Genomic DNA, 56,815 nt, shown 5'->3' with positions numbered 1-56,815 from the left:
CCGCGATGACGCCCAGGGCGTTCAGCGGCTGGTGGTGGCCGTCACGGATGCCTGAGACGTAGACGGTGATGCCGCGCCGTCGCAGCCGCCCGATGGCGTCGGCCAGGACCAGGGCGCCGCTGGCGTCCACGGTGGTGACCCTGGACATGCGCAGAATGACCACCGAGACGTCGGCGACCTCCGACAGCTGCAGCAGGAAACGGTGGGCCGCGGCGAAGAACAGCGGTCCGTCCAGGCGGTAGGCGACGATGTGCTCGGCCAGCAGGGCGTGTTCCTCGTCGGTGTGGTCACCGGGCAGGTCGGGCCGCAGCGGCATGGCCTCAAGGCGGACGTCGCGGGCGACGGCCCGCAGCGCCAGTGCCCCGGCCACGACCAGGCCGAGGATGACCGCCTGGACCAGGTCGAGCGCCAGGGTGGCGACGGCGGTCAGCGCCAGCACCACGGCGTCGCCGCGGGTCGAGCGCAGCATGGCGACGACCGAGCCGACCTCGACCATCCGGATCGCGGTGGCCAGCAGCACCCCGGCCAGCGCGGCCAGCGGGATCCTGGCGACCAGCCCGGCCGCGGTGAACACGATCAGGCCCAGGATCACGGCGTGCGCCAGCGCGGCCAGCCGCGACCGGGCGCCTGAGCGGACGTTGACGGCGGTACGGGCGATCGCGCCGGTCGCCGGGACGCCGCCGAACATCGGCGCGAACACGTTGGCCAGTCCCTGCCCGAACAGCTCCCGGTCGGGGTCGTGCCGGTGGTTGACGCTCATTCCGTCGGCGACCGCGGCCGACAGCAGCGACTCAAGCCCGGCCAGCGCGGCCACCGCGACGGCCGGGGCCAGGAGCGACCCCAGGGCCGCGGGGTCGAGGAAGGACAGTGAGGGGGCGGGAAGCCCGGCGGGCAGTTCGCCGATCCGGCTCGCCTCGACCCCGGTCAGCTCGACCACGACGGTCGCGCCCGCCACGGCCAGCAGGGAGAAGGGGATGGTCGGCCGCCACCTGGCGCCCACGAGCATCGTCGCGACCACCCCGGCCGCGATCGCCGGGGCCCATCCGCCGGGGTCGGCGGCGAAGTCGAGTACGGCCCGCCAGGCCACGACCGTGACCTTCTCCCCCTCGGGGATCGGGACGCCAAGTGCCGCCGGGATCTGCTGGAGCCCGATCACGCAGGCGATGCCGAGGGTGAACCCCTCGACCACCGGGGCGGGTACCAGCGCCATGTACCGTCCGGCGCGGGCCAGCGCCAGCGCGACCAGCATCAGCCCGGCCATCACGCCGACGGTCAGCACTCCCGAGGCCCCGTGCTCGTGCACGATCGGCACCAGCACCACCGTCATCGCCCCGGTCGGGCCGGACACCTGCAGGCCGGATCCGCCGAAGAACGCGGCGACCGTGCCCGCGATCACCGCGGTGGCCAGCCCGGCCGCCGCGCCGAGTCCCGAGGAGATGCCGAAGCCGAGGGCCAGCGGCAGCGCCACGATCGCCACCGTCAGCCCGGCCAGCAGGTCCCTGCCAGGGCGGCGGGCCATCGCGGCCATGTCCGCCCTGCCGGGCAGCAGCGCGCGCAGGCGGCCACCCGGCGAAACCACCGTGTTCACGAGGTGCCGCTCCCCGCCCTGTCCCGCAGCAGTTCGTCGAGCAGTTCGTTCTGCCCGGTCAGCTTCTCCGTCAGGAGTTCGCGCGCCGCCCGCAGCAGGCCCGCGACGCGCCCACCGGCCAGCGCGTAGACCACGGTGCTGCCCTCGCGCTGCGCGGTGACCAGCCCGGAACGGCGCAGCACCGCCAGGTGCTGGGACAGGCCGGTCGGCTCGACCTCGATCTCGGCCAGCAGTTGCCGTACCGGCTTGGGGCCGTCCTGCAGCAGTTCCAGCACCCGGATGCGCACCGGGTGTCCCAGCAGCCGGAACAGCTCCGCCTTGGCCTCGTACAGCGGTACCGACATCACGAGTCCGCCTCCTCCTCGACCTGGGGACCGAGGTCGAGGCTCACTCCGTGTTCGCGGGCGAGACGCCGGACGTCCGCCCACTCGTTCTTGGCCGCCAGGCCGGCGTGCACGTCGTCGTCCTCACGGGCCTGCTGCAGGGCCTGCCAGGCCTGACGCGCCCGTTCTCTGATCGCCGCGGCGAAAGCCGTACTCACGTCATCCCCTCGGTCGCGGCGCGGCCCGGGGGACACACCTACGTAATTGCGAATTTTCGCAATTACGATACCTCGTGACCGGGCCGCCCCGGCCCGCGAGGGGTCACTCCTCGCCGGAGAAGCGCTCCCAGGCCGACTGACGCGTCATGCCCAGGGCGGCGCCGATCCTGGCCCAGGTGACCCCGCGCCCGCGCAGCCGCTCGATCCAGGCCCGCAGGTCGCCCTCGACCCTGGCGCTCGCCGCCGCGACGCGGGGCAGGTGGGCGAGGATCTCCTCCTCGGTCATGCCCTCGGGCCAGGGGATGCCGGGAACCTCCTCCTCCGGCTTCTCCTGCCCGCCGGCCCCACCGGGCTTTTCCGGCTCGCCCCGCTCGGCCGCGGGCGTGCGGGTCTCGGCGAGGATCGCGACGCAGAGGTCGACGCACTCGTTGCAGATGTAGACGCCGGGACCGGCGATCACCTTCTCCACCTCGGTCTTCGGCTTGGCGCAGAAGGAGCAGTGGATCTCCTGCTCGGCGAAAGACGTCACGGGCATACGGCCCTCCACGCGTATGGCTGTCAGGCCCACCCTGACAAGCGTCGCCGTGAGCCTACATCGTCAGGCAGCGCCTGACAAACATCAGCCGAGTGTCCCCTGGGAGGCCGGGCGGTCCTGGAGCTGACGGACGAGCCGCTCCCTGACCCGGCGGGTGTGGCGGCGGCTGACCGGCAGCGTCTCCGCGCCCACCCGCAGCGTCACCCGGCCGCCGTCGAAGTGCAGTTCGCTCACGTGCCGCGCGGAGACCAGCGTGCTGCGATGCACGCGTATGAAACCGGAGGACGCCCAGCGGCGTTCGAGCGCGGCCAGCGACATGCGCACCAGGTAGTCGCCGTCGACGGTGTGCAGCCGCACGTAGTCGCCCTTCGCCTTGGCGAACCTGACCGCCTGCTGGGGGACGAACCTGGTCTTGCCGCCGAGTTCGACCGGGATGACGTCGTCGATCTCCGGCCTGTCCGACGCCTGCGCGGCGCATTCGAGACGCCGTACGGCCTCCGCCAGCCGGTCGGGCCTGACGGGCTTGAGGAGGTAGTCGACCGCCTCGAGCTCGAAGGCCTGGACGGCGCAGTCCTCGTGCGCCGTGACGAACACCAGCCGGGGCGGGTTGGGAAAACCGCCGATGAGGCGGGCCATGTCGAGGCCGTCGAGGCCGGGCATCCTGATGTCGAGGAAGACTCCGTCGAGCCGTTCGCCCGCCCCGATCATCTGGACCATGTCCTGCAGCGCGTTCACCCCTCCCGAGGCGGTGAAGACGTGCTCGATGCGGGGGTCCTGACGCAGGAGGTAGGCCAGTTCCTCCAGCGCGGGGACCTCGTCGTCGACAGCCAGGACTCTCAACATGGCCCCACGCTGCCCGTTACGGCCGCCTTCTCGCAAGGGAAGAGGAAACTTAGCGTAACGAGATGACTACAATTAGCTATGCCCGGCAGGAGAGCTTGGGAAGGCGCAGCCGCACCTTGGTGCCCGCGCCGGGCGCGGTCTCCACCACGAGCCCGTAGTCCTCGCCGTAGATGTGGCGCAGCCGTACGTCCACGTTGGCCAGGCCTATTCCGCCCTCACCCCGCTCGTTCCGCGAGTCGTCGCCGAGCAGCAGCCTGGCCCGCTCCGGGTCCATGCCGAGCCCGTCGTCCTCAACGCTGACGTGCGCCTCGGAACCCGCGTCCGAGACCAGCACCCGCACCTCGCCGCACCCTCCGGTCGCGCCCATGCCGTGTTTGATGGCGTTCTCGACGAGCGGCTGCAGGCACAGGAACGGCACCGGGACCGAGAGCACCTCCGGGGCGACCCTGACGGTGAAACGGAGCCGCTCGCCGAACCTGGCGCGCTCCAGCAGCAGGTAGCGGTCGACGCAGTGCAGCTCGTCGGCGAGGGTGGTGAAGTCACGCTCGCGGCGCAGGGCGTATCTCGTGAAGTCGGCGAAGTCCATCAGCAGCTCGCGGGCCCGCTCCGGGTCCGTACGGACGAACGAGGCGATGGTGGTCAGCGAGTTGTAGATGAAGTGCGGGGAGATCTGCGCGCGCAGGGCCCTGGTCTCCGCCTCCATCGCACGCCGCCGTGAGGAGTCCAGCTCGGCCAGGTCGAGCTGGCACGACACCCAGCGGGCGACCTCGGTGACGGTCCTGACCAGTGCGGGGCCGACGGCCGAGTCGTAGGCGGCCAGCGCGCCGACGACCCGCCTGTCCACGGTGAGCGGGACGACGACCGCCCCCCTGATCGCGCATCCGGGGACGTCGCAGGACAGGGCGTGCCCGGTCACCACGCGCGGCCTGCCCGAGGCCAGGACCGCGCGGGCGTGGCCCGGGGCGTGCTCACGCTGGCAGTCCACCTCGCCGTCCCAGGCGAGCACGCCGTCCACGTCCGTAACCGCGATGGCGCCCGCGCCCAGCAGGGCGCGCAGGTGCCGGATCGTCTTGCGGGCCGAGTCGCGCGTCAGGCCCGCGCGCAGGGAGGGGGCCGCCAGTGCGGCGACGTGCAGGGTCGCGAAGGTGGCCTCGTCCGGTGAGCCGCCCGCGCGCCGGGGGAAGACGGGGGTACGGCCCGGCACAACGAATCCCAGGAGAGTCCTGACGGCGCAGAGCAGCGCCCAGACACTGGTCGACATGCGGGAAACCGTAGTCAAACCCGCCTGTCAATCAGGCAAGAACGCCGATCACGGCGGCCCTTCACCCGGTTCCTCCTGATAGGAGTAGCGCTGCTCCCGCCACGGATCGGCGACGTTGTGGTAACCGCGCTCCTCCCAGAAGCCGCGCCTGTCCTCCACGAGGTACTCGATGGCGCGCACCCACTTGACGCTCTTCCAGGCGTAGAGGTGGGGAACCAGGGCACGGACGGGGAAGCCGCGTTCCGGGGTGATCGGCTTGTCGCCGAGTTCGAGGGCGAACAACGTGTGATCGCGGGCGAAGTCGATCATCCGCACGTTGGCGCTGTAGCCGTACTCGGCCCAGATCATGACGTGCCTGACCTCGGGGGCCGGGGGGACCGCCTCCATCAGCGTGGCGGCCGACACACCGCGCCACTCGTTTCCCATCACCGAGAACTTGGTGACGCAGTGGAAGTCCGCGACGACGGTGGTGCGGGGCAGTTCGGAGAACTCGGGCCAGGTGAAGCTGCGCGGCTCCCCGGAGGCCGTGGCACCCATCACCTGCAGCCGCCAGGAGGCCGGCCGGAAGGTGGGCACCCTCCCGTAGTGGATCACCGGATAGCCCCGGGGAACGTACTGGCCGGGAGGCAGGCGCGCGTCCTCCCCCGGAGGTTCGGACTGCTCCACCATCACTCCTCCCGCCGTCGCGCCCCGATCACTCGGGGCAATCCTGCCATCGCGCGTCCACCGCCCTCGCGGCGGCCACCCGCTAACGCGTCGCCGGTGTCACCCGGCGTTCACGGGCCCGCCACGGTTCCCCGGCCCCTCGCCGTCGCCTCCCGGCGGTGCGCTACTATTGCCCGCGATGCGTACTGCGTTCTGGTTTTGGTATGGCGACGGACCCGTGGGTCGGACCGTTCGCCTCCAGGTGCTGCGCTAGACAGCCAGGCGAACGTGAAGGCCCCGGGTCCGGACAACGGACTCGGGGCCTTTCGTTTTCCCGGAACTTCCACCGGATCAGCGAAGGAGAGACATGGTCATCGTCATGGGGCCCGACGCCACACAGGGCGACATCGAGGCGATCGTGGAGATCATCGGCACCGCGGGCGGCGACGCCTTCGTCAGCCGTGGCGTCAGCCGTACGATCATCGGCCTCGTGGGCGACGTGGAGCAGTTCGGCGCGCTCAACCTGAAGGGCATGCGCGGAGTCGCCGAGGTGATGAGGGTGACGGCCCCCTACAAGCTCGTCAGCCGGGACAACCACCCCGAGCGCTCCACGGTCAGGGTCGGCGGCGTGCCGATCGGGCCGGGCCTGGTCACCCTGATCGCCGGCCCGTGCGCGGTCGAGACGCCACAGCAGACGCTCGACGCGGCGCTGATGGCCAAGGCCGCGGGGGCGACCCTGCTGCGCGGTGGCGCCTACAAGCCCCGCACCTCCCCCTACGCCTTCCAGGGGCTGGGCGAGGCGGGCCTGCGCATCCTCGCCGACGTGCGCGAGCAGACCGGGCTGCCCATCGTGACCGAGGTCGTGGACGCCCACGACGTCGAACTTGTCGCCTCCTACGCGGACATGTTGCAGATCGGCACCCGCAACGCGCAGAACTTCGCGCTGCTGCAGGCGGTCGGCGGGATCGGCAAGCCGGTCATGCTCAAGCGCGGCATGAACGCCACCATCGAGGAGTGGCTGATGGCGGCCGAGTACATCGCCCAGCGCGGCAACCTCGACATCGTGCTGTGTGAGCGCGGCATCCGCACCTTCGAGACGGCCACCCGCAACACCCTTGACGTCTCCGCGGTTCCGGTGGCCCAGCGGCTTTCCCACCTGCCGGTCATCATCGACCCGTCCCACTCGGGCGGGCGGCGTGACCTCGTGCTCCCGCTGACCCGGGCGGCCATCGCCGTCGGAGCGGACGGAGTGATCATCGATGTGCACCCGCAGCCCGAGCTGGCCCTGTGCGACGGCCCGCAGGCACTGGTCCAGAGTGATCTTGAGGAGCTCTCCGAGGTGATGCGCGCCCTGCCCCCGCTGCTCGGCAAGACGGCGACCGGCGACGCCCTCGCCACCGCCTGACGATCACCGGCGAGTACGGCCCGGCCCGTGGGCCGTACTCGCCAGTAGCATCGTACTCACCGGTAATTAAGTAGGAACACCCAGGCGCCGCGGCCCGTGGCCGGAGATCGTTGGGGCATGACCAAGACGATCCAGCCACGGCACACCGGCGCCTTCTACATCCAGTCGGTCCTGTCCTTCTGCGTCTCCGTCTCGGCGGTCGCCATCGGAGTCGCCTACCTCCCGGTCGAGGCCTGGGTTCGCGCCTTCCTCGGCATCGGCGTCCTGTATGTCGTCACCTCGGCCTTCACCCTGGCCAAGTGCGTGCGCGACCGTCAGGAGCTGACCGACGTCACCAGCCGCGTCGACCGGGCGCGGCTGGAGAAGCTCCTGACGGAGCACGACCCCTTCAAGCCCGTCTGAGCCTCACACCTGCAGCTTGTACTCCTGCAGGGAACCGGCCAGCTGCACGGCGAGCTCCTCGGCGTCCAGGCGCCGCTCGATCTGCTTCAGATCGGCGATCTTGGCGGCGGTCTCCGCCCTGCGGGGCGCCAGGAGCGTGCAGCAGTCCTCGTCGGGAAGCTCGGAGATCTCCAGGGTGCCGATGCGGCGGGCCTCCGCCATGATCTCCGTCTTGTCGAGGCCGATGAGCGGGCGCAGGATCGGCATGTCGACCGCGTCGTCCTGGGCGGTGATGTTCTGCAGCGTCTGGGAGGAGACCTGCCCCAGCGAGTCGCCGGTGACCAGCGCCCCGGCCCTGAGACGGCGGGCGACCTCCTCCGCGGTCTTGAGCATCAGGCGCCGCTGGGAGATGACCGCCAGCCGCTCCTGGCCCGAGGCCTTGATGGACTGCTGGGCCTTGCCGAAGGGGACGACCCACAGACGGGACCTGCCCTGGAACTTGTCCAGCGCCCTGGCCAGGGCGTACGCCTTGTAGATCGACTCCGAGGTGGTGAACGGGATGCCGGAGAAGTGCAGGAAGTCCACCCGCAGGCCCCGGCGCATCATCCGGTAGGCCGCGACCGGGGAGTCGATGCCGCCGGACATCAGCACCAGGCCCCTGCCGCTGGTTCCGACCGGAAGGCCGCCCTGGCCCGGCTGCCCGCCGGTGAAGACGAAGACCTCGTCACGGTCGACCTCGATGGAGACCACGAGCTGCGGGTTCTTCAGGTCGACCGGCAGGCCGTAGATGTCGTTGAGCTCGCCGCCCACGGTCCGGTCGAGCTGCATCGAGGTCAGCGGGAAGCGCTTGTCGCGGCGGCGTGAGCGGACCGCGAAGGAGACGCCCCGCCGGACGTCCTCCCGGTCGGCGAGCAGCTCGATCGCGGCCTTGGTGACCGCGGAGGGGTCCTTGGCGACCCGCCACGCGCGGTGGATCCAGACCAGGCCGGGCACGTTCCCGACGCGCTCGGCGACCACGTCGGCCCGTTCGACCCCCGAGCCCTCCGGCAGGAAGAGCGCGATGACCCCGTGACGCTGCCGCAGGTCGACCTTGAAGTCCAGGTCCTTGACGGAGGCCTTGATGTTGGACTGCAGGGTGCGTTCGAAGATCTCGCGGTTGTTTCCCTTGAGGACGACCTCGCCCAGTTTGAGCAGAACGCAGGGCTCTCCCAAGGCCGACATCGTCATGGCGTAACCTCCGGTGGAACTTCGAGGGGAAAGGGGCATACGGCACCGCCGTCACACGGCGGGGGCCCTCAGGACCGCGCCACAACGCCAAGTGTCGCGCGTTACCCGATAAAGACAACTCACTTTAGTCGCCCCCGGGACCGTCGAGCCCCCTCTCGATGGCGTAACGGATCAGCTGGGCCCGGTTGTGCAGCTGAAGCTTGTTCAGGGTGTTCTGGACGTGGTTCTGCACGGTCCTGTGTGACAGGACCAGACGCTCGGCGATCTGCCGGTAGGACAACCCCTTGGCGACCAGGCGGAGCACCTGCGTCTCCCGCTCGGTCAGCCGGGGACCGTCCGCGGGGACCGGCTGGGCGGCCAGCCTGCGGTACTCCCCCAGCACGAGCCCGGCCAGGCCCGGGGTGAAGACCGCGTCGCCCTGCGCGGTACGGCTGACCGCGTCGAGGAACTCCTGCCTGCTCGCCGACTTGAGCAGGTATCCGGAGGCGCCCGCCTTGACCGCCTCCAGCACGTCCTCCTGCTCACCGCTGGCAGACAGCACCAGGATGCGGGGCTGGGGGTCGTGCGCCGCCAGCCTCCTGGCCACCTCCACCCCGGACAGGTCCGGCAGCCGCAGGTCGAGGACGACCAGTTCGGGCCTGACCGCGGCCGCGGCCCTGAGCGCCTGAGCGCCCTCGCCGACCGTCGCCACGACCTCGTATCCCGCCTCGGTGAGGTCCCTGGCCACGCCGTCCCGCCACATCGGGTGGTCGTCAACCACCATCACGCGCATCCGCCAAGCCTAGACCGGACGGGGACGGACATCTCGATCTCCGTCCCCTCGCCGGGGGACGACATGATCGTGACCGTGCCGCCCAGGTCGGCGACGCGGCCCCTGATGGACTGGGCGACGCCGAGCCGCCCGGCCGCGGCGGCCTCCTCAAGGCGTCCGGCGGGGATGCCCGGCCCCTCGTCCCTGACCGTGACGGTGATCAGGCCTTCGTCGCTCTCGGCGAAGACCCAGGCGGGGGCCTGCGGTCCGCAGTGTCCCGCCACGTTGTCCAGGGCGGCGCCGACCGCCGCGGCCAGCTCCCTCGCGACGGCCTCGGGCAGGGGCATGGGGGTCGCGGGGACCGAGACGGTCACCGAGGCCGAGCCGTACGCCTGGAGCAGGACGCGCAGGTCGGCGACGCCGTCGCGGGGCGGCTCAGGGCGGAGCCTGACCAGCTCGCGCAGCGCGGCCTCCTGCTCGCCCGCGAGCCTGCCCAGCTCGGCGGCCTCCCCGCCGATCTCCTGGCCCCTGCGCTGGACCAGCGCCAGCACCTGCAGCACCGAGTCGTGGATGTCCCTGGCGATCCTGTCCCGCTCGCGCCCCGCGGCCTCGATCTCGATGGCCCGTTGCAGGCGCGCCTCGGCCCTCCTGGCGAGCTGGGCGACGTGCCCGACCAGGACCCCGGCGAGGAAGAGCAGCACGCTGCCGTTGATCGGCAGGTTCTCGAAGCCGACACCGGATCCGCGCAGGTCGTGCAGCCACAGGTCGGCCAGTGAGACGACCAGGGCCGCGACCGCCCCGGCGCGGCGCCCGCCGTACACGCCCCAGGCCAGTACGGCGCCGCCCATCCAGGTGCCGGTCACCGGCAGGCTGCCCGTCCGGTAGGCGCCCTGGACCAGCGGGGTGGCCAGCAGGCAGCCGAGCGTCACGACCATGTCGGCGGCCAGCAGCGTACGGCCGCGCAGCTCGGGCGAGGAGTAGGCGAAGGTCGCCACCGCGCTCCACAGCGCCATGACGCAGATCACCAGCCAGCCGGTCACCGGGTGGGCGTATCCGCCCGCGCGCAGCAGCAACAGGACCGCGTAGACCAGGGAGGCGACGCGGAAGACCGCGATGACCCGCCAGAACGGACCCTCGATCCCCGTCACTCCTGGACCTTATCGCCACCCGCAACCCTCCCTTCTCCTCCGCGAAACCCCCTCTTTTACGCACAACGACCAACAACTGTCATAATCCAACAAATCACCCACTGACTCAGAAATTGGAACATGTCCCACGTAGACCACTTCTCATATGGCCTGGTCACCCCCATCGCGGCCTATATCGTCTCGACCATCGGGTGCATGCTGGGCCTGGCGCTCACCGCCAAGGCACGGGCCGCGACCGGGGCCGCGCGGGCGCGCTGGCTGGTCGGCGGCGCCCTCTCCATCGGGGGCACCGGCATCTGGGTCATGCACTTCGTCGCCATGATGGGCTTCACCGTCGGCGGCAACCCCATCCGCTACGACGTGCTCCTGACGACCGTCTCCATGTTCCTGGCGGTCGTCATCGTCGGCGGCGGGCTCTTCCTGGTCTCCTCGAAGAACTACAGCGCGTCCCGGCTGGTGGTCAGCGGCATGGTCACCGGCGTCGGTGTGGCCGGGATGCACTATCTCGGCGTGTCCGCGATGAACATGTCGGCGACCGTCTACTACGACGTGACGCTGATCGCCCTGTCGGTCGTCATCGCCATGGTCGCCTCGACCGTGGCGCTCTGGTTCAGCGTCAAGACGGACGGGACGCTCGCCACCGCGGGCGCGGCCCTCATCATGGGTGTCGCGGTGTGCGGCATGCACTACGTCGGGATGTTCGCGATGGAGGTGCGCCCCCGCATCTCCCTGACGCCCGTCGAGGGCGCGCGCGGCATCGACTTCATGCTGCCGGTCCTGGGAGCGGTCAGCCTGCTGACGCTGGGCCTGCTGCTCGCCGTCATCCTGGCGCCCTCCGAGCAGGAGATGCGCACGGACGCCGAACTGCTGGCCCATCTGGAGAACCGCCGCGCCACCGCGCGTCACGCCGCGACCGCGGCGAGCGCCCCCGTCGCGCAGAACGCCATGCAGAACGCCGGGCAGAACGCCCCCGCCGAGCAGCGGCGCCCCTCCCTGTTCGACGCGCAGGACAGGTGATGTACGGCTTGCGCCCGGACGGGCCGCTGCTGAGGCGCAAGCCGTACATGGAGAGGTAGCGGATCGTCGCGCATCCGCGGCCCGACGTTACGGCCGGGGGGTTGCAGAACGTTTGCAGGCCAATACAAGGCGTGGGCGGCGCCCCGTCACCGGTGCGCCGCCCGTCGATCCCGCCGGTTTCCCCGCTCGTCAGCCGAAGAAGACCTCGGCCTCCTCGTAACGGCTGACCGGCACGGTCTTCAGCTCTCTGGTCGCCTCGTCGAGGCCGACGGAGACCACGTCCGTGCCGCGCAGCGCGACCATGGTCCCGAAGCGCCCCTCGTGCACCGCGTCGATGGCGTGCAGCCCGAACCGGGTGGCCAGCACCCGGTCGAAGGCCGTGGGTGTGCCGCCGCGCTGGATGTGCCCGAGGACCGTGGTCCTGGCCTCCTTGCCGGTGCGCTTCTCGATCTCCTTGGCGAGCATCTCGCCGATGCCGCCGAGGCGGACGTGCCCGAAGGAGTCGAGTTCGTTCGCCTGCAGGGTCATCTGCCCCTCGATCGGGTGCGCCCCCTCCGCGACCACGATGATCGGCGCGTAACGGGTCTTGAAACGTGACTCCACGTAGGCGCAGACCCGGTCGATGTCGAAGGGCTTCTCCGGGATGAGGATGACGTTCGCCCCGCCCGCCATGCCCGCGTGCAGGGCGATCCAGCCCGCGTGACGGCCCATGACCTCGCAGATCAGGGCACGATGATGGGACTCGGCGGTGGTGTGCAGCCGGTCGATCGCCTCGGTCGCGATGTTGACCGCGGTGTCGAAGCCGAAGGTGTAGTCGGTCGCGTTGAGGTCGTTGTCGATGGTCTTGGGCACTCCGACGACGTTGACGTCCTTGTCGAAGAGCTGCTTGGCGACGCCGAGGGTGTCCTCGCCGCCGATGGCGATGAGCGCGTCGACCCCGGTTGCGGCGAGGTTGTCCTTGATGCGCTCGACACCGCCGTCGATCTTGATCGGGTTGGTCCGCGACGAGCCGAGGATCGTCCCGCCGCGTGGCAGGATGCCCCGGACCGCCTGAACGTCCAACGGCATGGTCTCGCCTTCGAGCGGCCCTCGCCACCCGTCACGGAAACCGACGAACTCGTGACCGTAGACACTCACGCCCTTGCGCACTGCGGCGCGGATAACGGCGTTGAGGCCGGGGCAGTCGCCGCCCCCGGTAAGCACTCCAATACGCATGGCATCCTCCGGTGGTGGTTCCGAGGCAAGACGGCCAGACTTAAATGGGGTGACGCGGCCGGCGGTCGAGGGATTTTCGGACGCCGACGCAACGCATTCTGCCTGCCGACACGCCAATGGTCTAGACCAAATCGAAGGAGTCCCTCATATGTCGGTTCTCGCCATCGACGCCGGGACGACCGGGGTCACCGCGCTGGTCGTGACCGAGGACGGCCGGGTCGACTCCCGTGGTTACCAGGAGTTCCCCCAGTACTTCCCAGAACCGGGATGGGTCGAACACGATCCCGGGGAAATCTGGCGGGCGACCCTGGCGGCCTGTGGTACGGCGTTGGAGAGGACGGGCACGAGGCCGACATGTGTGGGGATCACCAACCAGCGTGAGACCGCGGTGGTGTGGGATTCGGACACCCTCGCCGCGCCGCGCCCGGCGATCGTCTGGCAGGACCGCCGCAGCGCGGGGATCTGCGCGCGGCTGCGCCAGGCCGGGCACGAGCCCCGCGTCAGCGCGCTGACCGGGCTTCGGCTCGACCCGTACTTCACCGCGACCAAGCTCACCTGGATAGCCGAGAACGACCCCCGCTCCTGGGCGCGGGTGCTGTCCGGTGAGGCCGTCGTCGGCACCGTCGACTCCTATCTGGTCGCGCGGCTGACCGGTGGCGCCCGGCACGTGACCGACGCCTCCAACGCCTCCCGCACACTGCTGTACGACCTGGAGGCCGGCGAATGGTCGGCGGAGCTGTGCGGGTTCTTCGGGGTGCCGCGCGAGGCCCTGCCGGAGATCGTCCCCAACCACGGGGTGATCGGCGTGACCGACCCGGACGCCTTCCTCGGTCTCTCCCTGCCGATCGGCGGCATGGCGGGCGACCAGCAGGCGGCGCTGTTCGGTCAGGCGTGCTTCTCCCCCGGCGACGTCAAGTGCACCTACGGCACGGGGTCGTTCGTGCTGATCAACACCGGCTCCAAGCCGGTACGGCCGGGCGGGGGGCTGCTGACGACCGTGGCGTGGCAGTCGCCCTCCGGTGAGATCACCTACGCCCTGGAGGGCTCGATCTTCGTCACCGGGGCCGCCGTGCAGTGGCTCCGCGACGGGCTCGGGCTGATCGGCCGTGCGCCGGAGTCGGAGGCGCTGGCCCGTACGGTCCCCGACAGCGGCGGCGTGGTCTTCGTGCCCGCGCTGACCGGGCTCGGCGCGCCGTACTGGGACCCGGACGCCCGGGGCGCGATCCTCGGCCTCACCCGGGGCACGACCGCCGCCCACCTGGCCAGGGCGACGCTTGAGGCGATCGCGTTCGAGGTGCGCGACGTCGTCGAGGTCATGACGGGCTCGGCGGGCCTGCGGATGCCCTCGTTGAAGGCCGACGGCGGGGCCAGCGGCAACGACCTGCTCATGGAGACGCAGGCCGCCCAGCTCGGTGTGCCGGTCGAACGGCCCGCGGTCCAGGAGACCACGGCGCTCGGGGCGGCCTTCCTCGCCGGGCTCGGCACCGGTGTCTGGTCCTGCGCGGACGAACTGCGCGAGACGTGGACCCTGGACCGGCGCTTCGAGCCCGTCGGGCGGGACGAGAAGGCTCACGAGGCCGCCGAGACGGCCTACGCCCGCTGGCTCAAGGCCGTCGGCCGTGCCCGTTCCTGGGCGTGAACCGGTGCCGGTCGTGACGGGCGCCGCGCGCGACGGGACGGTGCCCGGCCCGGTGGCGCTTCCAGCGGCTCATCGGCACGCGGTTCTTCGCCGCGTCGCGGGCGCGGTCCCGGACATGCTCCCCGGCCCGGCGCACCGGGTTCAGGCCGAGCGCGGCGAGGTTGTCCCTGGCCGGGTGCGTGAGGGCCGCCGGGCCCTCGGCGAAGGCCCGCAGCACGTTCGTCGTCGCGGCGCGGACGAAGACCCCGGCCCGGTCGGTGACGCCGTGGCCGCAGGCGGAGCCGCGCATCGCGCAGACCCAGCGCATCGTGCCCGTGCTGAACACGCCCGCGCCGCTCGGCGCGGTGTGGTAGGCGCTGTGCGCGGTCGTCGGCCTGCCGCTGCAGTCGACCGGGGAGACGGACAGGACCTCCATCGGGCGCGGCAGCGGCATCGTGGGCAGCACCTCGTCGGTCTCCACCCCCGCCAGGCCGGGGAAGGAGGTGCCGCGCCGTACTCCGGTCCCCTCGAAGACCCAGCTGTCGGGGGTGTGGACCACGTAGGTCGCCTCCGCCGGGAAACAGGTGTACATCGGGCCGGTCAGTGAGCTCTCCGGCTCGGTCACCCGCCAGCGGTCGGTGGTCGGGTCCACCCGGCCGTCCTTGTGGCAGATGACCAGGCGGTTGGGCCCGAGCGGCGTCGAGGCGAAGCGGATGCGCCAGTAGACGGCGTTCGCGCCGAGGAAGGCGAGGTTGACGCCCTGGTCCCGCGCGTCCTCGACCGTACGGCGCATGCCGGCCGACCAGTACTCGTCGTGCCCGAGGGAGACCAGCCCCCTGGCCCCGTCGAGGATGTGCGGGTCGTCCTCCAGTTCGAGGCTGGTGATGTAGGCCAGCGGAACTCCGCTGTGCTCGGCCACCTCGATCGCGGGGCGCTCCATGTCGAGGAACAGCCTGGCGCCCGAGGTGTCGTAGGGACGGTCGAAGCTGACGGCCGTCGACCTGTCCTCGAAGCCACCCGGCCCCTGGTAGAGGCTGCGCCCACCCCAGAGGTTGTAGGCCTGCCAGGTGGTGACGCCGTTGACGACGACCAGGCGCCCCTCGGTCGAGGCCGACCGCACGGTGATCGGGACGAACCGCCTGCCGCCTGTCGAGGCCTCGAGGCGGATCAGGTAGGAGCCCTCCGGCCAGTCCGCGGTGTCGACGACCGGGCCGGGCTTCCAGTGGGCCGCGGTGACCGTGCGGGTCTCGGGGATCGTCCTGGCGGGCTCCTGGACCGCCCCCGGCAGCTTGGCCGACCGCCAGACCCTCCTGGCCCCGGCGCCGCCGTACCAGCCCATCCTGAAGGCGGTCGCGGTGTAGTGGGCGGCCGCGGTGGACACGCGCAGCCGGAAGGTCTGGCCGGGCAGCACGCTCACCTTGTCGGCGTAGCCCTCGATCTCGTGCTCGCCGCCCCTGGGGGTGGCCTGCCAGAGCGGGTCGCCCGGCTTGGCGTTCTCGGCCACGGTCGGGTTCGGCTCCGTCCCTGTCGCCGCCGCCGTGCCTTCCAGGGCCTCCCCGGCCGCCGCGGGTGAGCCCTTCACGGGCAGCGCCCTGCCACCGGCCGGGGCGCCGGGGAGATCAGGGGCCACAGCCACGGTGCCGGTCGCCGGGGCGCACCCGGCGACCGCCGCGGCCGTGGTGATCACAGCCAGTGTGACCGTCAGATGAGTGAACGCTCGGAACATGACATCCAGCATGATCACGGGAACCCTCCCCACCGGGGAGGCCTGTCCGTGATTGTCCGGGGACTTGGCCGGATCTTGGTCCTCACCCGCCCCAGGACGTTCCAGGACCCCTCAGGACGGCCCTCAGGGCGACTTTCAGGGAAGGGTGAGCACGCACGCGGGGGTCCCGGTGGCGAACACCACGGGGTCGGGCTGCGGGACGCCGTCCTTGAGCACCAGCACGGCGACGCCGTCCGAGCGCTGGTTGGCCACGTACATCCGGTTGTCGGCGATGGCGAAGTGCCTGGGCCACGACCCGCCGCAGGCGACCTCCGCGACCGGCTCCAGGGTGTGCGGGGACAGGACGGAGACGGTGTCCGGGCCCCGGTTGGCGACATAGAGGAACCCGCCGGAGACCTCGAGGTGCGAGGGGTAGTTCGTACCCGGCGCCGAGCTGGACGGGGCCGCGGCCACCTCGTTCCAGGCGTCGTCGTAGACACGGACCGTGCCGTCGAGCTCCCCTGCCACGTACCAGTGGCCCGCGAAACGGGTCATGTGCCGGGGGCCCATGCCCGGCGCGAGCCGTACCGGACCGTCGGGGTGGGGGACGACCCTGTCGTCGTCCGGGTCGGTGAGGTAGCGGCGCACCTCGCCGGCGCCCAGGTCCGGCACGTAGAGGACACCGTCGGCGCCGAAGACCGTCTGGTGGGCGTGGGAGCCGTCCCGGTAGGGGAAGGAGCACAGCTCGGTCAGCAGGCCCGCGGCTCCGACGCGGTGCACGCTCACCGTGCCGTCGCCGTAGTTGGCCACCGCGAGCAGCCTCCCCGACGGGTCGACGGACAGGTGGCAGGGGAAGGAACCGCCGCTCGGCCGCTGCCCGAGGGGCGTGGGGGCGCCCTCACCGAGGGCGTAGACGCCGACGGTGCCGCGCTCGCTCTCCCCGACGGTGTACAGGATCGGGAGGCGGGGGTGGACCGCGAGGAAGGAGGGCCCGCTGGCGGGCGTGGTGCCGAGCCTGGTGAGACTGCCCAGCTCGACCACGGTGATCCCCGTGCCCGATCCCCCGGTGTCGGGGGTGTATCCGCCGATGTACGCGACCTCAGCCATCATGCTCCCGTCACTGGGTCGGACGGCTCGGGCCGCCCGAAATCTTCAACCGTTCTCGGCCAGTCTGCGAACTTAGCGCAGTGACTCGGCCCCTGGGCACCCGGCTTTTCCCGGATGCGATCTCCTGTCCCGCTCGTTCCTCCATGCCCCTCGCGGGGGCCTTCATTGACCTGGACAACGGGAAAGTTGATCGTGTCAACCATGGAGAACCTCGTCGCGCGGATACGCGCGTTCAACCACTTCTACAACGAGGTCATCGGCGCTCTCCACCGGGACATGGTCAACACCCCCTACTCCCTCACGGAGGTGAGGGTCCTGTGCGAGCTCAACCTGCGGGACCGCATGGAGACCGGCGAGCTGCGGCGGCTGCTCGAACTCGACTCCGGCTACCTCAGCCGGATGCTGGGGCGCTTCGAAACCGACGGGCTGGTCACCCGTGAGCGCTCGCCCGCCGACGCCAGGCGGCAGATCGTCGCGCTGACCGAGGCGGGCAGGATCGCGTTCACGAACGTCGACGAGCGTTCGGCCGCGCAGGTCCGGGACCTGCTCGAAGGGCTGACCGAGGAGGAGCGCGACCGGCTCGCCGCGAGCATGACGACGATCAGGGAGATCCTCTCCAGGAACAGGAGCGCGGCGCCGTACGTCATCCGTCCGCCCCGGCCGGGGGATCTGGGCTGGGTCGTACAGCGGCACGGGGTGCTCTACAGCCAGGAGTTCGGCTGGGGCCTGTGCTTCGAGGCCAGGGTCGCCAGGCTCGTGGCCGACTACGCGGAGAAGTACGACCCGAGGCGGGAGGCCTCCTGGATCGCGGAGGTCGACGGCGACCGGGTCGGCTGCGTCTTCTGCGTCCGCAGGGACGACGAGACGGCCCAGCTCAGGCTGCTGCTGGTCGAGCCCTCCGCCAGGGGGATGGGCATCGGCGGGCGGCTCGTCGACGAGTGCCTGCGCTTCGCGGGCGAGGCGGGCTACCGGCGGATCATGCTGTGCACCAGGGACGTGCTGACCGACGCCCGGCGGATCTACCGCACGGCGGGCTTCGAACGGGTCGAGGAGCACACCATGGGCGGCGTCGTCGAGGAGACCTGGGTCATGGACCTTTAGCCGGGGTCCCACCCCGTATCAATTCCTTCTATCTTGATAGGTATTATATGGATAAGATCTGAGCATCCACTGAGGAAGGAGGCGACGGTGCGGTTCCACTGGTTCCTGCCGACCACCGGTGACGGCCACCACGTCAGGCCCGCCACGACCACGGTCGCCGCGGGGACGGCGGCGGACCGCCCGGCGACGCTCGGCTACCTGACCCAGGTGGCGGGGGCCGCCGAGGCCTCCGGCTTCGACGCCGTGCTGACCCCCGTCGGGGCCGGCTGCCTCGACCCCCTTGTCGTGTGCGGCGCCGTCGCCGCGCGGACCGAGCGGCTCAGGCTGCTGGTCGCCTTCAGGCCCGGGTTCACGCTGCCGACCCTGCTGGCCCAGCAGGCGCAGACCTTCCAGGAGATCAGCGGCGGGCGGCTGCTGCTGAACGTGGTGACCGGCGGCGACCCCCGGGAGCAGCGCGCCTACGGCGACTTCCTCGACCACGACGCCCGTTACGCGCGCACCGGGGAGTTCCTGAGCGTGCTGCGCCGTACCTGGCGGGGCGGGCCCTTCGACCACGCGGGCGAGCACTACCGGGTCGAGGGAGGCGGGCTGGCCGTCCCGCTGGCCGACACACCGGAGATCTACTTCGGCGGGGCCTCCCCCGCCGCCGAACGGGTGGCCGCCCAGCACGCCGACGTGTACCTGATGTGGGGCGAGCCCCCGGCGATGATCGCCGAGCGGATCGCCGGGATGCGGCGCCTGGCCGCCGAGGCGGGCCGCGGGCTGCGCTTCGGCATCCGGCTGCACGTCATCGCCCGTGACACCGCCGAGGAGGCGTGGGCCTGCGCCCGGCGCCTGCTCGACGGCATGGACCCCGAGCGGATCGCCGCCGCCCAGGCGCGCTTCGCCCGGATGGACTCCGTGGGCCAGAGCCGCATGGCCGGGCTCCACGGAGGTTCCGCGGATGCGCTCGAGATATCACCCAACCTCTGGGCGGGGGTGGGCCTCGTCCGCGAGGGCGCCGGCACGGCTCTGGTCGGCAGCTACGCGGAGGTCTCCGAGCGCATCCGCGAGTACGCCTCACTCGGCCTGTCCGAGTTCATCCTGTCCGGATGGCCGCATCTGGAGGAGGCCTGGCGGGTCGGCGACTTCGTCCTGCCCCGGCTGGCCGCCCCCGTCCCCGTGCCGGTTCCGTGAGCGCGCCCGGCACGCTCACCGCTCCCCCCGCGGACAGGACCGGCGAGGAGGTCCCCGCGCGGGGCTCGGGCGGGGCGCCGAGCCTGTGGCGCTCGGCCGCCCTGCGGGCCGGGGCGGTCGTCGCGCTGGCCGCGATCTGGCAGGCCGTGGCCGCGGCGCGGATCTGGCCTCCGGTCTTCGTGCCCGAGCCCGCGGCCGTCTGGGAGCAGTTCCTGCGCACGACCGGCGAGGGCGTCAGCGGCTACACCCTCCAGGAGCACCTGCTCGTCAGCCTGCGCCGCATTCTCCTCGGCTGCCTGTACGGCGTGACGGGCGGTGTCGTCCTGGGCCTGCTGATCGGCATGGTCCCCACGCTGCGGGCGCTGCTCGGGCCGCTGGTGACGTTCGTGCGGACGCTGCCGCCGCTGGCCTACCTCAGCCTCCTGGTGATCTGGTTCGGCATCGACGAGGAGCCCAAGATCTGGCTCCTGCTGCTCGCGGCGCTCCCGCCGGTCGCGGTCGCCACGGCGGACGCGGTGCGCGGCGTGCACGAGGACTACCTGAACGCGGCCCGCTCCCTGGGGGCCCGGCGGCGCGAACTGCCGCTCAGGGTGGTCCTGCCGAGCGCGCTGCCCGAGATCGTCACGGGTGTCAGGGTCGCCGTCGGCGTCGCCTACACCACGGTCGTCGCCGCGGAGACCGTGAACGGGGTGCCCGGGATCGGCGGCATGGTCCGTGACGCGCAGCGCTACAACCAGACCGACGTGGTGGTGCTCGGCATCCTCGTCATCGGGCTGTCCGGCCTGCTCATCGACTTCCTGCTGCAGACGCTCGACCGCCGCCTCGTCCCGTGGCGGGGCCGTACCTGAACGAGACCCCCGGACGGGGTCCCCGAGAGAGAGCACCACCGATGAGACGCACGACCCCCCTGTTCTCCCTGCTCCTGGCCGCCGCGCTGACACTGACGGCGTGCGGCTCCGGTGAGGGGGAGGCCGAGCCCGCGGCGGACGGGTCCCCCGCGACCCTGCGCATCGGCTACCAGCTGATCCCCAACGGGGACCTGATCGTCAAGGACCAGAGGTGGCTTGAGACGGCCCTGCCCGGCACGAAGATCGTCTGGAGCAAGTTCGACTCCGGCGGCGACGTCAACACCGCCGTGATCTCCGGTTCGCTCGACATCGGCCTGGCGGGCAGCAGCCCGGTCACCCGTGGCCTGTCGGCGCCGCTGAACATCCCCTACCGGGTGCCGTGGATCTTCGACGTGATCGGCGACAACGAGGCCCTCGTGGCGCGCGGCGGCGTGACCGACGTCAAGGGGCTGGCCGGCAGGCGGATCGCCACGCCGTTCGGCTCGACCTCGCACTACAGCCTGCTGGCCGCGCTCGGCGAGGCCGGGCTCACCGAGGCCGACGTGAAGATCCTCGACATGGAGCCACCGGACATCCAGGCCGCCTGGCAGCGCGGCGACATCGACGCCGCCTACGTCTGGACGCCCAACCTGGCCGAGTTGCAGCGCAACGGAGGCACGACGCTGGTCACCAGCAGGCAGCTGGCCCAGCGCGGCAAGCTGACCGCCGACCTGGCGGTGGTACGCGAGGACTTCGCGAGCAGGTACCCCGAGGCGCTGCGGATCTGGCTCCGGCAGCAGGACCGCGCCGTCAAGCTCGTCAGGGACGACAAGGACGCCGCGGCCGCGGCGATCGGCCGTCAGCTCAACCTCGACCCCGCGGAGGCCGCCCGCCAGCTCGGCCAGCTCGTGCTGCTCGACGCCACAGAACAGCGCTCCGCCGACTACCTCGGCACGCCCTCCGCCCCGGGGAAGCTGGCCGAGAACCTGCACAGCGCGGCCGAGTTCCTCAAGACCCAGAAGAAGGTGGACGCGGTGCCCGACCTGAGCGTCTTCCAGAGAAGCCTGGCCACCCGGGAGCTCGCCGATGCCTTCCCCGGCGGCTGAGCCCGCGCTGGCGCTCTCGGGCGTCTCGCACACGTACCGGGTTCGGGGCCGAGGCCGGGGCGGTACGGTCACCGCCCTCGGCCCCCTCGACCTGGAGATCGCCCCCGGTGAGTTCGTCACGGTCGTCGGGCCCTCCGGGTGTGGCAAGAGCACGCTGTTGCGGCTGGTCGCGGGCTTCGCCGCGCCCTCGTCGGGGAGCATCACCGCCTCAGGAGCGCCGGTCACCGGTCCCGACCCCACCAGGGGGTACGTCTTCCAGCAGCACCGGCTCTTCCCCTGGCTGACGGTCGCCGGGAACGTGGGTTTCGGGCTGCGGGGGCTGCCGAAGGCGGACAGACGGGCCAGGGTCGCCGAGCTGCTCGAGACGACCGGGCTCGGCGACGTCGGGCGGGCCAGGCCGTACGAACTGTCCGGGGGGATGCAGCAGCGGGCCGCCATCGCCCGCGCGCTGGCCCCCGGACCCGCGCTGCTGCTGATGGACGAGCCGTTCGCCGCGCTGGACGCCTTCACCAGAGAACGCATGCAGGAGGAGGTACGCGAGCTGTGGCGGCGGGCCGGGACCACGGTCGTGTTCATCACGCACAGCGTGGACGAGGCGGTCTACCTGGGCACCCGGGTGCTGGCGCTGAGCGGCAGGCCGGGGCGGGTCGTCTTCGACCGGGCCTCCGGCCTGCCGTACGAGGAGCGTCCACGCGGCGGGGAGTCCTTCGCGGCGCTGCGCGAGGAGCTGACGGAGGTCGTACGGCGGGCCGCCTCGGCGGCGTGACCCGCCGGGCCGTCAGCGGGGGAAGGGGCCGGTGACCTCGTAGGTGACGCCGTCGGTGCCCGCGGCGTCGTCCCGGCGGCCACGCTGGGAGGAGAAGTACAGGCGGGTGCCGTCCGGGGAGAGAGCGGGGCCGGTGATCTCCGAGCCGGGGTGCCCCTCGACCCGCAGGAAGGGGGCGGCCGTCCGGCCGGGGCCGGCCAGGACGAGTTCCATGAGGTCCCCGGCCTCGGCGGTCTCGACGGTTTCGAGCCGTTCCCGCAGGGTGTCGTAGGCCCAGACCCGTCCGTCGTCGCCGCTGGTGAACAGGCACACCCCGGCCGAGTAGTGGCAGGCGCCTCCCCCTTGGAACCTGTGGGCCGTGTCCACCTGGTGGCGGGTCGCCTCAAGCAGCGCGGCGGGGTTGGGCACCCGCCGCCAGGCCGTCGAACCGTCGTCCGGCAGGACGCAGAGCACCTCGAGCCTGCCGGTCGTCAGGTCTCCCCAGCAGGCGGGGACGAACCGGTAGAGGCAGCCGTCCGGCTCGTCCTCCGTCAGGTAGACCACCCGGTTGACCGGGTCGCAGGCCGCTCCCGCGTGCCTGAAGCGGCCCATGGCCAGGCGCGGCATCGCGGCGCGCACGCCGTACGGGTCGCACTCGAAGACCTGCCCGCGCGCGGTCTCCTCGCACGAGAGCCAGGTCTTCCACGGGGTCGCGGCCCCGGCGCGGTTGAGGTCGGTTCCCGACAGCACGCGGTAGGCGCCGTGCACGCTCCCGTCGGGCCTGAACCTGATCGCGGTCGCGCCGCCGAGCAGCGGGATCTCCGAGTTGGACACGTAGACCCAGCCGTCCCCGTCGGGGAAGCAGGCGCCGTCTCCGGGGGCCGGGTGCCAGAGCACCCCGCCGACCCGGTGGCCGGTGCGGGCGACGACCCGGCTGGAGAAGCCTTCGGGCAGCACGACCCCGTTGGCGTCCGGGGGCCTCGGCGGGCCGTACGGGCCGGACAGCACGGCCAGGCCGCCGCGGGAGGCGTCGGCGGCGCCCCACCGGAGAGGTCCCGCGAAGGCCGTTCCCGTCGCGGGCTCCCCGGTGCGCACGAACGTACGGCGAAGCATCGCTCCTCCTCGTCACCTTCACGGTAGACGGCCAGTCGATCGGACCCATGTGAACAGGGCGACTCCCCCCGCTCAAACTTTGCGGAAACCGGAGAGCAAGCGTTTCCCAAAACCGGGCGTTCCATGCCCGATGTCCCCGATCACCGCCACCCGGGCGTTCACAGTGGAGATCACACCGTCGTCAGAGCGGGGGGCACCGTTGAGCGAGGGACTCACGTTCGCCGATCCGGCGGCCCGGGCCGTTCCCGCCGAGGGCGGCCGCCGGGCCCTGGTCCTTCTCGACGCGCCGGATCCCTCCCCGCAGGAGGCCCTCGCGTGTCCCGACGCCCGCCTGGCGGGCGCGCTGCGCGCCGAGGGCTTCGCCGTCGAGGCCGAGTACGGCCGGGGCGCGCGGTGGGACGGCGAGCGGGTGTGGGAGTTCCTGGGTTCGGCCCGGGAGGACGACCTGCTGCTGATCCGGCTGCCCTCGGACGGCGGCTGGACGTCCAGGCAGCTCGGGGCCATGATCGGCGCGTTCGGCAGGCGGGTGGGCCGGTCGCTGGCCACGGCCGTGCTGCTGGTCGTCGACTTCGGCTGGAGCGCCCTGGAGGAGACGGCCTCCCCCGTGCGGCGGCTCGCGGTCGCCGGTGAGCCCAGGATGGCGGCGGCGGCCCTGACACTGACGCTGAAGGTCGGCGAGACGCCGAGGGGGCCCGCGCGGAGCCTGACGGACGTGATCGCGGAGGGGCTGGCGACCAGGGCCGCCGACCTCGACGGCGACGGCGTGATCACCGTCGGCGAGCTGCACGCCTACGCCCTGGAGCGCTACGCGGCGGCCTGCGCCGCCCGCGTCCCCATCCTGATCGCCTACGGCGCCGTGGCCGACGTCCCGCTGACCGGCGGCCCCGGCCCGGCCCCGACCGTCCCCGCCGCCCTCGCGCGGGCCGCCGCGGGGCTCGGCGACGCCGTGGCGCCGGCGTCGGGGGCCGAGGTCGTCAGGCGCGTCTACGAGCTGCACCTGAGCGAGGCGGGCAGACGGCTGCTGCGGGTGGCCTCGCTGCTGGCCGAGGACGAGTCGGTCGAGGAGGTCTTCGGCGACGCGGCCGAGCTCGACCGGTGGGGGCTGCTCGGCGAGCGCACCACGTTCGCCCACCCGGACGTGCGGGCCTTCGGCTACTCACGGCTGACGCCCGCCGAGCGCGCGCAGACCTCCGCGCTGCTGCGCCGCAGACGGGCGGGGCTGCGGGCCGTACCGCCGAGGGCCCGGCTGACGGCCGACCGGTGGACCACGCAGGACCAGCTCGGGCACCGGCTCTACGCGGAGGCCGTGGCCGCGTTCGTCAGGCACCCGGAGACCCGGCCCCCGCTCACCATCGGCGTCAAGGGACCGTGGGGGGCGGGCAAGACCTCCCTGATGCGGATGATCCAGGACCTGCTGGACCCGGGGGCCGCGGGGAACGCCCCGGCGAGGATCCACCTGCCGGGAATCGGCCCTCCCGGCGCCCGTGCGGGCAGGACGCCGACCAACGCCGAGGTGCTCGCCCACGCCGGACGGCGCCGGGCGGAGGACGGGGAGGGCGCGGTGCGCGCCGAACCCGGCCGCCTTCCCGTACGGCAGGCCGACTGGCGCCCGACCGTCTGGTTCAACCCCTGGATGTACCAGAACGGCGAGCAGGTCTGGGCCGGGCTCGCCCACGAGATCATCAGCCAGGTCACCGAGCGGCTGCCGAGGGCGGAACGGGAGCGTTTCTGGCTGCGGCTCAACCTGGCGAGGATCGACAGGGAGGCGGTCCGGCGGCGCGCCTACCGGCTGGCGCTGACCCGGCTCGCGCCGCCCGCCCTCTGCCTGGTCGCGGGGCTCGTGCTGACCGGCGCGCTGCTGGCGGCCTCGGCGCTGCTGCCCGCCGCCGGGGAGATGATCCGGCACCTCGCCGCCGCCGTCGGCACCGTTGGCTCGGCCGGTGTGCTCGGGGCGGGAGCCGTACGGCTGGCGCGGTTCTTCGGCGAGTCGGCCGACAACGCCTTCGCCGAGCTGGTGCGCAGGCCGGACCCGCTGGCCCGGGACGCGGGCGGGCTCTTCGCCGAGGCCGTGACCGGTCCCGGCTACCGGTCGAGGACCGGGTTCCTGCACCTGGTGCAGACGGACATGCGGCACGTGCTCGACCTGGTCGCCACCGAGGAACGGCCGCTCGTGGTGTTCGTCGACGACCTCGACCGGTGTTCGCCGGGGACGGTCGCGCAGGTCATCGAGGCGATCAATCTGTTCCTCGCCGGTGAGTTCCCCAACTGCGTCTTCGTGCTGGCGATGGAGCCCGAGGCGGTGGTCGCGCACGTCGAGGCCGCCTACCGGGACCTGACCGAGGCGCGGCCCGCCTCCGGGGCCGGGCTGGGGTGGCGGTTCCTGGAGAAGATCGTGCAGTTGCCGCTGAGCGTGCCGCTGCTCGACGACGCCGACCGGCTGCCCGCCTTCGTCCGGGCCCTGCTGGGCGTGCCCGACCCCGTGGAGGGGCAGGACGCGCCGTTCGTCGCGCCGCCGCGCTCCCCCGCCGACCCGCCGATCGCCGACCCGCTGCCAGGCCCGGCGGAGCCGCCGGACCCGGTCCAGGTGAGCCGACTTGAGGAGGCGATCTGGGCGCTGCGGCCCACGGCCACGACCCTGGACGAGGCGGCGAGGCTGGCGCAGGAGAGACTGGGCGTCGAGAGCCGCGACGTGATCGGCGGGCTGTCCTCGGCGGCGCGCGAGGCGGCCGACCGGGTCTTCGACGACCTCTACAGCGACGAGAACGCCTACCGGGCGATCGAGTTCGTGCTGCCCGCGCTGACGTTCTCCAACCCACGGCAGATCAAGCGCTATGTGAACGTCTTCCGGTTCTACTCCTTCCTGACCTACCGCCGGGCGCTGGCCGGGGCGGCGCCCGCCTCGGACGCCGAGGTCGCCAAGCTCGCGGCGCTGACCGTCAACTGGCCGCACCTGCTGTCGTCGCTGGTCACCGAGGCCGGGGGGCCGAGCGCGCTGGAGGGCCTCGAGGGGGCCGCGGGCACCGGCGACGACAGGATCTGGGAGCGGGCCGTACGGCAGGCGGGCCTGGCGGGCGACGGCCTCGGCAACCCCCGGCACTCCTGGGGCACCGAGCTCGACGCCCTGCGCGAGCTGCTGTCCCGGCCGCACCCGATCGCGGGGCTGGCCCGTTACCTGCTCTGAACGGCCCTCAGGACCCCTTGCCGAGGCGGGGCAGGCGGCGGATGGGCCAGGCGGCGACGAGGGCCGCGGCGCAGCCAAGGGCGATCACGGCGGCGGCCAGCAGCATGTCCCTGATGCCGAACAGCGCGCTGGCGGGACCGGCGATCGCCTGGCCGAACGGGACGGCCAGGATCGACCCGGCGATCTCGTAGGCCGTCACCCGGTTGAGGCGGTCGGCGGGGATGTGGGTCTGCACGGTCGTGGCCCACTGGACACCCCAGAACGCCCAGCCGAGGCCGCTGACGCCGTACCCGAGCATGAGCAGCGGCAGGGAGGGGACCAGCGCCGCGGCCAGCGGCATCAGCGGGAAGAGGAACATGGCGACCCCGCCGCCGAACAGGGGACGGGAGGGGCGCAGCCTGAGCGCGGCCAGCCCGCCGAGGACGCAGCCCGCCCCGAACGCGGCCTCGGCGAAGCCGAACGCCGCCTTGCCGTGCGCGGCGATGATGGAGGCCGCGCCGAGGGGGGTGATCGGCCCCCAGACGAACACCCCCAGCACCCACCAGATCAGGATGACCCCCCACAGCCAGGACCGGGAGCGGAACTCCTTCCAGCCGGTGCGCAGGTTCTGCAGGGTCGTGGCCGACCGGTCGACCTCGAAGGCGGGTAGCCGCAGCGCCACCAGGCAGATCCCGCTGACGGCGAAGGTCGCGGCGTCGATGGCGAACACCCAGCCCGCCGAGGTCACGGCCAGGAGCGTTCCGGCGATGGCGGGACCGGCCATCGTGGACAGGCCCTCGCTCACCTTCAGCACCCCGTTGGCCTGCTGCGGGTCGGCGGCGACCTGCGGCACCAGGCTGGAGACGCCCGGCTGGAACATCGCGGTCGCCATCCCGCCGAGCACCGAGGTGACGATGATGAACCACACCGGCGGGTGGCCGAGCCCCAGATAGAGCGCGAGCGAGCCCTGGATCAGGAACCGGGCCGCGTCCGAGCCGATCATCAGCGGGCGGGGGTGGAACCGGTCCGCCAGCACTCCGCCGAACACCACGAAGAGGGCGAAGGCCCCCATCCAGGCGGCCAGTGCGAATCCGGCGCCGCTCACCCCGTAGCCGAGGGAGAGCATCGCGACCGAGAGGGCGACCGGGAACATCGCGTCGCCCAGCATCGACACGATGCGGGCGACGAAGTAGAGGCGGAAGTTCCTGGTCCACAGACGGGTAGGGGCCGCGACGGGGGAAAGCACGCGGGCACTGTGTCAGAAACCGGCTATTCCGACAACTCTTTTTCTTAGCGACAAAACACCCATAACCCCTAAGTCGCACCCCATGTACGGCGGGGCGCGACCGGCCGTACCGGACTCAGTCGCCGGAGGTGGCCGGGGCGGTGACGTGCCGGGCGATCACCTCGTCGAGCCGGGCGATCGCGGGCCGCCAGTCGGCGGGCGGCTCGTGACAGCGGACGGCGCGCCTGCCGTGGTACTCCAGGGTGTAGGTGAAGTGGTCGGGAACGTCGCAGCCCGCCGTGGAGGACGACCACGTCCTGATGCGGTCCAGCCCCCGCCGCAGGGAGCCGAGTTCGGCCGGGGTGAGCCTGAAGGTCCTGGTGGTGCCCGCGGAGCCGCCGCGGGCCAGGCCGTTCCCGTCGACGACGAGCGTCTGGCGGATCCCGGCGAAACCGCCGGTCCTCTGGTAGGAGATCGTCCCCCAGGGGGCCTCGGCCGCACCGCCCTCCGGAACGCCGGCCCGCGCGGGCACCGGACCCATCGTCGCCGTCGCCAGGATCGCGGCGGCGAACAGGTGTTTCATCATGACGTGTCCCCCTCGTCGATGCGGAACGTTCCATGGTCCATCGCAAACCCGGGACAAGGTTCCCGGCGACGGTCGCCGAAGACCATCCGCCGCGCCGGTCACCCACCGGATCACCGTGGACGCACCGCCCCGAGTCAGACCCCCGCGATCCCTCCGGCCCCTTCGGGCACGACGAAAATCCCTCGATTGGAAGAATTCCCGATTACTCCCACAGAGTGCGAATTTCAGGACACGACAGAAAAATCACCATCAGGCCGGACATGGCATATTCCCCTTTACGGAAATATTGATCTTGTTATATTTTGATATTAAGACCGGTATTCCTCGGGGACGGGTCGTCCAGTGACGGATACAGACGAGGACATATGGCCAAACAGCTCGTACGGTGGGAGATCGACGGCGGAACGGTGGTCGTCGAAACGGACGAGGAGTACGTCACGGACTGGGTCCCGGTCTCCTCGACCGGCGACCGGGTCATCTACGACGCGAGACAACGATTCGAAGACGCCCTCAAACACGTCAGGGGCGCGGCGGAGACCGCCCTGAGGACCTTCCGTGAGAGCGCGATCGGCCCGGACGAGGTCGAGGTCGAGTTCGGCGTGAAGCTGGGCACGGAGGCGGGGGCCGTCATCGCCAAGGCGTCCGTCGAGGGGAACCTCACCGTCAGGGTCAAGTGGTCGGGGACGCAAAACCACGAGCACCGCGGATGAGCCGTGCTCACCACGTGGCGGGCCCGGATCACCGGGAAACGTGACCGGTCACTGGTCACGGGCGCGGGCGTCCTGGTGGACGCCGGGCACCTGCTGACCTGCGCGCACCTCGTGTGGGGCTGCTCGGACCTCACCGTCAGCTTCGTGCAGACGGGCCGGGGAGACCTCCAGAACATCCCCGTGGACGTCTCGTACACGGGTCCCTGGCGACGTCCCGGAGACCCCGGCGACATCGCCGTTCTCGAACTGCCCGAAAAAGTCGATCTCTCTCCGGCCAGGTTCTCCCTCCGGCCCGGCACCGCCGCCGAGTTGAACGCTCACGGTTTTCCGAGGGACGCGGGTCCTTTCGGCTCGGTTCTCCGGCTAAGGGTGACCTCCTCGCACGGAATCGGTGAATGGCTGCACATCGAGGCCGCCACGGGGCACGCGGAGTTTCCCCGGGAGGGGTTCAGCGGTTCCGGCGTATACGAGGAAAACAGCGGCGAGGTCCTCGGCGTGATCTCGGACGCCTCACACGCCGAGAGCCGTCGCACCGGCCGCATGATTCCCGTCGAGACGATCCGCCGCCACTGGGAGGACATCGACGACCTCCTCGACCTCCCCTGGCTGTCCAGGGACGCGCGGGTCCGGCTGCGGGCGATCGTCCACGACGCCCGGACCGGCGCCGACCTCACGGAACTGGTCATGGGGACCTTTCCCGGCACTCCCCGGCCGAGGGACCTCAGCTCCCCGTGGGACGCCATCAGGTTCGTCGCCGAGGAGCTCCGCACGGAACCTCACGGAGACGACCGGCTCACCAGGATCGTCACCGCCCTGTCCACACGGCTGACCGGTGTCGGCGTCCGGGCCGGGCTGGAGGAGTGGCTCAGGACCGCCCCGGGCGCTCCCCCGCCGGGGGACGAGGCCGCCGGACCCGCATTCTTCCTCTCCTACTGCGCCGAGGACGCCGCCTACGCGGAGCGGCTCGGCGAGTACCTGCGCCTCCAGGGGGTGCCCGTGTGGCACGACACCCATGTGAGGTGGGGCGACGACTCCGTCGAGGAGACCAGGCGGCGCATCTCCCAGGCCCTGGGCGTCATCGTGCTCGTCTCACCCGACGCCGAGAGATCCAGCCGGGTGATCGGAGAGGTCCTGGAGGGCCAGCGGCGCAACCGCAGGTTCTTCCCCGTCCTCCTGCGCGGGGAACCCCTCTACATCCTCGGCGCCACCCGGCACTGTGACGCCCGCGACGGCGGGACGCCCGGCGAGGACTACCTGCGCGTCCTGCGGGAGGTCCGCGACGCGGCCACCGGGGCGGCTCCCCCGCCGCTCTCCGAACCGCCTCGGAGAACACCGTCCTGGGAGGCACCGCCTCGGAAGGCACCGTCCAGGGCGCCGATCCCGGTCCCGCACGTCACCGGTAGGGCCTCGGTAAGGAAACTCACCTCCCTCCTGGACGGCGGCGACCTCGAACACGCCGACATCTGGACGACGACCCTTCTCCTCGACGCCGCCGGACGGCTCGGGGACGGCTGGATGCGCCGGCTCGACGGAGAGCTCCTGCCGTACGGCCTGCTGGAGGAGGTGGACGCGGTCTGGGCCCGCTCCATGGACGGGACGCAGGGGTTCCAAGCGCAGCTGGCCCGCTACGGCGGCCCTCCTCCGGGTACGCCCGCCGGGCACGCCGGTGACTTCTTCGCGCTGGCCGACGCCCTCGGCTGGCGCAGGGGCCGTGAGGCGACACCGAGATACGGGGAGTTCGTGCCGCCGGGACCGCTCCCCGCGGGTTTCCTCCCCACGCTGCGCAACCCGCAGCTCGAACACCACCGAGGCTGGCACGACCAGTGGAGGCAGACGGCGATGGCGGTCCATCTGCGACTGAGGAAGATGAGAGGGCGGCGATGATGTCCGGGCTTGTCGTCAAGCTCTCCAAGGGAGAGATCGGCATCGTCCGCCGCAGGGTCGGCCGGATACACCCGGAGGACGAGGGCCGCGAGATCCGCGTCCAGGAGACCTCCCCGGGTGTCCAGGCGGCGGTCCTGCAGTCGGACCGCATCCACGTGCTGCCGGGTGTCCTGTACGAGGTCACGGTGGCCAGGCGGACCGAGGTGCCGCTCGGGACGATCGGCGTCGTCGTGGCCAGGGACGGCGCCCCGCCCTCCCCCGTCAGGAACCTCGCCCCGCACGTCGAGTGCCGTGACTTCCAGGACGGCGTGGCGTTCCTGCGCAACGGCGGAACCCGGGGCAGGCAGCCCGGAGTCCTGCGCGGCGGCGCCTCCTACGCCATCAACACGGAGCTGTTCGAAGTGATCACCGTGCACACCCCCGTGGAGGGCAGGCACGGCCTCACCGACGACGACCTCAGGGAGATCACCATTCCGGAGGGCACCACCGGGGTCGTGGTGGTCCGTGAGGGCGAACCCGCGGGAGAGGAGGAGGGGGCGCTCGGCCGCCGGGTGCCGGGGCACGCGAGCTTCCAGCTCCCCACGGTCTTCCTGGACGGCGGAGGACAGCGGGGGGTGCAGGAGGAGACCCTCGGCGGCGGCGACTACCGGATCAACCCCTGGTTCGCCAGGGTCGTGCAGATCCCCACCCGCGTCCTCGTCCTCGACTGGAAGAGGCCGGAGCAGAAACGGCCGACCAACCTGGACTCCTCGCTGGACCAGATCCGGATCAACGTCGAGGGCTACTGGGTGCGCTTCGACATGAGCCAGACCATCCAGATCCCGGCCAGGGCCGCCCCCGTGCTGGTCAGCCGGGTGGGCGAGCAGAAGACCGCCCAGGACGACCCCCCGGTGCGGCGGTTCATCGACAAGGTCCTGGCCCAGACGGTCGAGAGCTACTTCCAGCGCGCGGCGGCGGGCCGCCTGACCCTCGACTTCCTCGACAGTCCCGAGCCGATCCGGCTCGAACTCGCCGGGCAGGTGCGCGAGGCGCTCGGCGACTGGCAGGTCACCGCGATCAGCACCACCATCGGCGAGTTCGAACCCGAGGACACGACCATCCACGAGCTGCGCAAGGCCAACGTCGAGGCGCGCACCCGGAAACAGCGGCTCCAGCACGAGAGCGAGAACGCCGACATCGAGGAGGAGATCAAGCGGAAGCAGATCAGGACCGAGCGGGAACGCCGCAGGCTGGAGGCCGTCATCCTTGAGGAGCAGGTCCGGCTCCTCGGCGCCGACCACGTCGCCATGGAGCGGTTCATGTCCCACCTCAAGGAGATAGGCGTGCCGACCTACGTCGGCGGCAACGCGGAGGGAATCCTGCAGTACATGCCGCTCCAGGTCGCGCAGGAGGTGATCAACACCGCGCTGAACGGCCCACGGCGGCCGGAGATCGCCCGCGGGCCGTCGGGAGGCCGCGTCGAGGCCGCGTTGAAGCGGGCCCTGACCGACCAGCGCTCGGCGTTGCTGTCCGACATGGGCGGTGAGCCGCCCCGCGAACAGCGCGTCGTCCTCTGTCTCGGGCGGGAGGACGGCCACGCCGACGTCCGGGACGCCCTCGACCGGTTCGTCCGATCCTGCGGATGGACCGTCGCCGGGGAGTCCGAGCCCGTCACCGACCCGTGGTTCCAGACGGTCACGATCAGGGCGGCGGACGCGGGCAGGGCCGCCACCTCCGAGGAGTTGGAGGCCGAGCTGCGCCGCGCCGCGGACCGGGAGGCCCCCGGCTCCGACCTCGCGGCGGAGCTGGTCGAGGTCCTGGAGGACACACCGCTGGCCGTACTGCTCGTCGGGCCGGTCCTGCTCGCCGCGGCCGACGGGGAGCACGCCGTGCTCGGCCTGGGGCACCGGCAGCTCAGCCACCTCATCCGCAGGCCCGGCCGGCTGCTCACCGAGCCGCTCACCGTCGTCGCGGAACTACGCGGAAGCAGCGGGGGCGCCGGATGACCGCCTACGGCATCGATCTCGGGACCACCTACTCCTGCATCGCCCGGGTGGACGAGACCGGCAGGCCCACGGTGCTGCGCAGCCTTGAGGGCACCGACACCGTCCCGTCGGTGGTGTTCTTCGAATCGGCGGACAACGTGGTGGTCGGCGCGGCCGCCAAGGACGGCTCCGTCCTCGAACCCGGCCTGACGGTCAGCCTGATCAAGCGGGAGATGGCGCACGGCACCCCGCACACGAGACACGGCAGGACCTACACCCCCGAGGAGATCTCGGCGTTCATCCTCAGGAAGCTGGCCGACGACGCCCGCGTCGCGACCGGGGAGGCCGTGCGCGACGTGGTGATCACCGTCCCGGCCTACTTCGGCGCGGCCGAACGCGACGCCACCCGCAAGGCGGGCGAGATCGCCGGGCTCAACGTCGTGGACGTCGTCTCCGAGCCCGTGGCCGCCGCCATCACCTACGGCCTGCTCAACCCGGAGCTGGACCGCACGATCCTCGTCTACGACCTGGGCGGCGGCACCTTCGACACCACGGTCATCACGCTCAGGGGAGGGAACATCGAGGTGGTCTGCACCGACGGCCACCACGAACTCGGCGGCACCGACTGGGACGAACGGCTGATGGAGCACCTCGTCGAGGAGTTCACGCTGGAGCACCCCGACGTCGGCAACCCGCTGGACGACGCGCAGGCCGAGCAGCAGCTCCGGGCGGACGCCGAGGCTCTGAAGAAGACCCTCTCCTCAAGGAACCGGCACGTCGTGCGGGTCACGCACGAGGGCAGGGCCACCCGGGTCGAGTTCACCCGGGAGACCCTTGAGGAGCTGACCGGGGACCTTCTCGACCGCACCGTGGAGATAACCAGGCGGACGATGGAGACGGCGGCGGCGAGGGGGGTGCGCGACTACGACCAGTTCATCCTGGTGGGCGGCTCCACGAAGATGCCCGCCGTCTCCGAGGCGCTGCGGCTGGCGTTCGGGGTCCCGGTCCTGATCCAGGACCCCGACCTGGCGGTGGCCAAGGGGGCCGCGCTGTACGCCTTCGAGGAGACCTACCGGCGCCTGCTGCGCTCGGGCGACCACGCCGGGGCCGAGGCGGTCGCCTCCCGGGCCGGGCTGACGGCGGAGCGGCGCGAGCGGATCGCGGGCACGACGATCAGGACGGTCGCCTCCCGGGCCTTCGGCATCGTGCTGACCGGTGAGAGCGGCGAGCCACCGCGCGTGCTCCACCTCGTGCACGCCAACGACCCTCTTCCCGCGTCCGTGACCGAGGAGTTCTACACCGTCGTCCCCGACCAGACCGTGGTCGACGTCGAAATCATGGAGCAGGCGGGAAGCACCGAGTCGCGGCGCCCGGACGACAACGTCAGGATCGCCGGAGGACGGCTGCCGATCCCGCCGGGCAAGCCGAGGGGCTGGCCGATCGAGGTCACCTTCGACCTGGACTCCTCGGGCCTGCTGCGCGTGACCGCCAGGGAGCGGGAGACCGGCGAACGACTCGACCTGCGGGTCCAGATAGGAGGCATGTCCGAGGAGGAGGTCGAGGCGTCCCATACCCGGCTGTCCCGGGTGCGGGTCGGCTAGGCGGCCCCGATGTCCTTCGACCACGACCGGTACGTCGAGGAGGTCCTCGAACCGGCCCGCCGCCCCGGTGGCGCGCTCCCCGACGACCCGCGCGTGCGCTACCGGGTGGACGAGACGATGAGCGCCGCCGAGGTCACCGAGACCGTCAGGCGGGTACGGCAGAGCTGGCGGCTGGCCAGGGGGCAGCTGAAGTTCAAACGGCTCGTCAACCGGCTTGAGGCCGACGACCAGGGGAGATACCGGGAGATCTTCTCCGCCGCCGAACGGGGGGATCTCGGCCCGCTGCGCACGGCCCTGGCGGAGACGGCGGAGCACGCGGCCAGGCGGCGCGCGGACGCCGAGGAGCGTCTGCGGGCCGCCGCGGGCCGCCTGCGCCTGGTCCTTCCCGACGTCGTGGAACGCATCGCGCAGGACACCGGACTCGGGGCGGAGGAGACCCTCGCGCTGTGCGGCGAGCTCGGAATCGAGGCGCGCGAGCCCGACCGGCTGCCGCAGGCTCCGCCGTACGCGGGGTACGGCGAGGTCCGCGCGGCCCTCGACACGCTGGGCGAACGGCATCTGGCGCGTTTCGTGTTCGGTGACGCCTGCCGGGAGACGCGGGTGCTCGGCGGCTTCTCCCTGCCGGACGGGACGCCGCTCGGCGGTGACACCCTCGAAGGGGTGCGGGCCAGGTGGGCGGCCGAGCCGAGGGGGACGCTGACGACCCAGGCCGAGACCGTGCTGACCGCGCTGAGCACCGTGCCCGACCCGGCTGAGCTGGTGCGTCACGACCTCGTGGCCCGGGTGCGGGAGCGGGCCCGCGAACACGCCGACGACGGCACCCTCGTACGGTACGCCGTCGGACATCTCGGCCTGGCCCTCGACGAGGCGCGCGGGCTGGTCTTCGCGGTCCGGCACGAGAGCCGGTACGGCGGCGCGCCGGGTGACACGGCGGCCCGGCTCAAGGAGCTGATCGACGGCGGGGACGTCGTCGGCGCCGTCGATCTCGCGCGGACCCTGGACGGGGCCGCGCTCTCCGGCGAGGTCGGCGACCTGGTGGCCGAGGCCCAGACCAGGCTGGACACGGCCGTGCGCCTGAGGGCCGAGGCCGTGCGGGACGGCACGGACCCCGACCAGGCCTGGCTGATGCTGCGGGACGCGCTCGCCGGCGTGCCCGGCCTGCCGGAGGCCCGGGAGCTCCAGGCGAGGCTGGCCCCGCACCCGGCCGGGCCGGTCACGGCCGAGGCGCGCGCGGAGGGTGTCCTGGTCTCGTGGGAGCCCTCGGCGTCCAAGGTCGGGGAGATCGGCTACGAGGTGCGAAGGAACGGCGCCTGGCTGGCCGTCGTCGCCGGATGCTCCCTCCTCGACGAGACACCCGTCGTCGGCACCGCCCTGCGCTACGAGGTGGTCGCCCGCCGCGGTGAGGCCGCCGCCGCGCCCTCGGGCGCCGAACCACTCGTCCTGCGCCCGGAGGCGGTCCGCTCGTTCGCCCTCGAACCCGACCCCGAGGAGCCGGGGGCGTTCCTCGTGCGCTGCGAGACGCCCGCGACCGGCGCCCTGGAGATCGTCGCCCTTCCGGGTGAGCCGCCCTGGCCGCCGGGGACGACGGTCCCGGTGGCCGGCCTGCGCGCGGCGAGCCGTACCGTGCCTTCGTCTCCGCACCGGGACGGCCTGACGGTCCGGCCCGCCGGGGTCGGCGCCGTCCTGCTCGCGGTGACCGTCGCGGGCGGGCTGGCCGCGATCGGCGGCCACCGTGAGCACGTGAGCCTGCCGCCCGTCGCCGGTCTCACCGCGGAACGCCGGGGCGAGGTCGTGTACGTGGGATTCGTCTGGCCACCCGAGGTGAGCGAGGCGCTGGTGCGCTGGAACGGCCGGGAGCGGATCGTCTCCTCCGCGCTCTACCACGGCCGGGGCGGCGTCCGACTGGCCTTCCCCGAGGACGAGGAGCTGACCGTCGAGGTGGCCCCGGCCCTGTTCCTTGATGGGGGACACGTCTTCGGCCCGGCGTCCTCCGTACGGCTGCCCGCCAGACCGCCGGTGCGCTACGACGTGACGTGGCAGGGGCCGCCCTGGCGGCGCCGCCTGGTGCTCACGCTCACCTGCGAACGCCCCGTACGGCTGGCACGCCTGTCGCTCGTGCTGCGGCGGGGCCGCGTCCAGCCCGTTTCCGCCGCCGACGGCGTCGTCCTGGCCGAGTGGAGCGACCTGGAGGTCCCGGTCACGCTGGAGACGCCGGGGCCCGGCCGGGCGGGGCCGTACTGGCTGCGCTGCTTCGCCGAGGGCGAGGCCGAACTCGTCGATCCGCCGGTGCGGCGGCTGAGGGTGGGGTGAGCCGTGGTCACCTGTCCGCACTGCTTCGCGAGGCTGCGTCCCGGCCGGATCGAGTTCCGGTGCGTCGGAGCCTCGGGGCGCAGGGGAGGTTGCGACCCCGAGCCCGACGAGGTCCTGGCCCGCCATCTCGGCTCGGCCTCGGGGGTCTCGCTGCCGCCCGCGTTCGCGGTGCCCCGCCCCGGAAGCCGGGCCGAATGCCCCCGCTGTCACCGGCAGACCGGCCGCCGGGTCTGCCCCCGGTGCCACAGCCCGCTGCCCGCGGAGTACTGCCGGCGGCCGGGAAGGATCGTCGCCCTGGTGGGGGCGAAGGGCTCGGGGAAGAGCACCTACCTCACTGTCCTGCTGCACGAACTGGCCAACCAGGTCGGCGAGGAGCTGAACACCACCCTCATGGGCTGCGACGAACGGACCATCGAACGCTACCGGCGTGACTTCGCCCGCCCGCTCTACGAGGAGAACCGGCTGCTCGGCGCGACCCGCTCGGCGGAGACCGACCCCGGTGGGCCCCTGGTCTACCTGCTGTCCAGGACCGTCTGGTCGTTCGACCGCGCGGTGCGGCTGTTCGGGCGGGAGTTCCGGATCAGGTGGGACAGGACGCGCTCGCTGGCGCTGGTCCTGTTCGACGCGGCGGGCGAGGACCTGCGCAGCCGCGACCGCAGTGAGCTGTACCTGTCCTACGTCGGCGCGGCGGACGGCGTCGTCGTCCTCCTCGACCCGCTCGGGCTTCCCGGCGCGGGCACCCCGGTGAACGACGGCGACCCCGGCGACGACCCCCTCGACGTGATCGCCAGGGTCACCGAGCTGCTGCGCGAACGGCACCGTTCAGGGTGGCTCTCAGGGTGGTTCCCGCGGCGGCTGCGGATCCCGGTGGCGGTGGCGCTCAGCAAGATCGACGCGCTGCGGCCCGAGTTCGGCCGTCAGTCGGCCCTGCATCGCGCCCGTCCCCGCACCGGCCGTCTCGACCTCGACGACCGGGAGGCGGTGCACGAGCAGGTGCGGGCGCTGCTCGACCGGTGGCAGGCGGGCGCGATCGACCGGTATCTGGGCCAGAACTACACCGGCCACGCGCTGTTCGGGCTTTCGGCCCTCGGCGGGGAGCCCGACCTCGGGACCGGCGGGGTCGGGCCGGGAGGCGTGCGTCCCTACCGGGTCGAGGATCCGCTGCTGTGGCTGCTGTACCGGTTCGGCATGCTGCGCGCAGGGCGGTGAGGCGGTGGCCTGGCAGCTGCACTACACCTCGGTGGCGGCGGGCCCGACGGGCCGGGCGGGGTTCCAGTTCGTCGCGGAGACACCGGGGCTGCCCGAGGGCGTACGGTCGCGCGTCGCCCCTCTGCTGACCTACCGGCCGCCGCCCGGCGCCCCGCTCGCCCCGACCGAGCGGGAGGCGTCGTGTTTCCCCGTCGCGCTGACCTACGACCTCCTCGGCTCCCACCGGGTGCTGACCCGCTGCGTCCATCTCGGCCGGGACTACTCGGGGCGGTACGGCAACTTCCTCGGGCACGCCCTGGTGGTCTCCCCCGGCGAGCTGACCGGCCTGAGACCGGTGGAGCTGTGGCAGGCCCCCTTCTGGAAGGACACCCCGGAGACGGCTCTGCCCGGCCTGACCGAGATCGTTCCCGGCGGCACGGCCGACCCCGAATCCCTCGGGGAGTGGCTCGCGAGTCAGGGTGACGGCGGTTACGCCCGGCTCGGCTTCCTGCTGGAGACGACGGTTCGGGCCCTGACCCGGGGGCACGGACGACTGGTCCTGGTGGCCGGGGACGTCGAGGAGATCGTCCGGTGGATCACCGTGATCTCCTACTCGCTGCCGCAGACCGTCGCCCTCGGCCTGTCGTTCGTCACCTACAGCGCCGATCCGGCGACGGCCTCGCAGATCATCGTGGGGACCACGCCGGACGTCTGGCTCCCCTCCGACCTGGACGCCGAGGTGGTCGATCTCACCCGGCCCGCGACCGGCTCCGGAACCGGCCGGCTGGCCCGTACGGTCGTGGACCGCTGGCGGCGGATGGACATGGCCGCGCTGGACGGCATGGCCGAGCTGGGCCGTACCGACCCCGAGGCGGCCGCGGCCCTCGTGGCCTTCTGCGACGGCGACGTCACCGTCACCCGCGCCGAGCAGCTGGACGCGGCACGCCTGCTGGAGGCCGGTCTCCCCGCCTGGGTGTGGCGGGCGTTGGAAGGCGCCGCCGACCGGATGGAGTACGAGCTCGCCGCCGCCGCGAGCGCGACCGGCCCGCCGGACGCGGCCGACCGCTGCGCCGCCCGGTGCGTGGCGCTGGCCCTCCGGAACCCCGAGCTGCCGTTGCCCGCCGTACGGCTGCGCGCGGCGACCCGCCTGGCGCTCGAACCCCGGGTGCGGGACGCACTGGGCGGGGCGGGGAGCCTGACCGGTCTCGCCGACGTGACGCTGCTCGCCGTCGAGGCGGGGCTGGCCGTGCCGGGGCGCGATCTGGAACGCCGGGCCGCCGCGCTCGTCCGTGCCGGGGCGGGTGATCTCCGGCGTGCCGCGGGGCGGATGCCGTACGGCTGGCGCGGCGGGCTTGTCGAGGGCGCGCTCGCCGGGCTGGAGACGGCGTCGGCGGAGGTCCGGGCCCGGCTGCTGACCGACGAGGTCTGCGACCTGCTCGCGCCCGCCGACCTGACACGCGCCCCGCGTACCGGAGCGGCCGTCCTCCACCGCCTGGTGCGGCGCGGCGCGCTCGGCCGGGTCGACGCGACGGAACGGCTCGTACGGCTGGCGCCGGAACCCGGACGTGACACGGTGCTGCGGGAGATCTGGGCCGGGCCGCCGACGCCCGCCGAGTGCGGGGCGCTCGCGGAACGGCTGGGCTCCTCGGCCGGGGTCTCCCCGGTCCTGGTGGAGCTGCCGGGGCGCGCGTTCCTCAGCGGAGGGCCACGGGAGGAGCCTGCCAGGCTGGCGAGACTGGTGACGTCGCCGGCGCCCTCCGGGAGCGCCGAACTGGTGGTCGTCGTCGCGGAGATCTCCGGCGCGGTCCGGCCCGGTGACCTGGCCGGACCGCTCGAAAGGCTCCTCGACGCCAGAGAGACGGCCGGTCCCGAGCTGCGCGGGGCCGTGGCGAAGGCGGTGCTGGGGGTCCTGGACGCCAGAGGGCCCGAGTTCCGGGCGAAGGTCGTCATGACCGCCTCCCGCCGGGCCGCCGCGTGGCTGGTCGACCTGTGGCTGAGACGCGTCAGGTCGCGGGAGGAGCAGGCGAGACTCCTGGAGGTCACGGTCAGGCTGCGGCTGGGCGGGGCCGGGTCCGAACGGCTCGACGCGTGGGCACGCGGGTCGCCCCTGGGCTCCATGCGGGCCAGGTTCGCCCACGACCCCGACCTCCTGCGGGGCTACGAGGAGCTGGTGCGCCCGCGAACCGCCCTCTGGGAGCGCCTGCGCCCCCGGCTGGTGTGGAAGCGGGAGTGAGCCGTGTCGATCTGGGTCGTGATCGCGGTCGTCGTGTTCCCCTTCCTCGCCGGTGCCGGGCCCGCGCTGGCGGTCACGGTCCTCGCCGCCGCCGGGCACCACGTCCACCGGTCCTGCCGGGTGCTGCTCTCCCGTACGGCCTCCACGGTTCCCCGCCCCGGCGGCCGGGGCGGGGATCCCGCCTACCGGATCTACGCGCTGCGGCAGATATGGCGTGACTGGGCGGCGCTGGACAGGGCGAGCCGCCCGGTCGTCGTCGCCAGGGCCGGGGCCGTCCGGGACTGGATCGGGCAGCGGTGGCGCGAACGGCCGCAGGTGTACTTCCTGTTCCCGCTGTGGCTCGGCGTCGAGACGGGCGTCGTACTGGGCATGGTCGTGCTCGCCTTCGCCCTGGCCGTGTCGTTCGCGGCGTACGCGCTGTTCACGGGTGTGGCCCTGCTGGTGTGGCTGCCCTGCGTCCTGGTGCTGCGCGGCCTGGACCTGGCCTTCACCGCCATCCACCGGGTCCTGCAGGTCTGCCAGAACGCCGACTGCTACGAACGGCTGACGCTTCCCGAGTACGCCTGCCCCTCCTGCGGGGAACGGCATCGGCGGCTGCGCCCCAACGGGGACGGCGCGTTCCGGCACGTGTGCGTGTGCGGCGCCCGGCTCCCCACGACGATCCTCCTCGGCAGGCACCGGCTGGCGGGGCACTGTCCCGGGTGCGGCAGGGCCCTGTCACCGAGGACGGGACGGGCCAGGGCCGAGCCGCTGCCGTTCGTCGGCGGCCCCGACGCGGGTAAGACGACGTTCATGACGCTGGCGATCGCCGCGCTGCACGCCGCGATCGAGGCGAACGGCGGGCGGGCGAGCTTCGTGACCCACCAGGACGGCCTCGCCTTCACCCGTAACCGGGACGAGATGCGGCAGGGCAGGGTGTCCAAGACGCCCACTCCCCTGCCGACGGCCATGACTCTGGACGTCTCGCTTCCCACCGGGTCCCGCGGGGGAGACCGGATCCTGTACCTGTTCGACCCCTCCGGCGAGCACTACACGGGGGCGACCGCGGTCGAGGCGATGGGCTACCTGACGCACGGGGAGCGGATGGTCCTGGTCGTCGACCCGTTCGCGCTGCCCCTCGTGCGGGGCGGCCTGACCACGGCCGAACGCGACATGCTCACCGCGGCCGGGGTCTCCTTCTCCTCGGAGGACCCGGCCGACACCTTCCAGCGGGTGCGCGCCGAGCTCGCCTCCCGTCCCGGCGGGGGCGGGCAGCGGCGGGTAGCGGTCGTCGTCAGCAAGGCCGACCTGCTGGTGCGGACGGGCGTCGGCCGGGAGGTCGGTCCGGGGACCGGTGAGGTGTCCGGCTGGCTCCGCATGATGGGCCTGGGCAACATGGTCAGGGAGCTGTCCTCCATGGCGGGCGAGACCCGCTACCTGGCGTCGGGCCTTCCCTCCGACGCCGTGGCCGTCGCCCGGCTGGTCGCCTGGCTGGTCGACCTGCCGCTGGCCGTACCGGACGAACTGCCCGAGGGGCGCCCGGTGACCGCCGACCCCCGCAGGCCGTGGCGGGTGTCACCGCGCCGGGACGGCCTCGTGCCGGTCGGCTACGTGGCCGCCCGCCGGACCGTCCTCATCGCCTCGATCCTCCTGCCCGCCGCCCTGCTCGCCCTCGCGATCTCGGCCCTCATGGCCGGATAGCGTCGGGGATAATGCCCTCCATGTCTCAGGCGACGTTGCGCACCGGCCGCATCCTTCTTGTCCCGCTGGCCGACGAGCACCTTGAGGACGAGGTGGAACTCGACTCCGACCCCGAGGTCATGCGTTATCTCGAAGGCCGGGCCCGTACCCGCGAGGAGGTCGAGCGCTTCCACCGCAAACGGCTCGCCGCCGCGGACCGGGTGCCGGGCCTGGGGTTCTGGGCCGGTTCCGTGGACGGGCGGTTCGTCGGCTGGTGGATCCTCGAACCACCACAGCGGGCCGACCAGGGCCCGGTCGAGGGGCAGGCCGAACTCGGCTACCGCCTCCTGCGCCGCCACTGGCGTCAGGGCCTGGCAAGCGAGGGCGCACGGGAGTTGCTCCGGCACGGCTTCGAGGACCTCGGGCTGAACCGTGTCTTCGCCGAGACGATGGCGGTCAACGCCGCCTCCCGCGCGACGATGGCCTCGGTCGGCATGCGGCACGTCCGCACGTTCCACCTGGAGTGGGACGAACCGCTTCCCGGCAGCGAGCACGGCGAGGTCGAGTACGCGATCACCCGGCAGGAGTGGCTCAGGAGTTCCGCGAGGCCTTGACGTCCGCGACTCGCCCGCGCCGTACCGCCCGGCCGAGTCCTTCGTCTCCTGGGAGTCCGGCCAGGGCGAGGAGCGCCGCCGTCAGGCACCGTTCAGGAGACCGGGAAGTCGAACTCACCGTTCTTGACGCCGCCGACGAACGCCTGCCATTCGGCGCGGGTGTAGACGATCACCTCGGCGTCGCGGCGGCGGCTGTGCCGCACCGCCACCCGGCCGCTGCCGTCCGCCAGCGGCCCGGCCTCCACGCACTGACCGCCGGTGTCGGGGCTCTTCGAGCTGATGCGCCAGGCGACACCCGACAGTTCCTCGGGGGTGATCATCTGCTTCTCCCTGTCGTCTCATTTGAATCGGTCGACCGCATTCTTGATAACGGTCGCGGAATCATCCGGGGTAAGCGCGGCGTTCAGCAGCAGATCGTACGCCTGGACGAAGTTTTCCGCACCGTCCGACTCGGTGTAGACGGCCCCTCCCCTGGTCTCCGTGTATGTCACGTCGGAGTAGGGCTCGGGCATGCGGAAAACCGTGAAGGCGCCGTCCACTCCGGCGTGCGCCCCGACCGCGAACGGCAGGACCTGAAGGATCACATTCGGCCTGGAGGCGGCCTCGAAAAGGCGCTCCAGCTGAGCACGCATCACATTCGGGCCGCCGACCGCGCGGTGAAGCACGCCCTCGTCGAGGACGATCATCAGCTTCGGCGGCGCCTCCCCGTCGAGCACGTCCTGCCGGGCCATCCGGAACGCGATCCACTGCTCGACCTGACGGGCGGAGGCCTCCGTGGCTCCCGCCGTGATGATCGCCGAGGCGTAGTCACGGGTCTGGAGGAGGCCGGGGACGACCATCGCCGCGTAGGAGTAGACGGCCTTGGCCCGGGTCTCCAGCCAGGCGTGGTCGAGCATGCCGCCGAGGGAGTCGGCGGAGAAGCCGTCCCACCAGCCCTTGCGCCAGATGTCACGGCTGAGCTGTTCGAGCCCGTCGCGGATCCGCTCGTCGTCGATCTCGTACAGGTTGAGCAGGGCCATGACGTCGGACACCCGTGCCGGGATGATGCCCGACTCAAGGCGGCTGATGGTCGCCGCGTCACGCTGAAGGTGGTCGCCCGCCTGCCTGAGCGTCAGCCCGGCCGCGTCGCGGTACTCCTTCAGGTGCTTTCCGAGCCACTGCGCCCGCAGCGTCGGCCCTCTCTTCGCGGCCATCTCACTCTCCTTTGGCGATCGTTTCCCTTATGGGACCAATTCCAGGTAAATGCGGATATTCTCAACTATTTTGTTTCGTAAGCTTGCGCTTTTCCGAAGGCAATGTCACGCTACCACCGCACCAACGGTCACGCTCGGCATTGACATGGGAGCGTAAAGAAACCTCCACGGCGTTCGGTCGTCATTCACACTCCGGCGCCGGCCGAATCGAGAAGCGAGGTTCCAGGAATGGCCGCCCGGCCTGCCGATCAGTGAGGCCATACAAAACCGGGCATTCCAGGCTCCGAGGGGTCCGCGACAGCTCAAGGCCGTCGCGTTTCATGCCTTGGGCCGCACGAACGCTTTACCGCGACGTGGACATCGCCCCCTTCACCCCCTCCTACAGTGGTTGAAACCCGACACATGCCCGTTCGCACCCCCGGAGCCAGACGGAGAAAAGGGGAGGCATGACCCACGAACCGGTGACGTCCAGTGGTCGCTCCGGGAACGGCAGCCGCGCGGAACACACGTCCATGTCCCCGCTCCTCAGGGAACGGCTCGACGCCGCCGTCGTCGCCGCCCGCGCCGAGCTGATCAGCGCGAGCGAGAAAAGAGCGGGCCTGCTGCTGTCATGGGCGGGCGTCGCCTACGGCGTGCTCGTCACCCTCATCCTCACCGGCCCGGCCCGCTTTCCCGGCATCGGGCGTTTCGGTGTCGTCCTGGCGCTGATCCTGCTGTCCGTGGCGGTCACACTGATCCTGTTCACCATCCGCCCGCTGTCCTCCAGGCGCGGTGGGCTGCGGATCCTCGACTACGCCGACGCGCCGACACCACAGGCCCTGATCGAGCGGATGAACACCGAGACCTCGGACTACGAGCTGTTCCTGGCGACCGACGCCCTGTGGATCGCCAGAGTGGCCCGTACCAAGCACCGCAATCTGCGCTGGTCCGTCGATCTGATCGTCGCCGGCATCGTCACCATGACGGTCATGGTCTTCCTGGAGCGCCTGCTCTGACCCTTCGGTTCCTCAGGGGGCGTCGCCGCGCCGGTGACCGAGCACCGCGGCGATCGGCAGGACCGCCACCAGACCGCTGATCAGCACCGCGGCGAGCGCTCCCAGGACGGCCTGCGCGTCGTCGAAGGCGATCCCGACGGCGGCCAGCGGAGGTCCCACGTTGCGCACCGCCGTGACGCACCCCATGGTGGTACGGCGCGCGGACGGCCCGGTGGCCAGCAGGGTGCCGACGGCGAACGCGGCCCCGGCCAGGACGAATCCCGCGAGCAGGGTGCGCGAGCCCAGCAGCGCGACGACGTCGTGCCAGCTGCCCAGCAGCATGCCGGCCAGCACCATCAGGAACGTCACGTTCGACACCAGGGCGGCGACCGGGTGCCACGAGCGCGCCGTGGAGCGCGCGCAGTGACGCACCACCAGCCCGACGGCGAACGGCACCAGCTGCAGGACGGCCACGGTCCGCACCAGCGCGGCGACGTCCAGGGAGATCCTGGCGCCGACGTCGGCCACGCTGAGGACGGCCGTGCTCATCGGGCCGAAGGTGAGGCTCGCCACCGCGGCCAGCAGCACCTGCGTCGCCGTGCCCGCGCTCACGTCCCCCTTCTGCACCACGCTCAGCTTCGCCCCGAACGGCCCTCCCGGGGAGGCCGCGACCAGGATCAGGGCGATGAAACCCGCGGTGGGCAGGGCGAACAGCTCCGCGAGGCCCCAGCCGAGCAACGGGACGGCCACCAGGTTGGCCAGCAGGGCCGACGCGAGCAACCGCAGGTCGGTGAGGACCGCCCGCAGGGCGGACAACGTGGTCGCCAGACCCCCGGCGAACATGGTGACCGCGATGAAGATCACGGTGATCGCGTTGAACAGCGACTGCAGCGCGTTCATGGAACCTCCGGTCCTGCGCCGTGCGTCAGTCGCCGAGCTCGCCCAGCCAGCGCAGGGCGCTCAGCGAGGGCATGAAGCAGTACTCACCGCCGCGTGTGACCACGAACCGTGGCAGTCCTCTCAGGCAGCGCCGCAGCGGCCTGCGGGGAATCGTGAAGTCGCCGGAGCCGTCACCTGGGCCGTCGCCGGAGCCGACGACCGGGTCACGCGCGCCGCCCCCGCCGAAGAAGACGCCGTCGTTCATCCACTCGGACTGGACGAACTCGAACTGCCTGCCGAGATGCGCCCCGATGAAGGCGAACATCAGCCCGCGGTCGGCCTCGTCGTCCTCCAGTACCCCTTCGGGCAGCGGCGGGCCGTAGGCGGTGCCGCGCCGGATCATCCGGTGCAGCCTCGGCACGCCCGCCACCGCCGCGTCGCGGGGATTGCCCCTGCGGATGTGACAGCCGCCGGGAGTGGTGAACCCCGCCGGGTCGTCCCGCTCGTAGCCGAAGACGTTGTTGCGGAGGGGATCGGCGCCGAGACCGGGATCGTCGTGGCCGGGACTGAGCGCCAGCGGGGCGCCGCTGCGCCAGCGGCCCATGATCTTCGCCGCCAGCCACTCCTCGTCCGCCGGATCGGCCGCGTTGTCACGCAGGTAACGCCGGAACGCGGCGACGCGCTGGTGAAGCTTGCGGAAGACCGCGTAGCTGCCGTTGCGCCCCAGCACCTCGGGCTGCGGGACCTGGAGACCACCCAGTTCGTCGGGGTATCCGAGCACGAACTCCCCGGCCCTGAGCGGCGCCTCCAGGCTGTTGGACCCGGCGACGCCGCTGCCTTCGACGGCCGGGTGACTGATGCCGTCGCGGTAGCCGAACGGCTCGGTCTCGGTGGACAGCGCGTGACAGTCCTGCCGCCAGATCGCCGTGACGCCCGGCAGGGCGTGGTAGGCGGGCCGGGCGCGATCGAGGGCCGCCTCCAGCCGCGCGGCGTCGGGGGCGAGGGCCACCAGCACCACGTGGACCTCGGAGGTGCCCAGCGGGGTCTCCCAGTTCTCCGGGGCGCTCTCCCCGACGTCGCCCAGCGCGCGGGCGCGGGCGGCCATCCCCTGCCGGAACTCCCAGGAGAAGGTCTCCAGCGACTCCCTCGGCACCCCGAGCGCCGCCAGGCCGTGGTGGGTGAGCGCGACGCTGACCCAGGTCTCCCCCAGAGGGCTGGTCGTGTCGGCGGCCGAGGTGACCGCCGTGCTGAGGCGCCGCATCAGCTCCCGTCCGTGCGCGCGCTCGTCCACGCGGAACAGGACGTAGGTCGCCGCGTACGGGCTCGGCCGGGGGCTGAGCACCCCGCGCTGGATGTCGTCGAGTTCGAGTACGGCCCCCGCCCGCCCGGTCATGTCCCCCTCCGGTGTGTGACGACGTTCCTCCAGAAGGCGCGCAGGCTCTCGTCGCCGCCGAACAGCGAGCTGAAGACCGTGGAGTCGGCCAGCAGCACGTCACCGGCCCGTTCCCCGCCCGGGGGCATCCACAGGACCACGTCGAACTCGGTGTTGCCCTCCTCGGTGAAGGGGTGCGCCGGCCGCGACAGGTCGATCGGCTGCCTGCCCAGCACGCGGACGACGTCCGGGTCGTCGGTCGTCACGGCGTAGTGCGGCAGATGCATGTGGAAGTTGAGGGTGGTCACCCCCTCCAGCCACCCTCCGGTGTCCAGGTCCCTGGCGACGGACAGCGGCGCGATCTGCTTGGGCCCGCTCACCGCGGGGCGCAGGCCGTACCGGTTCTCCACCGGTATGCCGAGCTCTCCCATCAAGGAACGCAGATATCGGGCGAAGCGTTGCTGCCGGGGCACCAGGGGGTCGCCGTGGTGGCGGTGCTCCCTGTCACGCACGGCCAGGTCGTCGGAGGCCCCGACGTCGTGGTGCGGTCCCAGCACCAGGCGGGTCCCCTCCCTGGCGAGGAAGGCCCGTACCGCCTCGATCTCCTCGGGCGCCGGTTCCTGCCCGGTGATCATGTGGTCCAGTCCGAACACCAGCAGGGTGTCGGTGTCGGCCAGCACCCGCTCGTCCAGCGGGGTGGGGAAACCCGCCTGGTCGACGCGCTGGTACACCGGCACCGGGTGCCCGGTGACCTCCTGGGCGAACTGCTGGAACGGCAGCCAGCCCCAGAAGAACAGCTCAAGGGATCCGGCGACGCCCTGCTGGAAGCGCAGCGGGTCGGACCACTTCGGGTCCTCGTAGGCGGGCCAGGCCGTCCGCCGGACCTCGGTCATCGTGGAGAAGCGGTTGTCCAGCTCGGCCGGGTTCCTGCCCGCCTCCGCCGGATAGCTCCACGAGACGTAGACGCTCACCCGCTGCCCGCCGGGGGTGTACGGACGCGGCACGTGGTTCTGGTTGTAGGTGCGTGCGGTCGTCGACCGGCTCATCTCGTCTCCCCTGTACGGCGGGACACGCGTGGCGCCCGGCCCGCTCTGGCGGCTCACGGCTCGGGTCTCACTGCATCTGGTCGAGCACCTCCGACAGGGCGCTCTTGATCCGCAGCGCCTTCTTGATCTCGTCGGCGGTGACGTAGGGGTACTCCCCGTACTCGACGAAGCTCGGGCAGTGGTGCTCGCGGACGAACCTGACGAACGCCTCGGGGTTGGTCCGCCAGTCCTCGGGGAAGCCCTCAAGGTTCTCGAAGGCCGTGCTCACCCCCGACATGGTGAACAGCGCGACGGCGTCCTCGGTGTACTTGTCGAAGTCGGTGTCGAAGATCCCCTGGTACATGAAGCGCGTGTCGTCGTCGAAGAGCACCCAGCGCAGGTAGTGCAGTTTGAGCGGGGCCAGCAGGTACGGGTCGGCCTCCAGCGCCCTGGCCAGGGTGTGGCCGTGGTCCCTGATCGCCCCGGCCCGCCCCGGTTTGACGTCGGCGATGATCGTGAACCCGTAGCACGCCGGGGTCCTCGGGAAGACGGGGCCGTACTTGCCCTGTTCGAGGTGGTCGGTCTCCTTGGGGATGACGACCGCCCGAGGAATGATGTCCATGCCGCTCCCCCTGTCACTCGGTCAGGGGGGAAACAGGCGAAGCTGCCTGACCTGCAGAATTATCCCACGCCCTGATCCGAGCGAGGCGCCCGCCGTACGGGTTGCGCGGCGGGCGCCCGGGCCGCCGGGGTTACCGCAACAGCCGCCTCATCGTGGCGATCTCCGCCGACTGGCCGTCGACGATGTCGGCGGCCATCCGCCGGGCCGGTTCGTGGACGCCTTCCGCCTGCTCCTGCCTGGCCATGGCGACGGCGCCCTCGTGGTGCTGGATCATCATCGTCAGGAACGCCCTGTCGAAGGCGGCGCCCTTGAGCCCCTTGAGCTCCTCCATGGCCTGGCCGGACATCATGCCGGGCATGTCGTGGTCCATGGGCGTGCCCTGCTCACCCGGCACCTGCGCGCCCCAGGCGGTGAGCCAGCCGCTCATCGTCCGGATCTCCGGCTCCTGGGCCGCCTCGATCTTCCCGGCCAGGTCCTTGACCTGGCCGCTCGCGGCCCGGCCCTCGGCCAGCTTCGCCATCTCCACCGCCTGGCGGTGGTGGGGGATCATCATCTGGGCGAACATGACGTCCTTGCCGTTGTGGTCGGCGGCCGGAGTGGCGGCCGCCGGCGCGGCCGGGGCGGAGTCCATGGCGAGCGCGGTGCGCCCGGCGGAGCCGCAGCCGGTGGCCGACAGACCGGCCGCCGCGAGAACGAGTGCGGGAATGACGATGCGCTTCATGACGAACACCCTCCGTGTTCAACAAGGTGAATGAGAAGTCGGCGCTCGACGGCCGGAACGGACCGCCGAGTGCGGCTTCTACACCCGGATCACGCAAAGCTGGGCGAGGGTCGGTCCTCTGGGTCGGGCGGTGGGCCCGCGTGGCAGCCCGCGAACGAGCGGGCGGGCCCGCGTCGGCACCGGCCGGCCGAGAACCGCCACGGCGGCGAGGAGCAGGAGTGCCGCTCCGGTGAGCAGGAAGGCCAGGCAGACCTGGCCGCCCATGTGACTTTCGTGGGAGGGGTCCGACATCGGGGCACCGGCGCCGGAGGCGTGGCCGAGCCCCATGGTCAGGACGCTCGGGGCGGGCGCCGGGCCGGGCGAGGGCTGCACCCCGTGCATGACGATCAGCCCGCACAGGACGGCGGCGACCAGCAGCGGCCCACCCAGCGGGGCGAGTCTGCGAGCCGCGTTACCCATTGCCACAGTTGTCACATTACCGGCCACCCGGTCACGACAGTTCCTCGACGGCGCGCTGGTAGGCGCCCAGGGTGTCGAGGAACATCCGGCGCTGTTCCGGGGTGAGCGGTTCGAGTGCCCTGCGCCAGGCGACGGCCCCTCTGGCCAGCCAGTCGTCGATCACCGGGCGACCGGCCGCGGCGATGCTGACGATCCTGCGGCGCCGGTCGTCGTCGTCCTCGCGCCGCTCCAGGACGCCCTTGCGGCTCAGCTCACCGACCATCAGGCTCACCGTCGTCGGCGCGACCTCAAGACGCGCGGCCAGCTCGTTCACCGTCATCGGCCCGTCGAACAGCAGGTAGGACAGCAGCGACAGATGCCGTGGCCCCAGCGCGAGCGACTGGAGCGGCTCGGGGACCGGCAGTCGTTTCACCCGCCCGACCATGCGCGGCATGAGCAGCAGTAACGCCCGGATCGCGTCGTCGACGTCCAGCCCGGGCCCCTCGTCTCCACTTGACACGCCCCACCCCTCCCAAATTACCTTTGCGACCAAAGATATTTGGCTTCCAAAGCAAATCCATCGTAGCCGGGAACGGCCACGAGCCAGGGGGAATCGATCATGACCATCCTCGTCACCGGCGCCCGGGGCAACATCGGCGGCCGTCTTGTCACCCTGCTCGCCGGGGATGGCCACCGGGTGCGCGGCTCGGCCAGGGACGCCTCCGCGCTGCGGCCGCCCGAGGGCGCCGAGACCGCCGAACTGGACGTCACCGACCCGCGCGGCGCCGAAGAGGCCCTGCGGGACGTCGAGACGATGTTCCTCTACCCCACCAGGGGCGAGGTCGGCGCCTTCCTGAGGATCGCCGCCGAGGCGGGTGTCCGGCACGTCGTGCTGCTGTCCTCCCCCGCCTCCTACGAGGCCGGGGAGTACGACCGGCCCATCGGCCTCGCCCATCGGGCGGTCGAGCGGGCACTGGAGGAATCCGGCCTGCGGCACACCGTGCTGTATCCGAGCTGGCTGGCCACCAACGCCCGCCGCGACTGGGCCGGGGAGATCCGCGCCACCGGACGGGTCGGCATCGCCCATCCCGACGCGCGGGTCAACCCCGTCCACATCGACGACGTCGCCGAGGTGGCCGCGCACCTGCTCACCGAGGAGGCGCACCGGAGCCGGAGGCAGGTGCTCACCGGCCCCCGGTCGATGCGCCTGCGTGAGGTCGTCGCGGTCCTCGGCGAGGCCGTCGGCGCGTCCGTCGAGGTGGAGGAGTTGACCGTGGAGCAGGCGCTCGGACGGCGCGCCCCCCGGATGCCCGAGCCGGTCCTGCGGACACTCCTTGAGGTGACCGCCTCGGCCGTCGGTGTTCCCGCACCCGTCACCAACACCGTCGAACGGATCACCGGCCACCCCGCCCGCGAGTTCGCCGAGTGGGCGAGCGCGAACCGGGCCGACTTCCTGTGACACGGGGGCGCCCCGGCCACGACGGTCCGGAACGCCCCCGAGCGGATGCGGCACCTGCTTCGTGGGTCTTCACGCCTACCGCGGCCGCCCGGGCGGCGACCCACAGAGCAGGTCCTAGCGCTGGGCCTCGATCATCCAGTGCTGCTCCTCCAGTTTCTGGGTGATCTCGATGAAGATGTCCTGGGTCACCGGATCGGCCTTCTCGGTCGCCTCGACGCGCTCACGCATCCTGCGGATGATCGATCCGAGGATGTCCGTCATCGCGGCGACGACCTTGCCGTCGTTGATGTAACCGGCCTCCAGTTCCGGCAGCTCGCTGGTCTTGGCGAGCGTCGAGGCGCGCCCGTCGGGGTTGCCTCCGAGGGCGACCGCCCGTTCGGCGACGGTGTCGGCGTACTCCCTGGCCGAGGCGACGATCTCGTCGAGCTGCAGGTGCAGCGAGCGGAAATGATGGCCGATCACGTTCCAGTGGGCCTGCTTGCCCAGCAGTGACAGCTCCAGAAGATCCACGAGCGCGCCCTGGAGCGCGGTGATGACGACCTTCTTGTCCTCGCCCTTGAGCGAACTGGTGATCGCGGACATGTGGTGTCCTCCCCCTGCTTGCAGGATCGGTTTCCGTTTTGTACGGGAACGTCCCTACCCATCAATATGGCCCTTATGTTGACACTGTCATTGTGACAGTGTCACTATCGTCATATGGAATGGACCATCGGTGAGCTGGCGGAGCGGGCCTCCGCGGCGCTGTCCCCGACCGCCCAGCTCAACGGGCGGGTCAGAGACGTGCCCAACGAACGCCTCATCCGGTGGTACGCCACGATCGGCCTGCTCGACCCGCCCGCGTCCCGCCGGGGCCGCGTGGCCCTGTACGGCAGGCGTCACCTGCTCCAGCTCGTCGCCGTCAAACGCCGCCAGGCCGAGGGGCTGACCATCGCCGAGATCCAGGCCGAGCTGGCCGGGGCGAGCGACCAGACCCTTGAGGCCGTCGCCGACCTCCCCTCGCCGGCATCCCTGAGCTCTCCGGACTCTTCGGGCTCTCCTCCGGGCTCTCCGGGCGGCGGAGGCGCGCGCCCGAGGTTCTGGGCCGAACCACCCAGGGCATCCGCCCCCCGGCCACAGCCCCGGTCGCAATCCCAGTCACGGCCTCAGCCGCGGGTACGGCCCGCCCCCGCCCAGGTCAACGGCGTACGGCTGGCCCCCGGGGTGACGCTGCTGCTCGACGGCGGACGTCCCCTCTCCCCCGGCGCGCTCGCCGACATCGGCGCCGCCGCGGAGACGCTCCTGGCGGTGCTGCGCGGGCACGGCCTCGTCCTCGACATCCCCGACAACCCCGATCACGGAGGGAACCAACCATGATCACCGAGATCACGGCGCTACGCCCCGAGGAGTGCGAGCCGGTCCCCGGCGCCGGTCTCGGGGCCCTCGTCACCGACCGGGGCAATCTGCCGCTGGAGAGCGTCGAGGTGACCGCGGGCGTCTGCGGCCTCGCCGCGGGGGTCGAGGTCGTCCAGACCTTCCGCAACCCGCACGAGGTGGCGCTTGAGGCGACCTACGTCTTCCCGCTGCCCGACCGGGCCGCCGTCACCTCCTTCACGATGGAGGCCGACGGCCGGGTCGTCGAGGGCGTCCTGAAGGAGCGCGGCCAGGCCAGGGCCGACTACGACCAGGCCGTCGCCGAGGGCAGGCGGGCCGCGATCGCCGAGGAGGACCGGCCCGACGTCTTCACCATCAGGGTCGGCAACATCGTGCCCGGCGAGCGGGTCACCGTACGCCTCGGGCTCGACCAGCCGCTCCCCTACGAGGACGGCGCGGCGACCTTCCGCTTCCCGCTGGTCGTCGCTCCCCGTTACATCCCGGGCGCCCCGCTCGACGGTGAACGGGCGGGCGACGGCTGGGCCTGCGACACCGACGCGGTGCCCGACGCCTCCCGGATCACACCCCCGGTGCTGCTGCCAGGATTCCCCGACCCGGTCCGTCTGTCGCTGGCCGTCTCCATCGACCCCGCCGGTCTCGACCTGCGCGAGATCCGCTCCAGCCTGCACGTGGTCCAGGAGGAGGGACACACCGTACGGCTGCGCCCCGGCGAGCGTCTCGACCGCGACTTCGTCCTGCGCCTGACCTTCGACGCCTCGACCTCGCTGGCCCTGGTCCCCGACCCCGGGAAAGACCCCGAGGGCGGTTCGGGGGAGGGCACGTTCACGCTGACCGTCGTGCCCGGCCCGGCCCAGGTCGCGGGCAGGGCGAAGGACGTCGTGCTGGTGCTGGACCGCTCGGGCAGCATGACCGGCTGGAAGATGGTCGCGGCCCGGCGCGCGGCGGCCCGCATCGTCGACACGCTCACCACCGGTGACCGGTTCGCGGTGCTGTCCTTCGACACCGTCGTCGAGGGCCCCGAGGGGCTGGGCGAGGGGTTGTCCGAGGCGAGCGACCGCAACCGTTACCGCGCGGTCGAGCACCTGGCCCGTCTTGAGGCGCGGGGCGGCACCGAGATGCTGGCCCCCCTCGAACGGGCGGCCGGCCTGCTCGCCTCCGGCGGGAAAGGCGAGAGAGATGAGAGAGATCGTGTCCTGGTGCTCGTCACCGACGGCCAGGTCGGCAACGAGGACCAGATCCTGGAACGGCTCGCCCCCCGCCTGGCCGGGACGCGGGTGCACACGGTCGGCATCGACAGGGCGGTCAACGCCGGGTTCCTGAGCAGGCTGGCCGGGATCGGCTCGGGCCGGTGCGAGCTGGTCGAGTCGGAGGACAGGCTCGACGAGGCCATGGAGCACATCCACCGCAGGATCGGCTCTCCCCTGGTCACCGGCCTGTCCCTGGAGGCCGACGGGCTCGGCCTGCTCCCGGACGGCGTCAGCCGTCTCGACTCGCTCTACCCGGGGGTCCCGCTCGTCGTCAGGGGACGCTACCGGGGCGCCGCCGAAGGCTCGCTGGCCGTACGGGGGACCGACGCCGCCGGGCACGCCTGGCGGCGGCGGGTCGCGGGGAGCGTGGCGGACGGCCCGGCCACCGGGGCGACCCGGGCGATCTGGGCGCGGGAGCGCCTGCGGGCGCTCGAGGACCGCTACGCCGCCGGAGACCACTCGCTGGAGGAGGAGATCGTCGCGGTCTCCCTGAGACACGGCGTGCTCTGCCGGTTCACCGCGTTCGTCGCGGTCGACAGCCGGGTGGTGGCCGAGGGCGGCCCCGGGCACCGGGTGATCCAGCCGGTCGAGCCACCCAGCGGGTGGGAGCAGCCGCCTCCCCTGGCGGCGCCGATGTCGCTGACCGGGATGGCCGCCCCCATGAGCGCCGCGCCCGGGTTCGCGGCGGCGAGCTTCGGGGGCGCCCCCGTCCCGCCTCCCGCACCGGGCGCCGCCGCTCCGCGCTCCGTCGCTCCACGCGTCGCCGCGCCCGGCCCCCGCCCCCGGCTCGCCAGGCCAGCCCCGGTGGCTCCTCCCGCGCCCGCGCCGCTCGGTGAGCTGCTCGCCGGGGAGCTGCGCGGGCTGCGGGAGGCGGCCTCCCTGCCCGCCGCCGACCGGCTGCGTCATCTGGAGGACCTGGCGGGCAGGCTCGCCGCCCTGGCGGTCTCCCTGGGCGGTCACGCCGGGCTTGAGGCCCTGGTCGCACGGCTCCGGGCGGGCGGGGACGTGGAGGACCTGTGGCGCGAGACGCTCGAAGGGCTGGAGGAGCTGGGCCGTACCGGAAAACGCCGCTCTTTCTGGAGGCGATAAAGGCCATTTCCTAGGAGATATAACCTATTTCATATGGAGGGTATAACGCGCCGCCACCACAGGGGATAGCTTCCTCTTATAAGGGTCAGGACGTTATGTGCCAGGCGATTAGCCGCAGGTCAGGTTGGTTAAAGTTCCCGCGTGACCAGTCCCATTTTCTCTCTTTGTGATGAATATGTTTCGCGTTCGGCGGCGCTCGACCCGGTCGCCGCCGGAGCGGCGGGCATCGCCGTCGAGTTCGCCGCCGCGTCGGACTACGGCCCGGACGGCCACGCCGCGCGGGCCGCCCTGATCAGCGAGACATTGACCAAGCTCTCCGCCCTGCGCCCCCAGGGCGAGGCGGACGTGCGGGCGGCCGCCCATCTGCGTGAACGTCTTGAGGCCGAACGCGCCTGGCACGAGCTCGGCGAGCCGCTGCGCGCGGTGCAGGCGCCTTTCGGGCTCGTCAACGACCTGCGTGACAGCGTGGACCTCCTGCCGAACGGCACCGACGACGAGTGGCGTGACGTGGCGGCCAGGCTGTCGGCGATGCCCGAGATGCTGGACGGCTGGCGGACGAGCCTGGAGACCGGCCTGTCCAGGGGACTGCGGGCGGCCCGCCGCCAGGCGCTGGAGTCGGCGACCCAGGCCCGGCTGCTGGCCGACGGCGGCACCCACAATCCGCTGCTCGCCCGGTACGGCGACGGGCCGGTGCGACAGGAGCTGGCCAGGGGGGTCGCCGCCGCCCACGCCGCCTACGCGCGGATCGCCCGCTACCTGCGTGACGACTACGCGCCCATGGCCGAGGAGGCCGACGCGGTGGGCGCGGAGCGCTACGCGGCGGCCGCGAGGATCAGCCTGGGCGCCGACATCGACCTGGTCGACGCCTACGAGTGGGGCTGGGCCGAACTCGAACGCATCGAGACCGAGCTCGCCGTCGAGGCCGACCGGGTCAAGGCGGGTGCCTCGGTCGAGGAGGCGACGGAGATCCTCAACGACACCCAGTACGTCGTGGGGCGCGACGCCTACCGCGACTGGCTTCAGGAACGCCACGACAGGGCGATCGAGAGGCTGCAAGGCACCCACTTCGACATCGCCGAGCCGCTGCGCCGGGTGGACGTCACGCTGGCCGTCGGCTCCTCCTCGGGGGCTCCCTACTACACCTCGCCGAGTGAGGACCTGTCGCGGCCGGGCCGTACGTGGTGGCCGGTCAGCGGGGACAGGAACCGGTTCGAGACCTGGCCGGAGCTGACCACGGTCTTCCACGAGGGCGTTCCCGGGCACCATCTGCAGTTCGGCGCGACCAAGGTGGCCGGGGAGAGCCTGTCCCGCTTCGGCAGGAACTCCTGGGTGAGCGGGCACGGGGAGGGCTGGGCGCTGTACGCCGAACGGCTGGCCGACGAGCTGGGCTGGTTCACCGAGCCGGGCACCCGCCTCGGCATGCTCGCCGGGTCGGCGCTCCGGGCGGCCAGGGTCGTCGTGGACATCGGCGTCCACCTGGACCTGCCGCTGCCCGACGGGTCGCGGTGGACCTTCGCCAAGGCCTGCGAGGTGCTGGGCGAGCGGGGCAGGTGCGAACCGCACCGGATCCACGCCGAGATCGTCCGCTACTTCGGCTGGCCCGGCCAGGCGATCTCCTACAAGCTCGGCGAGCGGGCCTGGCTGGCAGCCAGGCAGGAGGCCAGGACGCGCCTGGGCGCCGCCTTCGACCTGCGCCGCTGGCACACCTCCGCCCTTGAACTCGGCCCGGTCGGCCTGTCCAGCCTGGCCGAGGCCCTGCGCCGGATCGGCTGAACGCCGGGCCTTCTCCGAGTCGCACGCTCCCGGACCGTGCGACCACGAGAACGCGCTGCCTCGAACCGACCTGCTGACGGTGTATGACAGGCTCTGCCCCCGCCCTCCGGGGGCAGAGCCCGCCGGAAAGGTCGCCGGGGCAAAGGAACAGTCACCCCTCGCCGACTCCCACACACAGGGATGCCACCACCCCCAGGCGACAACTCAACGTGATCGAAAAATTACTTCTCCGAAACCGGTACCGAAACGCAACAGGAAGCACATCAAGATCACCCATGGCGATGGGCGCCGCACCCGTCGCCCGGCCCCGGCTTCCGCAGCCGCCTACCCCACACCGGCGTTGCACAGCGACCATGGTCGGCCCCCTAAGGGCTTGCAGATGATTAACTCGCCGAGTTGATCTTTTGTGGGAATGCGCCGGTGCTGAGGGCGTAGGCGGTGAGGTCTGATGCCGAGTAGAGAC

The 56,815-nt window shown here is 72.1% G+C and carries 50 protein-coding genes (1 of these 50 cut by a window edge); 24 read left to right on the top strand and 26 right to left on the bottom strand.

Annotated elements, in window-relative coordinates:
- From ACFYY8_RS04330 to ACFYY8_RS04300, 7 genes are all read right to left on the bottom strand, one after another.
- Nucleotides 1-1,528: the 5' portion of a SulP family inorganic anion transporter gene (locus ACFYY8_RS04330; RefSeq protein WP_390037993.1), read on the bottom strand. The gene continues 104 nt to the left of window position 1, outside the view; only the first 1,528 of its 1,632 coding nucleotides appear in the window; its start codon is at nt 1,526-1,528; the stop codon falls past the left edge of the window.
- A gap of 56 nt (nt 1,529-1,584) precedes the next feature.
- Nucleotides 1,585-1,932 carry an ArsR/SmtB family transcription factor gene (locus ACFYY8_RS04325; protein WP_390037033.1) on the bottom strand — a complete coding sequence of 116 codons (348 nt, stop codon included), beginning with the start codon at nt 1,930-1,932 and terminating at the stop codon, nt 1,585-1,587.
- On the bottom strand, nt 1,932-2,129 hold the full coding sequence (locus tag ACFYY8_RS04320; RefSeq protein ID WP_390037031.1) for a hypothetical protein: 198 nt from the start codon (nt 2,127-2,129) through the stop codon (nt 1,932-1,934). The genes ACFYY8_RS04325 and ACFYY8_RS04320 overlap by 1 nt, the downstream gene beginning before the upstream one ends.
- 103 nt (nt 2,130-2,232) lie before the next feature.
- Nucleotides 2,233-2,664: a ClpX C4-type zinc finger protein gene (locus ACFYY8_RS04315; protein WP_390037029.1), complete on the bottom strand. Its 432-nt coding sequence runs from the start codon at nt 2,662-2,664 to the stop codon at nt 2,233-2,235.
- An 84-nt stretch (nt 2,665-2,748) separates the two neighbouring features.
- Nucleotides 2,749-3,507: a LytR/AlgR family response regulator transcription factor gene (locus ACFYY8_RS04310; RefSeq protein WP_390037027.1), complete on the bottom strand. Its 759-nt coding sequence runs from the start codon at nt 3,505-3,507 to the stop codon at nt 2,749-2,751.
- A 76-nt stretch (nt 3,508-3,583) separates the two neighbouring features.
- On the bottom strand, nt 3,584-4,768 hold the full coding sequence (locus tag ACFYY8_RS04305) for a histidine kinase (RefSeq protein WP_390037025.1): 1,185 nt from the start codon (nt 4,766-4,768) through the stop codon (nt 3,584-3,586).
- A gap of 48 nt (nt 4,769-4,816) precedes the next feature.
- Nucleotides 4,817-5,437 carry a sulfite oxidase-like oxidoreductase gene (locus ACFYY8_RS04300; RefSeq protein WP_390037023.1) on the bottom strand — a complete coding sequence of 207 codons (621 nt, stop codon included), beginning with the start codon at nt 5,435-5,437 and terminating at the stop codon, nt 4,817-4,819.
- A 343-nt stretch (nt 5,438-5,780) separates the two neighbouring features.
- On the opposite strand from ACFYY8_RS04300, the gene aroF reads away from it, so the two are divergent.
- Nucleotides 5,781-6,818, top strand: a complete 1,038-nt coding sequence (gene aroF / locus ACFYY8_RS04295; RefSeq protein ID WP_352008916.1) for a 3-deoxy-7-phosphoheptulonate synthase — start codon at nt 5,781-5,783, stop codon at nt 6,816-6,818.
- A 117-nt stretch (nt 6,819-6,935) separates the two neighbouring features.
- Complete coding sequence (locus ACFYY8_RS04290) at nt 6,936-7,220, top strand: YiaA/YiaB family inner membrane protein (protein ID WP_184714681.1); 285 nt, start codon at nt 6,936-6,938, stop codon at nt 7,218-7,220.
- A 3-nt stretch (nt 7,221-7,223) separates the two neighbouring features.
- Here ACFYY8_RS04290 and thiI read toward each other — a convergent pair whose 3' ends face one another.
- From thiI to macS, 3 genes are all read right to left on the bottom strand, one after another.
- Nucleotides 7,224-8,426 (bottom strand): tRNA uracil 4-sulfurtransferase ThiI, encoded by a 1,203-nt coding sequence (thiI, locus tag ACFYY8_RS04285; protein ID WP_390037020.1) that lies wholly within the window; start codon nt 8,424-8,426, stop codon nt 7,224-7,226.
- Between the two features lie 124 nt (nt 8,427-8,550).
- On the bottom strand, nt 8,551-9,189 hold the full coding sequence (locus ACFYY8_RS04280) for a response regulator transcription factor (RefSeq protein WP_352009455.1): 639 nt from the start codon (nt 9,187-9,189) through the stop codon (nt 8,551-8,553).
- Nucleotides 9,189-10,325, bottom strand: a complete 1,137-nt coding sequence (gene macS, locus ACFYY8_RS04275; protein WP_390037018.1) for a MacS family sensor histidine kinase — start codon at nt 10,323-10,325, stop codon at nt 9,189-9,191. Before macS ends, ACFYY8_RS04280 begins: the two co-directional genes overlap by 1 nt.
- Before the next feature lie 120 nt (nt 10,326-10,445).
- On the opposite strand from macS, the gene ACFYY8_RS04270 reads away from it, so the two are divergent.
- Nucleotides 10,446-11,342: an MHYT domain-containing protein gene (locus ACFYY8_RS04270; RefSeq protein ID WP_390037016.1), complete on the top strand. Its 897-nt coding sequence runs from the start codon at nt 10,446-10,448 to the stop codon at nt 11,340-11,342.
- A 189-nt stretch (nt 11,343-11,531) separates the two neighbouring features.
- Here the strand turns inward: ACFYY8_RS04270 and ACFYY8_RS04265 are convergent, their stop codons facing one another.
- A complete protein-coding gene (locus ACFYY8_RS04265; RefSeq protein WP_390037014.1) occupies nt 11,532-12,557 on the bottom strand; it encodes a 6-phosphofructokinase in 1,026 nt (341 codons plus the stop codon).
- Nucleotides 12,558-12,705: 148 nt separating this feature from the next.
- Between ACFYY8_RS04265 and glpK the strand changes: the two genes are divergently transcribed.
- A complete protein-coding gene (gene glpK / locus ACFYY8_RS04260; RefSeq protein ID WP_390037012.1) occupies nt 12,706-14,196 on the top strand; it encodes a glycerol kinase GlpK in 1,491 nt (496 codons plus the stop codon).
- Here the strand turns inward: glpK and ACFYY8_RS04255 are convergent.
- Together ACFYY8_RS04255 and ACFYY8_RS04250 are read right to left on the bottom strand one after the other, a co-directional pair.
- On the bottom strand, nt 14,162-15,901 hold the full coding sequence (locus ACFYY8_RS04255; protein WP_390037010.1) for a N,N-dimethylformamidase beta subunit family domain-containing protein: 1,740 nt from the start codon (nt 15,899-15,901) through the stop codon (nt 14,162-14,164). The genes glpK and ACFYY8_RS04255 overlap by 35 nt on opposite strands.
- A gap of 135 nt (nt 15,902-16,036) precedes the next feature.
- Nucleotides 16,037-16,990 carry a lactonase family protein gene (locus ACFYY8_RS04250; protein ID WP_390037008.1) on the bottom strand — a complete coding sequence of 318 codons (954 nt, stop codon included), beginning with the start codon at nt 16,988-16,990 and terminating at the stop codon, nt 16,037-16,039.
- Between the two features lie 198 nt (nt 16,991-17,188).
- Here ACFYY8_RS04250 and ACFYY8_RS04245 point away from each other — a divergent pair, with 198 nt between their 5' ends.
- From ACFYY8_RS04245 to ACFYY8_RS04225, 5 genes are all read left to right on the top strand, one after another.
- Nucleotides 17,189-18,088 carry a helix-turn-helix domain-containing GNAT family N-acetyltransferase gene (locus ACFYY8_RS04245; RefSeq protein ID WP_362778675.1) on the top strand — a complete coding sequence of 300 codons (900 nt, stop codon included), beginning with the start codon at nt 17,189-17,191 and terminating at the stop codon, nt 18,086-18,088.
- 87 nt (nt 18,089-18,175) lie between these two features.
- Nucleotides 18,176-19,264, top strand: a complete 1,089-nt coding sequence (locus tag ACFYY8_RS04240; RefSeq protein WP_390037006.1) for an LLM class flavin-dependent oxidoreductase — start codon at nt 18,176-18,178, stop codon at nt 19,262-19,264.
- Entirely contained in the window at nt 19,261-20,112 is an 852-nt protein-coding gene (locus ACFYY8_RS04235) for an ABC transporter permease (protein ID WP_390037004.1), read from the top strand. The genes ACFYY8_RS04240 and ACFYY8_RS04235 overlap by 4 nt, the downstream gene beginning before the upstream one ends.
- 41 nt (nt 20,113-20,153) lie before the next feature.
- On the top strand, nt 20,154-21,197 hold the full coding sequence (locus ACFYY8_RS04230) for an ABC transporter substrate-binding protein (protein WP_390037002.1): 1,044 nt from the start codon (nt 20,154-20,156) through the stop codon (nt 21,195-21,197).
- Nucleotides 21,178-21,963 carry an ABC transporter ATP-binding protein gene (locus tag ACFYY8_RS04225; protein WP_390037000.1) on the top strand — a complete coding sequence of 262 codons (786 nt, stop codon included), beginning with the start codon at nt 21,178-21,180 and terminating at the stop codon, nt 21,961-21,963. Before ACFYY8_RS04230 ends, ACFYY8_RS04225 begins: the two co-directional genes overlap by 20 nt.
- Nucleotides 21,964-21,975: 12 nt before the next feature.
- Here ACFYY8_RS04225 and ACFYY8_RS04220 read toward each other — a convergent pair whose 3' ends face one another.
- Entirely contained in the window at nt 21,976-23,055 is a 1,080-nt protein-coding gene (locus tag ACFYY8_RS04220; protein WP_390036998.1) for an alkaline phosphatase PhoX, read from the bottom strand.
- 199 nt (nt 23,056-23,254) lie between these two features.
- Between ACFYY8_RS04220 and ACFYY8_RS04215 the strand changes: the two genes are divergently transcribed.
- Nucleotides 23,255-26,236, top strand: a complete 2,982-nt coding sequence (locus tag ACFYY8_RS04215; protein ID WP_390036996.1) for a P-loop NTPase fold protein — start codon at nt 23,255-23,257, stop codon at nt 26,234-26,236.
- A 7-nt stretch (nt 26,237-26,243) separates the two neighbouring features.
- Here ACFYY8_RS04215 and ACFYY8_RS04210 read toward each other — a convergent pair whose 3' ends face one another.
- Both ACFYY8_RS04210 and ACFYY8_RS04205 read right to left on the bottom strand, forming a co-directional pair.
- The gene (locus tag ACFYY8_RS04210) at nt 26,244-27,461 is read right to left on the bottom strand and encodes an MFS transporter (RefSeq protein WP_390036994.1); all 1,218 of its coding nucleotides are present in this window, start codon (nt 27,459-27,461) and stop codon (nt 26,244-26,246) included.
- A gap of 115 nt (nt 27,462-27,576) precedes the next feature.
- On the bottom strand, nt 27,577-28,026 hold the full coding sequence (locus tag ACFYY8_RS04205) for a hypothetical protein (protein WP_390036993.1): 450 nt from the start codon (nt 28,024-28,026) through the stop codon (nt 27,577-27,579).
- A 365-nt stretch (nt 28,027-28,391) separates the two neighbouring features.
- Here ACFYY8_RS04205 and ACFYY8_RS04200 point away from each other — a divergent pair, with 365 nt between their 5' ends.
- From ACFYY8_RS04200 to ACFYY8_RS04160, 9 genes are read left to right on the top strand one after another with little or no spacing between them, the layout of a single operon-like run.
- On the top strand, nt 28,392-28,736 hold the full coding sequence (locus ACFYY8_RS04200; RefSeq protein WP_390036991.1) for a CU044_2847 family protein: 345 nt from the start codon (nt 28,392-28,394) through the stop codon (nt 28,734-28,736).
- Nucleotides 28,737-28,739: 3 nt separating this feature from the next.
- Entirely contained in the window at nt 28,740-30,620 is a 1,881-nt protein-coding gene (locus ACFYY8_RS04195; RefSeq protein ID WP_390036989.1) for a TIR domain-containing protein, read from the top strand.
- Nucleotides 30,617-32,605, top strand: a complete 1,989-nt coding sequence (locus ACFYY8_RS04190; protein ID WP_390036987.1) for an SPFH domain-containing protein — start codon at nt 30,617-30,619, stop codon at nt 32,603-32,605. Before ACFYY8_RS04195 ends, ACFYY8_RS04190 begins: the two co-directional genes overlap by 4 nt.
- Nucleotides 32,602-34,185, top strand: a complete 1,584-nt coding sequence (locus tag ACFYY8_RS04185; protein ID WP_390036985.1) for an Hsp70 family protein — start codon at nt 32,602-32,604, stop codon at nt 34,183-34,185. The genes ACFYY8_RS04190 and ACFYY8_RS04185 overlap by 4 nt, the downstream gene beginning before the upstream one ends.
- A 9-nt stretch (nt 34,186-34,194) precedes the next feature.
- A complete protein-coding gene (locus ACFYY8_RS04180; protein WP_390036984.1) occupies nt 34,195-36,495 on the top strand; it encodes a hypothetical protein in 2,301 nt (766 codons plus the stop codon).
- A 3-nt stretch (nt 36,496-36,498) separates the two neighbouring features.
- Complete coding sequence (locus ACFYY8_RS04175) at nt 36,499-37,704, top strand: hypothetical protein (RefSeq protein ID WP_390036982.1); 1,206 nt, start codon at nt 36,499-36,501, stop codon at nt 37,702-37,704.
- 4 nt (nt 37,705-37,708) lie between these two features.
- The gene (locus tag ACFYY8_RS04170) at nt 37,709-39,916 is read left to right on the top strand and encodes a hypothetical protein (protein WP_390036980.1); all 2,208 of its coding nucleotides are present in this window, start codon (nt 37,709-37,711) and stop codon (nt 39,914-39,916) included.
- Nucleotides 39,917-39,919: 3 nt separating this feature from the next.
- Nucleotides 39,920-41,596, top strand: a complete 1,677-nt coding sequence (locus tag ACFYY8_RS04165) for a hypothetical protein (protein WP_390036978.1) — start codon at nt 39,920-39,922, stop codon at nt 41,594-41,596.
- A gap of 20 nt (nt 41,597-41,616) precedes the next feature.
- Complete coding sequence (locus tag ACFYY8_RS04160; RefSeq protein WP_390036977.1) at nt 41,617-42,189, top strand: GNAT family N-acetyltransferase; 573 nt, start codon at nt 41,617-41,619, stop codon at nt 42,187-42,189.
- 92 nt (nt 42,190-42,281) lie between these two features.
- On the opposite strand, the gene ACFYY8_RS04155 is transcribed toward ACFYY8_RS04160, so the two are convergent.
- The gene (locus tag ACFYY8_RS04155) at nt 42,282-42,509 is read right to left on the bottom strand and encodes a DUF397 domain-containing protein (protein ID WP_390036975.1); all 228 of its coding nucleotides are present in this window, start codon (nt 42,507-42,509) and stop codon (nt 42,282-42,284) included.
- Between the two features lie 18 nt (nt 42,510-42,527).
- The gene (locus ACFYY8_RS04150) at nt 42,528-43,382 is read right to left on the bottom strand and encodes a helix-turn-helix domain-containing protein (protein ID WP_390036973.1); all 855 of its coding nucleotides are present in this window, start codon (nt 43,380-43,382) and stop codon (nt 42,528-42,530) included.
- A 446-nt stretch (nt 43,383-43,828) separates the two neighbouring features.
- On the opposite strand from ACFYY8_RS04150, the gene ACFYY8_RS04145 reads away from it, so the two are divergent.
- Nucleotides 43,829-44,377, top strand: a complete 549-nt coding sequence (locus ACFYY8_RS04145) for a Pycsar system effector family protein (protein ID WP_390036971.1) — start codon at nt 43,829-43,831, stop codon at nt 44,375-44,377.
- 12 nt (nt 44,378-44,389) lie between these two features.
- Here ACFYY8_RS04145 and ACFYY8_RS04140 read toward each other — a convergent pair whose 3' ends face one another.
- From ACFYY8_RS04140 to ACFYY8_RS04110, 7 genes are all read right to left on the bottom strand, one after another.
- Entirely contained in the window at nt 44,390-45,256 is an 867-nt protein-coding gene (locus tag ACFYY8_RS04140; protein ID WP_390036969.1) for a bile acid:sodium symporter family protein, read from the bottom strand.
- A 25-nt stretch (nt 45,257-45,281) separates the two neighbouring features.
- Nucleotides 45,282-46,628, bottom strand: coding sequence for a Dyp-type peroxidase (locus tag ACFYY8_RS04135; protein WP_390036967.1), 1,347 nt, complete (start codon nt 46,626-46,628; stop codon nt 45,282-45,284).
- The gene (locus ACFYY8_RS04130) at nt 46,625-47,653 is read right to left on the bottom strand and encodes a hypothetical protein (RefSeq protein ID WP_390036966.1); all 1,029 of its coding nucleotides are present in this window, start codon (nt 47,651-47,653) and stop codon (nt 46,625-46,627) included. The genes ACFYY8_RS04135 and ACFYY8_RS04130 overlap by 4 nt, the downstream gene beginning before the upstream one ends.
- A 67-nt stretch (nt 47,654-47,720) precedes the next feature.
- On the bottom strand, nt 47,721-48,254 hold the full coding sequence (locus tag ACFYY8_RS04125) for a hypothetical protein (RefSeq protein WP_390036964.1): 534 nt from the start codon (nt 48,252-48,254) through the stop codon (nt 47,721-47,723).
- Between the two features lie 130 nt (nt 48,255-48,384).
- Complete coding sequence (locus ACFYY8_RS04120; protein WP_390036962.1) at nt 48,385-48,975, bottom strand: DUF305 domain-containing protein; 591 nt, start codon at nt 48,973-48,975, stop codon at nt 48,385-48,387.
- A gap of 78 nt (nt 48,976-49,053) precedes the next feature.
- Nucleotides 49,054-49,434, bottom strand: a complete 381-nt coding sequence (locus tag ACFYY8_RS04115; protein ID WP_390037991.1) for a DUF6153 family protein — start codon at nt 49,432-49,434, stop codon at nt 49,054-49,056.
- Between the two features lie 31 nt (nt 49,435-49,465).
- Nucleotides 49,466-49,933 carry a MarR family winged helix-turn-helix transcriptional regulator gene (locus ACFYY8_RS04110; RefSeq protein ID WP_390036961.1) on the bottom strand — a complete coding sequence of 156 codons (468 nt, stop codon included), beginning with the start codon at nt 49,931-49,933 and terminating at the stop codon, nt 49,466-49,468.
- A 99-nt stretch (nt 49,934-50,032) separates the two neighbouring features.
- On the opposite strand from ACFYY8_RS04110, the gene ACFYY8_RS04105 reads away from it, so the two are divergent.
- Complete coding sequence (locus ACFYY8_RS04105) at nt 50,033-50,872, top strand: NAD(P)H-binding protein (RefSeq protein WP_390036959.1); 840 nt, start codon at nt 50,033-50,035, stop codon at nt 50,870-50,872.
- A gap of 114 nt (nt 50,873-50,986) precedes the next feature.
- Here ACFYY8_RS04105 and ACFYY8_RS04100 read toward each other — a convergent pair whose 3' ends face one another.
- On the bottom strand, nt 50,987-51,454 hold the full coding sequence (locus ACFYY8_RS04100) for a DNA starvation/stationary phase protection protein (protein ID WP_352008874.1): 468 nt from the start codon (nt 51,452-51,454) through the stop codon (nt 50,987-50,989).
- Nucleotides 51,455-51,568: 114 nt separating this feature from the next.
- Between ACFYY8_RS04100 and ACFYY8_RS04095 the strand changes: the two genes are divergently transcribed.
- The 3 genes from ACFYY8_RS04095 to ACFYY8_RS04085 all read left to right on the top strand — a co-directional run bounded on the left by ACFYY8_RS04095 (nt 51,569) and on the right by ACFYY8_RS04085 (nt 56,352).
- Entirely contained in the window at nt 51,569-52,225 is a 657-nt protein-coding gene (locus tag ACFYY8_RS04095; RefSeq protein ID WP_390036957.1) for a MerR family transcriptional regulator, read from the top strand.
- Nucleotides 52,222-54,579, top strand: a complete 2,358-nt coding sequence (locus ACFYY8_RS04090; protein WP_390036955.1) for a VIT domain-containing protein — start codon at nt 52,222-52,224, stop codon at nt 54,577-54,579. Before ACFYY8_RS04095 ends, ACFYY8_RS04090 begins: the two co-directional genes overlap by 4 nt.
- Nucleotides 54,580-54,720: 141 nt before the next feature.
- Nucleotides 54,721-56,352 carry a DUF885 domain-containing protein gene (locus tag ACFYY8_RS04085; RefSeq protein WP_390036953.1) on the top strand — a complete coding sequence of 544 codons (1,632 nt, stop codon included), beginning with the start codon at nt 54,721-54,723 and terminating at the stop codon, nt 56,350-56,352.
- Nucleotides 56,353-56,815 lie beyond the last annotated feature (463 nt).

The sequence above is a fragment of the Streptosporangium sp. NPDC001559 genome, from assembly GCF_042893955.1.
Taxonomy (GTDB): Bacteria; Actinomycetota; Actinomycetes; order Streptosporangiales; family Streptosporangiaceae; genus Streptosporangium.
This window is presented reverse-complemented; position numbering and strand designations above follow the sequence as displayed.

Coding starts and splice junctions, on each gene's coding strand:
- ACFYY8_RS04325 (WP_390037033.1), bottom strand. CDS start 1,932: ATGTCGGTACCGCTGTACGAGGCCAAGGCGGAGCTGTTCCGGCTGCTG.
- ACFYY8_RS04315 (WP_390037029.1), bottom strand. CDS start 2,664: ATGCCCGTGACGTCTTTCGCCGAGCAGGAGATCCACTGCTCCTTCTGC.
- ACFYY8_RS04310 (WP_390037027.1), bottom strand. CDS start 3,507: ATGTTGAGAGTCCTGGCTGTCGACGACGAGGTCCCCGCGCTGGAGGAA.
- ACFYY8_RS04305 (WP_390037025.1), bottom strand. CDS start 4,768: ATGTCGACCAGTGTCTGGGCGCTGCTCTGCGCCGTCAGGACTCTCCTG.
- ACFYY8_RS04300 (WP_390037023.1), bottom strand. CDS start 5,437: ATGGTGGAGCAGTCCGAACCTCCGGGGGAGGACGCGCGCCTGCCTCCC.
- aroF (WP_352008916.1), top strand. CDS start 5,781: ATGGTCATCGTCATGGGGCCCGACGCCACACAGGGCGACATCGAGGCG.
- ACFYY8_RS04290 (WP_184714681.1), top strand. CDS start 6,936: ATGACCAAGACGATCCAGCCACGGCACACCGGCGCCTTCTACATCCAG.
- thiI (WP_390037020.1), bottom strand. CDS start 8,426: ATGACGATGTCGGCCTTGGGAGAGCCCTGCGTTCTGCTCAAACTGGGC.
- ACFYY8_RS04280 (WP_352009455.1), bottom strand. CDS start 9,189: ATGGTGGTTGACGACCACCCGATGTGGCGGGACGGCGTGGCCAGGGAC.
- ACFYY8_RS04270 (WP_390037016.1), top strand. CDS start 10,446: ATGTCCCACGTAGACCACTTCTCATATGGCCTGGTCACCCCCATCGCG.
- ACFYY8_RS04265 (WP_390037014.1), bottom strand. CDS start 12,557: ATGCGTATTGGAGTGCTTACCGGGGGCGGCGACTGCCCCGGCCTCAAC.
- glpK (WP_390037012.1), top strand. CDS start 12,706: ATGTCGGTTCTCGCCATCGACGCCGGGACGACCGGGGTCACCGCGCTG.
- ACFYY8_RS04255 (WP_390037010.1), bottom strand. CDS start 15,901: ATGTTCCGAGCGTTCACTCATCTGACGGTCACACTGGCTGTGATCACC.
- ACFYY8_RS04250 (WP_390037008.1), bottom strand. CDS start 16,990: ATGATGGCTGAGGTCGCGTACATCGGCGGATACACCCCCGACACCGGG.
- ACFYY8_RS04245 (WP_362778675.1), top strand. CDS start 17,189: ATGGAGAACCTCGTCGCGCGGATACGCGCGTTCAACCACTTCTACAAC.
- ACFYY8_RS04230 (WP_390037002.1), top strand. CDS start 20,154: ATGAGACGCACGACCCCCCTGTTCTCCCTGCTCCTGGCCGCCGCGCTG.
- ACFYY8_RS04225 (WP_390037000.1), top strand. CDS start 21,178: ATGCCTTCCCCGGCGGCTGAGCCCGCGCTGGCGCTCTCGGGCGTCTCG.
- ACFYY8_RS04220 (WP_390036998.1), bottom strand. CDS start 23,055: ATGCTTCGCCGTACGTTCGTGCGCACCGGGGAGCCCGCGACGGGAACG.
- ACFYY8_RS04205 (WP_390036993.1), bottom strand. CDS start 28,026: ATGATGAAACACCTGTTCGCCGCCGCGATCCTGGCGACGGCGACGATG.
- ACFYY8_RS04200 (WP_390036991.1), top strand. CDS start 28,392: ATGGCCAAACAGCTCGTACGGTGGGAGATCGACGGCGGAACGGTGGTC.
- ACFYY8_RS04190 (WP_390036987.1), top strand. CDS start 30,617: ATGATGTCCGGGCTTGTCGTCAAGCTCTCCAAGGGAGAGATCGGCATC.
- ACFYY8_RS04185 (WP_390036985.1), top strand. CDS start 32,602: ATGACCGCCTACGGCATCGATCTCGGGACCACCTACTCCTGCATCGCC.
- ACFYY8_RS04180 (WP_390036984.1), top strand. CDS start 34,195: ATGTCCTTCGACCACGACCGGTACGTCGAGGAGGTCCTCGAACCGGCC.
- ACFYY8_RS04160 (WP_390036977.1), top strand. CDS start 41,617: ATGTCTCAGGCGACGTTGCGCACCGGCCGCATCCTTCTTGTCCCGCTG.
- ACFYY8_RS04155 (WP_390036975.1), bottom strand. CDS start 42,509: ATGATCACCCCCGAGGAACTGTCGGGTGTCGCCTGGCGCATCAGCTCG.
- ACFYY8_RS04150 (WP_390036973.1), bottom strand. CDS start 43,382: ATGGCCGCGAAGAGAGGGCCGACGCTGCGGGCGCAGTGGCTCGGAAAG.
- ACFYY8_RS04145 (WP_390036971.1), top strand. CDS start 43,829: ATGACCCACGAACCGGTGACGTCCAGTGGTCGCTCCGGGAACGGCAGC.
- ACFYY8_RS04140 (WP_390036969.1), bottom strand. CDS start 45,256: ATGAACGCGCTGCAGTCGCTGTTCAACGCGATCACCGTGATCTTCATC.
- ACFYY8_RS04135 (WP_390036967.1), bottom strand. CDS start 46,628: ATGACCGGGCGGGCGGGGGCCGTACTCGAACTCGACGACATCCAGCGC.
- ACFYY8_RS04130 (WP_390036966.1), bottom strand. CDS start 47,653: ATGAGCCGGTCGACGACCGCACGCACCTACAACCAGAACCACGTGCCG.
- ACFYY8_RS04125 (WP_390036964.1), bottom strand. CDS start 48,254: ATGGACATCATTCCTCGGGCGGTCGTCATCCCCAAGGAGACCGACCAC.
- ACFYY8_RS04120 (WP_390036962.1), bottom strand. CDS start 48,975: ATGAAGCGCATCGTCATTCCCGCACTCGTTCTCGCGGCGGCCGGTCTG.
- ACFYY8_RS04115 (WP_390037991.1), bottom strand. CDS start 49,434: ATGGGTAACGCGGCTCGCAGACTCGCCCCGCTGGGTGGGCCGCTGCTG.
- ACFYY8_RS04105 (WP_390036959.1), top strand. CDS start 50,033: ATGACCATCCTCGTCACCGGCGCCCGGGGCAACATCGGCGGCCGTCTT.
- ACFYY8_RS04100 (WP_352008874.1), bottom strand. CDS start 51,454: ATGTCCGCGATCACCAGTTCGCTCAAGGGCGAGGACAAGAAGGTCGTC.
- ACFYY8_RS04095 (WP_390036957.1), top strand. CDS start 51,569: ATGGAATGGACCATCGGTGAGCTGGCGGAGCGGGCCTCCGCGGCGCTG.
- ACFYY8_RS04090 (WP_390036955.1), top strand. CDS start 52,222: ATGATCACCGAGATCACGGCGCTACGCCCCGAGGAGTGCGAGCCGGTC.